Below are 55,950 nucleotides of genomic sequence, written 5' to 3' on the forward strand. Positions count from 1 at the left end.
CCCCGGGGACGGTGACAGGAGGCGGAAGGCGTACGGCCCCTTCGTGTGGCAGTGCGCGTTCGCCAACAGCTCTGCCGCGAGGAGCTCCGCGGTGGGGGTCAGGTCGGGGAGGTCGTGCGCGGCCAGGATCAGCCTGAGGGCGCCCCTCGCGATACCCGGTGCGCGTGGATCGTGCGGGAGATGCAGGGTGTAGTTCCACGACGGGGATACGGTGGCCATCGGAAGTCTCCGGTCACTGAGGGGAGTTGGACAGATGCCTGGTGTCTCCGCCGCGGCGTCCCACGGTGCGCTTCCAGGTCGACTGGCGCCTGAACATGACGATAGGGGATTCGCAAAGGTGCTTTGCGGCACTTCGAAGGATCTCGGCGTCTTCTCCCTCGTGTGGGTGACAAACCCGCTGGACGCCCGGTAGAAGGAGCTCCGATGACACCCCGGCCCGCGCCTACGGCCCGACGCGTCCGACTCGCGACGGAGCTGCGCAAACTCCGCGAGCGGGCCGGTCTGACCTCGACCGAGGCCGCACAGCTGCTCGGCACGAGTTCGGGTCAACTCAGCAACGTCGAGTCCGCCCGGTTCGGCGTGAGCCCGGAGCGCGTGCGGGCGATGGCCGCGCTGTACTCCTGTACGAACCAGCCCTACGTCGACGCCCTCGCCGACATGGCGGCCGAGAAGTCCCGCGGCTGGTGGTGGGACGCGTATCGCGAGGTACTGCCCTCGGGACTCCTCTCACTGGCGGAGCTGGAACACCACGCCACAGCCGTCCGCACCGCCTTCACCGCCCACATCCCCGGCATGCTCCAGACCGCCGAGCACGCTCGGGAGATCTTCAGCCAGGCGATCCCGACCCCGACGCCACCGGAGGTCGAGCACCGTGTCTCGCACCGGATCAAGCGGCAGGACTTCGTGTTCCGGGCGGACCCGAATCCGTACAGCACGGTGATCCATGAAGCCGCCCTGCACATGCTGGTCGGCGGCCGCCGGGTGTCACGCGATCAGCTTCGGCATCTGATCGACATGAGCCTGCGGGAGCACATCACCCTTCGTGTACTCCCCTTCGACGTCGGGGCATTCCCCGGGTCGGGCCAGTCGATCAACTACCTCTGCGGCCCGGTAGCGCCGCTGGACACCGTGCAGTTGGACCAGTTCCACGGTCCGATGCTCATCGATGCCGAGGCGCACCTGGAAAAGTACCGGCGCCTCCTGGACGTCGTGGAGGGCATCGCCCTCAGTCCCGCGAAGTCCCGGGATCTGATCCACTCCATCATCCAGATTCTCTGAAGGAGCCGAAATGCCCACCAACACCTGGCGGAAGTCGTCCTACTGCCAAGAGGGCGAGGCCTGCGTCCACATATCCACCGACCCCGACAACGTCCACATCACGGACTCCGACGCCGCCCAAACCATCGTCACCGTCAGCCACGGCGCCTTCGCCGCCCTGCTGAAGTCACTCTGACCCGTCCGCCAGGTCCGCCACCACCGCCGCGTGGTCCGACGGCCACACCCCGTCCACCGGACCGTCGCCCGCGCGCCGGACGCCCAGGACATGACCCAGCCCACTCGCCCCCGGCGGGCCCACGTGGATGTAGTCGATGCGGACCGGCGGGGCCACGCGGACGTACGGGTTCGCCGGGTCCCAGGTCGCGGAGGGAGCCGTAGGGTCCGCGTACTCCCAGGCGTCCAGGAAGAGTTGGTCCGGGGCGGCCGGGGCCGTCTTGTAGCCGCCGAAGAGGCGGACCTCGTCGGAGTCGGGCCAGGCGTTGAAGTCGCCGGTGACGACGGGCGGGAAGTCGGTGCCCGACCGGTGTGCCGCCACGAACTGAGCCAGCGCGGTGACCTGTTGGCAGCGGATCGCCGACGCGGTGGGGGCCGAGGTGAGGTGGGTGGTGAAGAAGGGGATGTCGTACGACGGTCCCGCGAGCCGGGTGTGGAAGGCGAGGCGGCCGTCGTCCAGCGCCTCGGGGGCGGGGAGCCGGAGAACCGCCTGGTCGGCCACCGGCCAGCGGCTCAGTACCGCGTTGCCGACCTCGACTCCCGGATCACCGATCCGCCGCTGCCAGCGCTCCGAGGCGGGGGACGCGGCCCACGCCCAGTGCAGGCCGAGCTCACCGGCGAGCCACTCCGCGAGGTTCTCACCACCCGCGCCGCCCGCCGCCCACACCTCCTGCAGGCCCACCACATCCGGCCGCAGCTCCCGCAGCACCGCCAGGATCGCCTTCTGCCGTTCCTCCCACGGACCGAAGCGCCACCACAGGTTCCAGGTCACCACACGCATCGCCGACACCCTTCGTCCGCCCGGCCGACCCTGAGATCATCGGGGCCGCCGGTCGGGTTACGGAAGACCGGAGAGAAGATCGGCACGAAGCCCAGAGACAGGAGTCTCACCACCCATGTCCTCCGACGCCGAACGCAAGTACCGGGCCGTCACGGCCCTTCAGCGCCGCTTCAACCCGATCATGCGCCGACTGCCCCTTCAGACCGTCCTGGAGACCACCGGCCGCACCTCGGGCCTGCCCCGCAGGACCCCGGTCGGCGGCAAGCGGGTCGGCGGGTCCTTCTGGCTGGTCTCCGAGTTCGGCGAGCGGTCGCAGTACGTCCGCAACATCAAGGCCGATCCGCGGGTACGGGTGCGCATCCGGGGGCGGTGGCACACCGGGACCGCCCATCTCATGCCGGACGACGACACCGCCGTACGGCTGCGTTCGCTGCCACGGATGAACAGCGCGGCGGTACGGGCCATAGGGGTCGGGCAGTTGACCGTGCGGGTGGATCTGGACCGGTGAAGGGATACGGTGGATTCGCCGACCGGACATCCCTCGGCGTGTGGCTCGTTCGCGGAGGATGAGAGAAGGATGGACCGGGCGCTGCTGGCCGACTTCCTCCGCGCGCGCCGGGAGGTGCTGCAACCGGAGGATGTGGGGCTTCCCCGCGGGCCCCGGCGCCGTACCGGCGGACTGCGGCGCGAAGAGGTCGCCGCGCTGGCCGGGATGTCGGTCGACTACTACAGCCGGATCGAGCAGCAGCGCGGTCCCATGCCGTCCGAGCAGGTGCTCGCCGGGCTCGCCCGGGGCCTGCACCTCAGCCTCAGCGAACGCGACCACCTCTTCGACCTCGCCGGGCACTCGGCGCCACGACGGCAGCTGCGCGAGGATCACGTCAGCCCCACCATGATGCGCATCGTCGAACGCCTCGCGGACACACCCGCGTTGGTGATGTCCCGGTTCAACGAGACGCTGCTGCAGAATCAGCCGGCGGTGGCCCTGCTGGGCGACTACACCCGCTACACCGGAATGTCCCGCTACCTGGTCTACCGCTGGTTCACCGACACGGCACAACGCGAGCTCTACCCCGCCGAGGACCACGACCTACGAGGCAGGGTCTTCACCGCGGAGATCCGGGCGGCGTACACGGCGAACCCCGAGGGAACCGCCGGCGAGATCGTCGCCGCACTGCTGGAGGTCAGCCCCGAGTTCGCCGAGGTCTGGCGGCGGCACGAGGTGGACGTCACCCACCACCACGACCTCAAGCGCTACCGCCACCCCGAGCTGGGCGAACTGGAGCTGTACTGCCAGCGCCTGATCGACCCCGACCAGGCCCAGGAACTCCTCGTTTTCTCCGCCACCCCCGGCACACCCAGCCACGAGAAACTCCAACTCCTGTCCACAGTGAAGGACTAGGGGTGCGGGGTGATGCGATGCGTCGCCATGAACTCACCCTCGCGCTTCTGCTGACACCCGGCCGACGCCACGACAGCATCTGCGCGCGTCCCAAATGACTCGCGGGCGGGCACCGTGGTGATGACCTGCCTGGGCAAGATCAGGGTCAGCAATTCGGCGATCACGTGGTGTGACGATCCGTTCGGCGACCTTGCAGTTGCACCGGCGGCGAATCCTATTTACTCCTCAAACGGAGTCGAGAAGAAGAATTTATCGACTAATAAGGTACAGAGTCAGACGCGTAGTGCAATTGATCAAGGAACCTTTTCTCGGGTTTTCCGCCTTCGCAATGTCACTCGTTTGCCGCACGCCCTGAAGGAGCGGAGCCGCGTTATCGGAATATGACGACAGCAAGGACCCAAGGCCTGCCCCGGCGTACCACGGGGACGGATAATATTTCTGTGGCCAGCGATCTGACAGTGGGGAAGTACACTTTCCAGCCCGGTGCGGAATGCGCGGCGGTGACGGCACAGGGCCCGGTGGTCAAGGGCGACACGCACTTCGGACGTCAGGTCACCGAGCCACTGCTTCGGGAGTTCCTCGTCCTGCTGGAGGAACTCCAGGAGGAACTCAATGCACGATGGAACGGTCAGGGGAACTCCGGCCGCCGCGTACAGCATGACGGGTCGCATTTTCGTGAATCATGACTATGTCGATCCAGCCTTTGCGCAGCGGGAGTACTACTCCGACGCGTACTCGTACGGGCCGGGTACTGCCTGGGACGGGGGACATGCCGACGGCGTGCACTCGGGAGTTCCCCTGACCGCACCCGCCGGAGGCTGGGACCCGGTCGAGGAACTCGCCTACCTTCTGCAGGAGGCTGTTCCGGCGGAGCAGGCGGCCAGGATCCCGCAACCTCGCAGCGAGCCCGAATCCGGCGGTGCCTTCACCGACCCGATGGAGAACCTGGCGCAGATCACCGCTCAACTGCCGCCCATTCGACGGTCCTCCGCCGGGCACCGGAAGCTCAACGTCCGCAAAGCCCGGCTCAAGTGGTTGCAGACCGGCAGCTTCGCCATCGTCGCGCTCGTTGCCGTCATCGTGGCGATGGTCAACGTCTTCGGCGGCATGGTGGCCTACAGGCCTCTGCAGAACATCACCACCGGGACGGGGGGCGCCATGGCCCCGTCGTGGCCCCTTCTCGTGTACGGCCCCTGGATGGTGGCCTCACTCTCCATCCTCCGGACCGCCCTGCATCAACGCCGAGCCGTGCACTCGTGGTGCATCGTTCTGCTGTTCTCCTCCGTCGCGATAATGCTGTGCGTGGCTCAGGCAGACAGAACCGTCACCGGTATCGCCGGCGCTTGTCTGCCGGCCCTCGCCTCCCTCACATGCTTCCAGCAACTCGTCCGGCAAATCACGCTGACCCTGCCACCACGACAGGGCACGCGGCGCCACCGCCGCTAGCGGCATGGTGCTGGAGGTCAGCCCCGAGTTCGCCAAGGTCTGACGGCGGCACGAGACCACAACGACCTCAAGCGCTACCGCCATCCCGAGCTGGGCGAACGCACACCCAGCTACGAGAAACTCCAACTCCTCTCAGCCGTACAGGACTAGGCCCAGGCGGGACACGCAGTCCTACGAAATTGCTGGACGGTTAAGGACGTTGATCACGTCATGACTCCAGGACCAGCGCCTCGCCCACTGTCCGACGCAGCCCTCTCCCACCTGCTGGGCAAGCAGCAGTTCGGCACGCTCGCCACCGTCAAGCGCAGTGGCCATCCCCACCTGACCACCATGCTGTACAGCTGGGATGCCGAGGCCCGCATCGTGCGGTTCTCCACGACGGCCGACCGCATCAAGGTCGGGCACCTGCGGCGCGATCCGCGTGCCTCACTGCATGTGCAGGGCGGCGACGTGTGGTCGTTCGCCGTCGCCGAAGGCGAGGCCGAGGTCTCGGGAATCACGACGGTTCCTGGCGATGCGGTGGGCCGGGAACTGCTCGGAATGATCCCGCAGGCCGCGAGGCCGGAGAACGTCGACGCGTTTTTGGAGCAGTTGGTTGCCGAGCGCCGAGTGGTCATCCGCTTGAAGGTGGACCGACTGTACGGAACAGCGCTCGACATCGACGGCTAGGACACATCGGAGAGGAAGCCGGTGCTCCCTGGCTGTGTCGCGGACTCGCCACGAGCCGGTGACTGACCACCAGGGAGTCACCTCTGCCCGCACCCCCTTCCTCTGCCACGGACAACTTGTCCGTGGATAAGTCAGGCCTTCATCCGGGTTCTGATCAACGCCACGCTTGCTCAGTCGAACAAGGGAGGCTGAGATGGACCGGGCGCTGCTGGCCGACTTCCTCCGGGCACGCCGGGAGGTGCTGCAACCGGAGGACGTGGGGCTTCCCCGCGGGCCCCGGCGCCGTACCGGCGGGCTGCGGCGCGAAGAGGTCGCCGCGCTGGCCGGGATGTCGGTCGACTACTACAGCCGGATCGAGCAGCAGCGCGGCCCGATCCCGTCCGAGCAGGTGCTCGCCGGGCTCGCCCGAGGCCTGCACCTCAGCCTCAGCGAACGCGACCACCTCTTCGACCTCGCCGGGCACTCGGCGCCACGTCGGGTCCTGCGCGAGGATCACGTCAGCCCCACCCTGATGCGCATCGTCGAACGCCTCGCGGACACACCGGCGTTGGTGATGTCCCGGCTCAGCGAGACGCTGCTGCAGACCCGTCCGGCCATCGCTCTGCTCGGTGACTACACCCGCTTCAGCGGAATGTCCCGCTACCTGGTCTACCGCTGGTTCACCGACCCCGCACAACGCGAGCTCTACCCCGCCGAGGACCACGACCTACGAGGCAGGGTCTTCACCGTCGACCTGCGGACGGTGTACACCGCGGACCCCGAGGGCCGGGCCGGCGAGATCGTCGCGGCGCTCCTGGCCACCAGCGCCGAATTCGCCGAGGTCTGGCGGTTGCACGAGGTGGACGTCACCCACCACCACGACCTCAAGCGCTACCGCCACCCCGAGCTGGGCGAACTGGAGCTGTACTGCCAGCGCCTGATCGACCCCGACCCGGCCCAGGAACTCCTCGTCTTCTCCGCCACACCCAGCTACGAAAAGCTCCAACTCCTGCCCGCCGTGGGCGGTCAGGCACGGCATGACCCGACAGTGCTTCGAAAGGACTTCCCATGAAGGCAGTACGTTTCCACGAGTTCGGCGACCCGAGCGTCCTGCGGTACGAGGACGTCGAGCAGCCCGTACCCGGCGCGGGCCAGGTCCTGATCCGGGTCGCCGCGACCTCGTTCAACGGTGTCGACGGCAACATCCGCGGCGGCTTCATGCAGGGCCCCATCCCGGTGACGCTGCCGCACACTCCCGGCATCGACGTCTCCGGGACGGTCGACGCGCTGGGCGAGGGCGTGACCGGCCTCGAGATCGGCGATCAGGTCGTCGGCTTCCTGCCGATGACGGGGGCCGGTGCCGCCGCGGAGTACGTGGTGGCTCCGGCCGGGATACTGACGCCCGCGCCCCGGAGCATCCCGCTGCCCGACGCCGCCGCGCTGCCGTTGGTGGGGCTCACCGCCTGGCAGGCCCTGTTCGACCACGCGAAGCTGGCGCCGGGGCAGCGTGTGTTCATCAACGGCGCGGGCGGCGCGGTCGGCGGTTACGCCGTGCAGCTCGCCAAGAACGCCGGCGCGTACGTCATCGCCACGGCCGGTCCGCGCAGCAGGGAGCAGGTCGCGACGGCGGGTGCCGACGAGGTCGTCGACCACACCGTCACCGAGGTGACCGCGGCGGTGACCGAGCCGGTGGACGTCGTACTCAACCTCGCGCCGATCGACCCTGCGCGACTGGCCGCGCTGCTCACCCTGATCCGTTCCGGAGGAGTGCTGGTGAACACCACGGTGTGGATGCCCGCGCCCAGCGACGAACAGCGCGGCGTGCGCGGCATCGACCTGTTCGTCGACAGCGACGCCGAACAGCTGGCGCGGCTGGTGGCGCTGGTCGACTCGGGCGAGCTGCGTGTCGACGTGGCGCAGCGGGTGCCGCTGGCGGAGCTGCCGACCGTCCACACGCGGGCCGCCGCCGGCGAGCTGCACGGCAAGGTCGTCATCGCCGCGCCCGGCGCCTGATCCTCACCCGACCGTCCCTTGAAGGAGACGACTTCGATGATCCCCGACGACGACCCGTCCCGCTCGCTGACCGTGGCGGACCCCGACGACCCCGGCACCACGTACATCTCCCTGGTGGGCAACACGTACGCCATGCTGGTCACCGGCGAGCAGACCGACGGCCGGTACTGCCTGATCGACATGCGTGTCCCCGACGGCGGCGGCCCGCCGCCGCACCGGCACGACTTCGAGGAGATGTTCACGATCCTCGAAGGCGAGATCGAGTTCACCTTCCGCGGCGAGAAGCACACCGTACGGGCCGGGTCCACGGTCAACATCCCGGCCAACGCCCCGCACAACTTCCGCAACGCCTCGGGTGCGCCGGCCCGCATGCTGTGCATGTGCACCCCCGCCGGCCAGGACGAGTACTTCACGCGCATCGGCGACGTCGTCGCGGGCAAGGACGCGCCGCCGCCGCAGCTGTCACAGGACGAGCTCGCGGAGCGCCGCCGCCGTGCGGCCGAACTGGCCTCGACCTACCGGAGCGAGTTCCTGTGAGTGGCGGGAGCACCTGAGCAGGCGGCGGCACGGCGGCGGCCCCGCGCCAACGGGGAGCCACCGCCGCGCCGCTCAGAGACTCACCCGCGTCACTTCGCCGGCTTGTAGAAGGCGTACGTCGCCGTGTACGCCACGCTCACCTGGTCCGTTCCGGTGCAGGCGGTGGCCGGGGCCACACCGCCGGTGGTGTTCAGGCGCTGTATGTAGGAGACGCCCCCGAAGACGCCCGCACCCCGGGTCGCGGTGGCCTGGAGCAGCAGCTCGGGGATGGTGCCGGTCTTCGGAGAGTTGGCGATCGCCGTGGCGTTCACCGCGCTGCCGTCCACCGTGGAGACCCAGACGGGGCCACGGGAGTGCAGGGCGACCGTACGGCCTCTCCGGTCCGACAGGGTGGCGGCCGGCTCCAGGAGCTTCCAGGCACCGTCGGTGCAGGTGTACGTCTGCACGCCCCGGGCGGGGTACACGCCGGTCAGCTTGTTGCCGTCGGGCACCTTGAGTGCCGCGGGGGCCTTCACCGGCTTCGGCGCGGGTTCCGAGGGGGTCGCGTAACCGGTGGTCGTGCCCAACAGGGCCGTCGCGGCGGCGAGGCCGGCCGTGGTCAGAACGAGTCGCTTGGTGAGCTTCAAGTCGGTTCTCCGGGGGGGATTTTGACTGTCGGTCAGGGCGGCGACATCGATACCGCCGCCCTCCGGTCCGGGACTCTACGGGCCCACCCGAGGGTTACCGGCCAGTTGGCCGAACTCCGTCCCGGAGACCCGCTCACCCCGGCCAGACGATCGACTGCACCTCGCTGTAGGCGTGCAGCGCGTACGAGCCGCAGTCCCGTCCGACCCCGCTGCTGCGGAAGCCTCCGAACGGTGCCTCCATGTTGCGGCCGACCGTGTTGACGCCCACTCCCCCGGCCCGCAGCCGCCGTGCCACGCGGAAGGCGCGGGCCACGTCCGCCGACCAGACGTAGTCGATGAGGCCGTAGTCGCTGTCGTTGGCGAGCGCGATCCCCTCCTCCTCGTCGTCGAAGGGCGTCACGGTCACGACCGGGCCGAAGATCTCCTCGCGGACGACCCTCATCTCCGCACCGCAGCCCGCCAGAAGGGTCGGAGCGACGTAGAACCCCCGCTCGCACAGGGGCCGTTCGCCGCCCGCGACCACCTCGGCACCCTCCTTGCGGCCGAGTTCGACGTACGACTCCACCCGCTCCCGGTGCGCGGCGGAGATCACCGGGCCGACGACGGTGTCCGGTTCCCGGGGATCCCCCACCTTCAGCCGCCCGGCATACGCGGCCAGCCTCTCCACCAGCCGCTCGTACACCCCCCGCTGCGCCAGTACCCGGGTCGGTGCCGTGCAGATCTGTCCGCTGTAGAAGGAGAAGGTGGTCCCGATCCCGGCCACGGCCGACCCGAGGTCCGCGTCCTCGAAGACGAGTGCCGCGCCCTTTCCGCCCAGCTCCATCAGCTGCCGTTTCATGGACCGCCCGCACACCTCGCCGATGCGCTGTCCGACCGCGGTGGAGCCGGTGAAGCTGACCATGTCGACGTCCGGTGAGTCGACCGCGGCCTCGCCGACCTCCACCGCGCGCCCGCTGACCACGTTCACGACCCCGCGCGGTACCCCGGCCGCCTCCAGCGCCTCCGCCATCCGGTACACGGAGAGGGGGTCCTGCGGGGCGGGCTTCACGACCACCGTGTTGCCCATGGCCAGCGCGGGGGCGATCTTGCCCGCCGGGTTCGCCCAGGGGTTGTTGTACGACGTGATGCAGGTGACGACCCCGACCGGCTGGCGGACGGCCAGCGCGCCCATCACCGCGGCCCGCCCCATCGGCCCGGCCTCGTTGATCTGCGGCGGAATCGCCCACTCGGCGGGCTCGACCTGCGCGTACCGCCGGAAGCGTGCGGCGGCGACACCGACCTGCATCGCGCGGGCCGTGGCGGTCGTCGCGCCGGTCTCGGCCCGGGCGAGTTCGGCGTACGGGACCAGGCGGGAGCGGATGAGGTCGGCGGCGCGGGCGAGGATCGCCGCCCGCTCCCCCGGCGCCGTGCGCGACCACGGCCCGAAGGCCTCGCGGGCCGCGGCGCAGGCCGCGTGCACCTGATCCCGCGAGGCCTCCGGAGCCCACCCGACGGTCTCCTCGGCGGCCGGATCGGCCACGGCGTAGTGCCCGCCGTCCGGTTCCACCCACTCGCCGCCGACGAACAGCCGTTGCTCCTCCGGCGTACTCACCTGGTGCTCACCGTCCGGGTGTCCCGCCCCGACCGCAGCACCCGGCCCGGTACGGCCCCGCTCACCACGTCGTCCCGGATCGCCTCGACCCCGTTGACCCACACGGCCCGTATCCCGATCGCCTTGGAGTCCAGCCGCGGGCTGTCACCCGGCAGGTCGTGCACCAGGGTGGCCGTGCCCGCGGCGATGCGCTCCGGGTCGAAGAGCACGAGGTCCGCATGGAAGCCCTCCTGGATCCGCCCGCGCTCGCGCAGCCCGAACAGCTGGGCCGGGTCGTCGGTGAGCATCTTCACCGCCTGCTCCAGGGAGGTCAGCTTCCGTCCGCGCAGACAGTCCCCGATGAAGCGGGTCGTGTACGGCGCCCCGCACATCCGGTCCAGGTGCGCGCCCGCGTCGGACCCGCCGAGCAGGACGTCCTCGTGCTGCCAGGCCTCGGCGCGCATCGCCCAGGACGCCGGGTCGTTGTCGGTGGGCATGGGCCACAGGACCGTACGCAAGGAGTCGGCCGCGCAGATCTCGACCAGCGCGGCGAACGGCTGCTGCCCGCGCTCGGCCGCGATGTCCTCCACGACCCGCCCGCTGAGCCCGCGGTTGGCCTCGCTGTAGGTGTCGCCGATGACGTACCGCCCGAAGTTGGTCAGCCGCCGGAAGACGCCCGCCTCCTTGGCCTGGGACTGCCGGAGCAGTTCCTTCTGTACGTCCGGATCGCGGAGCTTCTCGATCCGCTCGGGGACGGGGAGCGCGAGGACCGGGCCCCAGCCGGGGATGAGGTTCAGCGCGCAGAAGGTGCCCAGGGACATGTTCATCGGGGTGAGGATCGGCATGGTCAACGCCACGACCCGGCCGCCCGCCTTCCTCGCCTGCTCGCTCGCGAACAGCTGCCTCGGCACCCGCTCCGGCACGGACGAGTCGATGGTCAGCACGTTCCAGTTGAGCGGTCGTCCGGCCGCCGCGCTCATCTCCACGAACAGGTCGATCTCGGCATCGCTGAACTGGTCGAGGCACCCGGCGACGATCGCCTCGATCTGGGTCCCCTCGTGCTCCGCGACGGCCCGGGACAGGGCCAGGAGTTCGGCGGGCAGCGCGTGCCGGGACGCCACGGGCTTTCCGTCCCCGTCGGAGTGCGTGGACGACTGGGTGGTGGAGAACCCCCAGGCGCCGGCGTCCATGGCCTCGTGGAACAGCCGCAGCATCGCCGCGAGTTGCTCCTCGGACGGCTGCCCTCCGACGGCGTCCGGTCCCATGACGTACCGCCGCAACGCGCAATGGCCCACCATGAAACCGGCGTTGACCGCGATCCGGCCTTCGAGCGCGTCCAGGTACTCGCCGAAGGAGTGCCAGCTCCACGGTGCGCCCTCCTCCAGGGCGACCAGCGACATCCCCTCGACCTTGGACATCATCCGGCGGGTGTAGTCGGCGTCGTCCGGGCGGTCCGGGTTCAGCGGCGCCAGGGTGAAGCCGCAGTTCCCGGCGGCGACCGTGGTGACCCCGTGGTTGAGGGAGGGCGTCGCGTACGGGTCCCAGAACAGCTGGGCGTCGTAGTGGGTGTGGGGGTCGACGAACCCGGGGGCGAGGACGAGCCCCGTGGCGTCCTCGCCGGTGCGGGCGTCTTCGGTGACCCCTTGGCCGATCACGGCGATACGACCGTCCCGGATGCCGACGTCGGCGGTGAAGGCGGGCGCCCCGGTCCCGTCGACGACGGTCGCCCCCTTGATGACGTGATCGAGCATGGCACCGAACCCCCTCAGACGGATTCGCGGAACCGGGTCGTCCGATGCACCGGATCCGTGTCGATCTTCGGGATCACGTGCTCCCCGATCAGCCGGATCGTCTGCAGCGTCTCCTCCTTCGGCACCCCCACCGGCAGCCCGAAGCTCAGCTGGTCCGCCCCGGCCTGCTCCCAGCGCTTGCACTGCCGGACCACCTCGTCCGGGTCCCCGCAGATCAGCAGCTCCTCCTCGATGAGCAGCTCGACGAACTCCGCGGTGTACTCGGGCAGGGTCTCCGGCCACACCGGGAAGCCCTCGGGCCGCGGGAAGGTGTCGTGGTACCGGAAGACCAGGGACGGCAGGTAGTGCAGGTCCCCGCGCACGGCGATGTCGATCGCCTCGGCGTGCGTCGGCGCGCAGATCGCCGTCGTCGTCACCATCACGTTGTCGTTGACGAAGTCCCCGATCGGCTCGGCGTCGACCACCGCCGTCTTGTACTGCTCCAGCACCCACTCCATGTCGGAGACCTTCTGCACGCTGAAGCCCAGCACCCCGAGCCCCTTGCGCGCGGCCATCGCGTAGGACGGCGGCGACCCGGCGGCGTACCACATCGCGGGGTGCGACTTGCCGTACGGCTTGGGCAGGACCTTGCGCGGCGGCAGCTGCCAGTGCTTGCCCTGGAAGCCGGTGTACTCGTCCTGGAGCCACATCTTGGGGAACTCGGCGATGGTCTCTTCCCAGATCTCCTTGGTGTAGTTCATGTCGGTCACGCCCGGTATGAACCCGAGGATCTCGTGCGACCCGGCCCCGCGCCCGCTGCCGAACTCGAAGCGGTTCCGGGTGAGATGGTCGAGCATGGCCACCTTCTCGGCGACCTTCACGGGGTGGTTGACCTGGGCGAGCGGGTTGAAGATCCCGGAGCCGAGATGGATCCGCTCGGTCGCGTGCGCGAGGTACCCGAGGAACACGTCGTTGGCGGAGAGGTGCGAGTACTCCTCCAGGAAGTGGTGCTCGGACGCCCAGGCGTACTTGAAGCCGGACCGGTCCGCCTGGATGACGTACTCGGTCTCCTCCATCAGCGCCTTGTGCTCGGCCAGCGGGTCGGTCTCTGCGCGCTTGCCCACGTATCCCTGTACAAAGAGCCCGAATTCCAAGGAGGTTCACCGTCCCCAGTCTGTTCCCGAAGTCTGTTCGCGACTGTTTCTGACGCTCCGTCAGATTGCTGATCTGCCGCCGACTGTGGCACCGGGCGCATACAGCGTCAATAGCTGATGGCCAGTCAGATGGTCGCGAGAGCCTCAGATGACGGAGACCCCGGCGAGCCAGCCGCCGTCGATCACGAAGGGCTGGCCGGTGATGTACGAGGAGTCGGCGGAGGTCAGGAACAGCGCGAGCGCCGCCACCTCCTCCGGCCGCCCGATCCGGCCCAGCGGCACGAGCTTGCGGTAGAACCGGTCGAGTCCCCGGGACGCCTCCTCGGCGTCCGCGGACGGGTCCAGGACGGCCGGGTTGGACATCGCGGTGTCGACGGCCCCGGGACACATGGCGTTGACCCGGATGCCGCGCGGCGCCAGCTCCAGCGCGGCGACCCGGGTGAGGCCGAGGATCGCGTGCTTGGAGGCCGCATAGGCGCCCACGCCCGCCATCCCGGTCACCCCGGTGTAGGAGGCCGTGTTGACGATCGTGCCCCCGTCGGACAGCACCGGCCCGACGGTCCTGATGCCGAGGAAGCAGCCGACCTGGTTGACGTTCACGATCTGCATGAACTCGTCGAGCGGGGTGTCCAGGAGGGAGTTGAAGCGCAGAATACCGGCGTTGTTGACGAGCCCGTCGATGCGTCCGTACTCCTCGACGACGGCCTGGGTCGCCCGCCGCCAGTCGGCCTCCTGGCTCACATCCAGGTGGACGTACAGCGCGCCGATCTCCTCAGCGAGCGACTTCCCCTGCTCGTCCAGCACATCGCCCACGACGACCTCGGCGCCCTCCTCCCGGAACAGCCGGGCCTCCTGCTCGCCCTGCCCGCGCGCCGCTCCGGTGACGAGCACGACACGTCCGTCCAGCTTGCCCATGCGGTGGCTCCTCAGAGGTGGGGGGCGACGTCGGCGCCGAACGCCGCAATCTGGTCGATGAGTTCGGTACGGCCGCGGCTGCGGAAGCGCACCTGGATCTGGTCCACGCCCATCGCGCGGTAGGCGCGCAGGGACTCGGCGAGCTCGTCGGGGCCGCCGCTGAGCGTGCGACGGCCGACGTCCCACGTGGGCGTGCCGAGGTGGAGCGGCTCGGCGATGGCCCCGACACTGAACGGCCCTTCGCGGGCGGCCTCCGCCCGCAGCCGACGTATCCGCTCGATCTGCGCGGGCAGCCGGTCGCGGGGGTCGCCCTGGGGCAGCCATCCGTCGCCCTTGAGGGCGGCCCGGCGCACGGCGGCCGGGGAGGACCCGCCGACCCACACCGGTACGCGGGACTGCGCGGGCCTCGGACGCTGGCCGAGGCCCTCGAAGTCGTAGAACTTGCCGTGGTGTTCGGGGAACTCGTCGGGGCCGAGGGCTGTGCGCAGCGCGTCGATCGACTCGTCGAGGACGGCCCCGCGCCCGGCGAAGTCGACCCCGAGCGCCTCGAACTCCTCCTGCACATGTCCCGCGCCGACACCGAGGATCAGCCGCCCGCCGCTGAGATGGTCGAGGGTGGCGTACTGCTTGGCGGTGAGCAGGGGGTGCCGCAGCCCGACCACTGCCACGTGACTCAGCAGGCGCACGCGTTCGGTCACGGCCGCCAGGTGGGCGAGGGTGGCGACCGGGTCGTACCAGACCGTGCTCATCGCGGGAGCGAGGCGGCGCGGGATCGCCACGTGGTCGCAGGCGGCGATGTACGCGAACCCGGCACGGTCGGCGGCCCGGGCCACCTCGACGAGGTCCTCCGGACCGGCGCCGGCCTCCCAGGGTTCGGCGTAGATCGTGGACTGGGACTGGACGGGGAGCTGGATGCCGTACTCCATCACTTCGGGCCGCCCCAGAGGCCGTCCGGGGTGAGCCCGAGCAGCTCGATGGCGTTGCCGCGGACGATCCGCTCCACCACGTCGGCGTCCAGGTGCCCCATCTGGGCCTCGCCGACCTCGCGGGACTTCGGCCAAGTGGAGTCGGAGTGGGGGTAGTCGGTCTCGTACAGCACGTTCCCCACGCCGATCGCGCCGAGGTTCCTCAGCCCGAAGGCGTCGTCGAAGAAGCAGCCGTAGACGTGCTCGGTGAAGAGTTCGGACGGCGGGCGGTGGACCTTGTCGGCGACCCCGCCCCACCCACGGTTCTCCTCCCACACCACGTCCGCGCGCTCGAGGATGTAGGGGATCCAGCCGATCTGGCCCTCGGCGTACATCACCTTGAGGTTCGGGAAGCGCTCGAACTTGCCGCTCATCAGCCAGTCGACCATCGAGAAGCAGCAGTTGGCGAAGGTGATGGTGGAGCCGACGGCGGGCGGGGCGTCGGCGGAGGTGGAGGGCATACGGCTGCTGGAGCCGATGTGCATCGCGATGACCGTGCCGGTCTCGTCGCAGGCGGCGAGGAAGGGGTCCCAGTCGTCGGAGTGGACGGAGGGCAGGCCCAGGTGCGGGGGTATCTCGGAGAAGGCGACGGCACGGACGCCGCGGGCGGCGTTGCGGCGTACCTCGGCGGCGGCGAGCTCGGCATCCCAGAGCGGGATGAGGGTGAGCGGTATGAGGCGCCCCTGCGCGTCGGGGCCGCACCACTCCTCCACCATCCAGTCGTTGTAGGCCTGGACGCACAGCAGGCCCAGGTCGTGGTCCTTGGCCTCGGTGAAGGTCTGGCCGCAGAAGCGGGGGAAGGTCGGGAAGCAGACGGCCGACTGGACGTGGTTGACGTCCATGTCGGCGAGACGGGCGGGGACGTCGTACGACCCCGGGCGCATCTGCTCGTAGGTGATGACCTCCAGCTTGATCTCGTCCCTGCTGTAACCGACCGCGGTGTCGAGGCGGGTGAGGGGGCGCTGGAGTCCCTCGTACAGCCACCAGTCGCCGAGGGGTCCGTCGTCACCCGGGGCGCCCATCACGGGCTTGAAACGGCCGCCCAGGAAGCTGATCTCCTTGAGCGGGGCGCGGACCGTGCGGGGGCCGGTGTCGAGGTACTTCTTCGGGAGCCGGTTCTGCCAGACGTCGGAGGGCTCCACCGTGTGGTCGTCGACGGAAATGATCTTCGGAAGTGCCGTCGTGGTCTCCATGCCGCTCACGGTAGCGCCGATCTGACGGCCCGTCAGCTCCGTGTACGGCGGCCGATGGAGACGGTTCCTGTGCGGAAGTGTGCGAACGGCCGGTGAGGGCCTTGTGACTTCCCGCGCGTCCTCCTGTGATCAGCCTCTCCACAGCTGACGCAGCCGCCGCGGACAAGGCAGACTGACGGGGTTGTGAACAGGCCCTAGGGGGACGGCGATGGACGGTGCACCGCGAGTGCCGGAGCAGAGACGTTCCGGCGCCTCGACGGGGGCCGGGGAGGACGTGGGGTTCTTGGCGGGGGCGGGGGAGGACGTGGGGTTTGTGGCGGGGGTTGGGCAGTCCGCGAGCCCTGCGGCGGGCGCCGGACAACATACGAGCCCTGCGGGCGGAGCCGGGCAGGACACGGGGTCCCTGGCGGACGCCGGCCAACACACGAACCCCGCCGCGGGCGCCGGGCAACACACCCACCCCGTGACCGCAGCCGGGCACCACACGAGCCCCGCCGCGAGGGCCGGGGAGGGCACGGGCTCCGCGACGGAGGCCGGGCAACACACCAGCCCCGCAGCCGCAGCCGCACAGCACGCCACGCCCGAGACGACGCCCGCCCCGTTGCGCTTCTGCGTGCTCGGGCCGGTGCGGGCCTGGCGCGGAGCGGAACTGCTGAACACCGGGTCGCCCCAGCAACGTGCCCTGCTCGCCGCTCTGTTGCTGCGTGAGGGCCGTACCGCTACCGCCGCCGAGCTGATCTCCGCCCTGTGGGGCGAGGAGCCGCCGGAGCAGGCGCTGGCCGCTGTGCGTACGTACGCCTCGCGGCTCCGCAAGATCCTCGACCCGGGGATCCTGGTCAGCGAGTCCGGCGGGTACGCGATCCGCGGGCTCGGCGAGGACGCGCTGGACCTCGCCGCCGCCCAGGAACTCGCCACCCGGGCGGAGAAGGCCAGGAGCGCCGGAGACCTGTGCCACGCGCGGGAGATCCTGACCCGGGCACTGGGGCTGTGGGACGGCGAGGTGCTCGCGGGCGTGCCCGGGCCGTACGCCGAGGCACAGCGCGTGCGGCTGGAGGAGTGGCGGCTGCAACTCCTGGAGACCCGCCTCGACATGGACCTGGAGCAGGGCTGCCACGCGGAGGCGGTCTCCGAGCTCACCGCCCTCACCGCCGAGCACCCCCTGCGCGAGCGGCTCAGGGAACTCCTCATGCTCGCCCTCTACCGCAGCGGCCGGCAGGCCGAGGCCCTCGCGGTCTACGCCGACACCCGCCGCCTGCTCGCCGACGAACTCGGCGTAGACCCCCGCCCCGGCCTGCGCGAGCTCCAGCAGCGCATCCTCCAGGCCGACCCCGGCCTCGCGGAACCCTCCTCCCCGCAGCCCGAACCGGTCGCCGCCCCCGTCCGCCCCGCCCAACTCCCGGCCACCGTCCCGGACTTCACCGGCCGCGCCTCCTTCGTCAACGAACTGAGCGAAGTGCTCGCCTCCGGCTCCGAGGGCCGCGTGATGGCGGTCTCCGCGCTGGCCGGCATCGGCGGCGTCGGCAAGACCACGCTGGCCGTGCACGTGGCCCACCAGTCCCGTGCCGCCTTCCCCGACGGGCAGCTCTACGTCGACCTCCAGGGCGCCGGCGCCCGGGCCGCCGACCCGGAGACGGTCCTCGGCGCCTTCCTCAGAGCCCTCGGCACCGCCGACTCCTCGATCCCCGACTCCCTGGAGGAACGGGCCGCCCTGTACCGCTCGGTCCTCGACGGCCGCCGGATCCTCGTCCTGCTCGACAACGCACGCGACGCGGCCCAGATACGGCCCCTGCTCCCGGGCACGGAAGGCTGCGCGGCCCTGGTGACCTCCCGGGTGCGGATGGTCGACCTCGCCGGGGCCCACCTCGTCGACCTGGACGTCATGTCCCCCGACGAGGCACTCCAGCTGTTCACGAAGATCGTCGGCACGGAGCGGGTCGCCTCCGAGCGCAAGGCCGCCCTCGACGTGGTCGCCGCCTGCGGCTTCCTCCCGCTCGCCATCCGTATCGCCGCCTCCCGCCTCGCGGCCCGCCGCACCTGGACGGTGTCCGTCCTCGCGGCGAAGCTCGCGGACGAGCGGCGGCGGCTGGACGAGTTGCAGGCCGGCGACCTCGCCGTGAAGGCCACCTTCGAGCTCGGCTACGGCCAGCTGGAGCCCGCCCAGGCCCGCGCCTTCCGCCTGCTGGGCCTCGCCGACGGGCCGGACATCTCGCTGGCCGCGGCCGCCGCCGTACTGGACCTGCCCGTCGAGGACACCGAGGACCTCCTGGAGGCCCTCGTCGACACCTCCCTGCTGGAATCGGCGGCGCCCGGCCGCTACCGGTTCCACGATCTCGTACGGCTCTACGCGCGTGCGTGCGCCGAGCGGGACGAGTGGCCGCCCAGCGAGCGGGAGGCCGCGCTGTCGCGGCTGCTTGACTTCTATCTCGCGACCGCGGCGGCCGTGTACGCCATCGAGCGGCCCGGCGACCGGCTGGTGGAGCACCTGGAGGAGATCCGCTACCCCGGACTGTCCTTCGAGGACCGCCACACCGCCCAGGACTGGCTGTACGCGGAGGCCAACGCCCTGCTCGCCTTCGTCCAGCAGTGCGCCAAGGGGGCCCTGCTGCGGCGCGCGGTGGATCTGCTGTGGGTGGCGAAGGACCTGGCCGAGTCGGGGGCCAACGCGAAGCAGTACGAGGTCGCCGCCGTCGCCCTGCGGGACGCGGCCGACGCGGCGGACGACCCGCGCAGCCGCGCGCGTGCGCTCACCACGCTCACCAACGTCCATCTCGTCGCCGGCCGCTTCGAGCAGGCCGACGCGGAGGCCCGGCTGGCCATGGACCTCGCCCGTGCGGCGGACGACCTGGCGCCCCGTTGCTGGGCCGCCAACGACCGCGGCATCATCGCGCTCTACCAGGGGCGCCACCCCGAGGGCGAGGCGTACCTGAAGGAGGCCATCGAGAGCTTCCGGCTCGACCGGAACCTCGCGGGCGAGGCCAGCGCGCTGTGCAACCTCTCCCGTATCCGGCTGGCCATGGGGCAGAGCACCAGCGCCGTGGAACTCGCCCAGCAGGGCATCGTCATCTACGACCGGCTGGGGCACACGCTGCGCGGGGCGAACGGCCGTTACGCGCTGGGCCTGGCGCTCACCGGGCAGGGACGCCTCGAAGCGGCCGTGGACCGGCTTACGGAGGCGCTCGAGGTGTTCCGCGACAGCCGGCAGCGGCTGTGGGAGGGCATGACCCTCTTCCGGCTCGCCGAGGCGCACCTCGCCGGCCACCGGCCCGCGCAGGCCGCCGCCCTCACCGAGCAGGCCCTGGCCGTACTGCGGGGCATCGGCGGCGAGTGGCGGCGCGGCAACGTCCTCACGGTCCTCGGCCGAGCCCTCAGCGGGCTCGGACAGCCCGGCCGGGCACAGGCGTGCTGGCAGGAGGCGCTCGGCATCTTCGAGCAACTGGACTCGCCGGAGGCCACCGACGTACGGCTCCTCCTCACCCCGTCGGCCACCGTGTAGCCCGCCGGCGCCCTGCCCCTCGCCCACGGCGCCGACAGAGGCGGCAGGCCCCCGCGTCCGACTCCAGCACAGGGCGCGACCGACACCCGACGCCCCTCACCCCGTCGATAGACGCGGCATGCCGCGTGCAACTCCCGCTCACCCGCCCCGTCGGCCACCGTGCAGCCCTCCGGCGTCCACCCCTCGCCCACCCCACCGACAGGAGCGGCAGGCCCCCGCGTCCGACTCCAGCACAGGGCGCGGCCGACATCCGACGCCCTCTCACCCCGCCGACAGACGTGGCATGCCCCCGCGTGCAACTCCCGCTCACCCGCCCCGTCGGCCACCGTGCAGGGCGTGCGGCGGGCGGGCGTTCATCGTTCGTTTATCGCCGCGCGGCACCCTCAGGGTGTCGATCCGTCGCGTCGGGGGGCAGACGGGTCAGCGGTGGTCTCCATCGCTAGGGTTACCGACCCTGACATGCCCGTCCGGCGGCCCTCGGGGGAGTCGCCGGGCGGGCATCGGCCCATCACACCAACGGGAGAGTCACCACCCATGAGTGCAACCGAGAAGCAGGACGGCACGGTCAAGCCGCTCGACAACCACGCCACGGGGACCGAGGACGAGCTCAAGCCGCTCGACAACCACGCCACCGGCGCCGAGAAGGTCGTCACCCTGGCCGCCGGCACGACGGACGGCACGGTCAAGCCGCTCGACAACCACGCCACGGACGAGAAGGCCTGACAAGGACTTTCCACGCACGGGGATCGGCCGCGGCGGCGCGGAGGGGGAGCCGTCGCGGCCGAGGCGTGTCCGGGGACGGGTCCTTCAGGGCCGCCGCAGCTCCCCCTTCACCACCTTCCCGCTCGCGTTCCTGGGCAGCCCCGCCACGAACTCCACCGACCTGGGCACCTTGTAGTTCGCCATCTCCCGGCGGGCCCAGGCGATCAGGTCGTCGGCGGTGAGGACCGAGCCCGGGCGACGGACCACGTACGCCCTGCCGACCTCGCCGAGCCGGGCGTCGGGCACGCCGACGACCGCCACGTCGGCCACCGCCGGGTGCAGGCCGAGGAGTTGCTCGATCTCCGCCGGGTAGGCGTTGAAGCCGCCGACGATGAACATGTCCTTCAGCCGGTCGGTGATCCGCAGGTTCCCGGAGGCGTCCAGGACACCGATGTCCCCCGTGCGCAGCCAGCCGTCCTCCGTCACCGCCTCCGCCGTGGCCGCCTCGTCCTCGTAGTAGCCGCGCATCACGTTGAAGCCGCGGACCAGGACCTCACCGGGCTCCCCCGGCGGCGCCTCTACCCGCACCTCCGTCCCCGGGATGGCCCGTCCGGACGTGGACGCGATCACCGGCAGCGGGTCTCCGCGCCGGCACATGGTCACGATGCCGCTCGCCTCCGAGAGGCCGTACGCGGTCAGGACCGTCTCCACGCCCAGTTCGCCGTGGAGTTGCTCCACCAGACGCAACGGCACCACCGCCGCGCCCGTCACCACCAGGCGCAGCGCGGACAGGTCGTGGGAATCGCGCGCCGGATGGTCCAGGAGCGACTGGTGGAGGGTGGGCGGGCCCGGCAGCACCGAGACCCGTTCCGCCGCGATGTTCGCCAGCACGGTGTCCACGTTGAACACCGGCTGCGGGATCATCGTCGCCCCGCGCATGAGACAGGCGATCACTCCGGCCTTGTAGCCGAAGGTGTGGAAGAAGGGGTTCACGATCAGGTAGCGGTCGCCGTGCCGCAGCCCGGCCAGCTCGCACCAGACGTCGTACGCCCGCAGGGTCTGTTCGTGGGTGATCACCGCGCCCTTGGGGCGGCCCGTCGTCCCGGAGGTGAAGACGATGTCGGAGGGCCAGGACCCCTCGACGGCCGAAGCCCTCGCCCGCACCTCCGCCTGACCGACCCCGTCCCCGCTGGCCAGGAAGTCCTTCCAGGTGCGGTAGTCGGCGGGGGCGTCGTCCGACAGCACCACCACCTGCTCCAGCTCCGGCAGTCCCGGTCCCTGGGCGACCGCCCGGCGCAGGGACGCCACGTACGAGGTGCCCAGGAAGGTGCCGGTGACGAACAGCAGCCGGGTCCCGCTCCTGCGCAGCACGTCCGCGGCCTCGGTGCCCTTGAAGCGGGTGTTGAGGGGGACCAGGACCGCCCCGGCCGACACCGCGCCGAGCGCCGAGACCATCCAGTCCAGGGAGTTGGGGGCCCAGACGGCCACCCGGTCGCCCGGCCGTACGTCGTTCGCGATGCACGCGGCCGCCGCCCGCTCCACGCGGGCGCCCAACTCGCCGTACGTGACCCGGTTGCGGCCCTCCACGACCGCCTCCGTGGCGGCGTACCGCTGCGCGGCCCGGGCGACCAGCTCCGGGATGCTCCGCCACTCCACATCGGCCTCCCCGAAAGCGGAAACGCGTTAGCTGACTACCCGTCAGATTAGCTGTAGCCTGACGGGCTGTCAGCAGGCCTCACAGTGTGCGGAGGTGCGTGCAGCGTGACCCTCAAGGACGCCACGGCGATCGTCGGTATCGGACGGACCCCGTTCGCCAAACACCTCGCCGAGGACGAAAGGACCCTGGCCTGCCGGGCCGTTCTCGCCGCCCTCGACGACGCCGGGATCGCGCCCGGCGAGGTCGACGCCCTGGCCTCGTACACCATGGAGGAGACGGACGAGGTCGAGCTGGCGAAGGCCGTCGGCCTCGGCGACCTCACCTTCTTCAGCAAGGTCGGCTACGGCGGCGGCGGTTCGTGCGCGACGGTCGCCCATCTCGCGGCGGCCATCGCGAGCGGCCAGGCGAGCGTCGGTGTCGCCTGGCGGTCGCGCAAGCGCGGCTCCGGCCCCCGCCCCTGGACCAACACCACCGTCCAGCTCCCCACCCCGGCCCAGTGGACGAGACCCTTCGGCCTGCTCCGGCCCGCCGACGAGATCGCCATGCTCACCCGCCGCTACATGCACGAGTACGGCGCCACCCGCGACCACCTCTTCAACGTCGCCCTCGCCTGCCGCAACCGCGCCAACCAGAACCCCGCCGCGATCATGTACGACCGCCCCCTGACCCGCGAGATGTACATGACCTCCCGCTGGATCAGCGAGCCTCTGTGCCTCTTCGACAACTGCCTGGAGACGGACGGGGCGTTGGCGTGTGTGCTGGTCAGCAGGGAGCGCGCCCGGGACTGCCCCACCACCCCCGTCTACGTCCACTCCGCCGCCCAGGGCCTGCCCGCCCAGCACCACGGCATGGTCAACTACTGGAACGACGACCCGCTCACCGGGCCTGCCTGGACCGCCGCCCGACACCTGTGGAAGAACGCCGACTTCACCCCGCAGGACGTCGACGTGGCCCAGATCTACGACGCGTTCACCTCCCTCGTCCCGCTCTCCCTGGAGGGCTACGGCTTCTGCGGTCGCGGTGAGGGCGGCGCCTTCACGGAGGGCGGCGCCCTGGAGACCGGCGGACGGCTGCCGATCAACACCGGCGGCGGGGGGCTGTCCGAGGCGTACGTGCACGGCTTCAACCTCATCGACGAGGGCGTACGGCAGCTGCGCGGAACCAGCACCGCGCAGGTGCCGGACGCCACGACCTGCCTCGTCACCGCCGGCGAGGGCGTCCCCACCTCCGCCCTGCTGCTGACCAACAGGAGCTGACATGCTCGAACCGGTGAAGGACGCCACGGGCGCCCCCTTCTGGGAGTACGCGGCCCGGGGCGAACTGCGCGTCCAGGCCTGCGCCGACTGCGGCGAACTCCGCTTCCCGCCCCGGCCCTGCTGCCCGCACTGCCAGTCGTTCGCCGAGGAGTGGCGCCCGGTCTCCGGGCGCGGCCGGATCTGGTCCTACGTCGTCCCGCACCCGCCCCTCCTGCCCGACTACGCGGCGCTGGTGCCGTACAACGTGGTCGTGGTCGAGCTGGAGGAGGCTCCCCGGATACGGCTGGTCGGCAATCTGGTCGCCGTGGCCGGGGCGCCCGTCAACTCCCTCGATCCGGGCCGGATCCGTATCGGCGCCCGGGTGCACGTGGTGTTCTCGGACGGGATGCCGCAGTGGGTGCCGGCGTGAGGGGCCTCAGGGTCACCGCCGACAAGGACACCGGCGTCGCCGTCGTCACCCTCGACCGGCCGCACCGACTGAACGCCATCGACCTGGACATGCGGGACGAACTCATCGCCGCCTGGCGGGAGTTGCGCTTCGACGACTCCGTTCGAGCCGTGGTCCTGACCGGCGCCGGGGAGCGGGCCTTCTGCACGGGCCTGGACCGGGACGCCGAGGTTCCGCAGCCCAACTCTCCCTACATGGCGGACGATCCGCTCCTGCGTGCCGGACCCAAGTCCAACGACCTCTGGAAGCCGGTCGTCGCCGCAGTGAACGGGATGGCCTGCGGGGGCGCCTTCTACCTCCTGGGCGAGAGCGACTTCCTCGTCGCCGACCCGGCCGCCACCTTCTTCGACCCGCACACCACCTACGGCATGGTCAGCGCCTACGAGTCGGTGCTCATGGCGCAGGTCATGCCCCATGGAGAGGCCGCGCGGCTCGCGCTGATGGGAACGGCGGAACGGCTCTCCGCCGAGCGCGCCCACGCCATCGGGCTCGTCACCGAACTCACCGAGCCGGGCGGGGCGTTGGCGGCCGCGACCGCCGCCGCCGAGATCATCGCCGGGTATCCGACGGAAGGGGTGCAGGGCACGGTCCGCGCGCTCTGGGCGGCCAAGGAGGCCGCCGTGGCACAGGGCTTCGCGCAGGCGGCGCACCTCGTCGCGCTCGGGAACCTCCCGCCGGACCGGCAGGCGGAGCTGTTCCGTTCCCGGCAGTCCGGATTCCGGGTGCGTTAGCGCACCAGGTCGGCTTCCGGCTCTGCCTGGCAGTAGTCGAGCTCGGCCAGGACGGACTGGCTCGCCTTCACCTGGACGTTCGACGTGCCCCTCGCGGGGACGGTGATCTGCTTGGTCTGCGAGCTCAGCGCCTTGCCCGCCGCGTCCGCGAAGGCGAACTCGACCTCGAAGGTGGCCTGGCGGCTGTTCGGGTTGGTGACCTCGACCGTCGCGTAGGGGATCGCCTTCGTCGCGCAGCGCACCACGCGCGCGGTGCCGTCCTCGAGTGCCGAGCTGCTGCTGCGGGTGCTGGTCGTGCGCGGTGTGTAGCTGTCGTGCTTCTGGCGGGAGCTGCTGCAGCCACCGCCGCTGTCACTGTCGCTGTGACTGCTCTTGTGCCGGCCGCTGCTCTTGTGGCCGGTGGAGAACCCCGTCAGCGACAGGACCACCAGCACCGACACAGCCGTGAACTTGAGAACGCGCCCCCGTGTATGCATGTGATCACTCTAACGGCGGAACGCTAGGTCCGCGCCGTCCCCGTCCCCTTCTCCGCGTCCAGCGCGTACACGCACCGGTCCTTGCTGCACGCGTACACCACCCCGTCCTTGACCACCGGCGACCCCGTGATCTCCCCGCCGGTGGCGAGCTTCCAGCGCAGGCGCCCGTCGTCGGCCTTCAGGGTGTAGAGCAGGTGGTCCGTGGACCCGAAGTGGATACGGCCCTCGGCCACCGCGGGCGCTCCCACGATGTCCCCGCCGGCCTGGAACCGCCATTTCGGCGTGCCGGTGACCGCGTCCAGCGTGTACAGGCCCTTGCCGCTGCCCACGTGGACATGGCCGCCGGCCACCAGCACCGGTTCGACCGAGGCCCGGGCCTCGGTGGCGATGCGCCAGCGGTCGCGGCCGTCGGTCGCGTCGAGGGCGTACACCGTGCCGAGGTAGTCGGCGAGGTAGATTCCGCCGCCGGTCACCGCGGCCCCGGGCACGAAGGCCGGCGGGCACAGGAAGACCGCCGGGGCCTCGAAGTGCCAGCGGACCCGTCCGCTCGCCACCTCCAGGGCCATGACGCGCGTCCCGGCGGAGATGTACACGTACCCGTCGTGGGCCTGGGTCACCCGGACCGGAACCCCGCCGCAGGAGGCCGCGTCACCGATGGGGAACGCCCAGCGCTCCTCGCCGGTGCGGGCGTCCAGGGCCCGCAGGCGGCCCTCCTGCCAGACGTAGACCGTGCCCTGGTGGAGGGCGGGTCCGGCCTCGGGGGACTCGAAGTCGGTCTGGCAGCCGGCGATCTCCCAGAGCTTGTGCCCGTTGGACGCCTCCCATGCCTGGACGCCACCGCCGCGCGTGCCGGTGACGACCGTGCCGTGCTCGGCCTTGAGGGAGTACACCCAGGCGTCCGTGCCGAGCCGCCACTGGTCGGCGCCCTCGCGGGCGTCGAGGGCGAAGAGGGTGGGGCCGTCGGAGGCGTGGATACGGCCGTCCGCGACCGCCATCGACCAGGCCACGTCCCGTGTCTTGAAGCGGCGGCGGCCGGTGCCGACGTCCAGGGCGTGCACCTCGAAGGAGGTGACGTAGACGAGGTCCCCGGCGACGGCCGGGGTGCCCCACACGTCGTTCGACATGCGGAACCGCCAGGGCCGCCAGCCCGCCGCGTTCTCCGGCGGGGCGGGCGGGGGCACCGGTACGGCCGGGCCCACGGCGGCGTCGGTGCCGTTGACACCGGGCCGCGGCCGGGACCAGGAGGCGACCAGGCCGGCCTCCGGCGGGGGCGCCTTCACGGCGGCGGCCCGGGCGTCGGCGACGCGCGGTCCGGGCCCGATGGGCACCTGGGCACCCGCGAGGCGCACCGGGCCGGTGTCGGGGGCGCCGGCCGGGACGGGCACGGGCGGCGGCGGGTCGTAGGAGGGCGGCGGCGGTACGACGGCGGGGCGGCCGCCTCCGCTGCGGGCACCGCCGGTCTGAGTGGGCGCCGGGCGCCCGCCGCGCCGGGTCTCGATCATGGCGACGGCCTTCTCGGGCAGCCACGCCGACGCCGTACCGCTGTCGTCGGAGCCGGAGCCGAAGAGGTGGGGTGCCAGCTGGGCCTGGAGGTCGGCCGGGTTGGGACGGGCGGTGGCGTCCATCTGCATACAGGACTCGATGAGCGGACGCAGCTCGTCCGGGAGTCCTTCGAGGTCGGGGCCCTCGCGCAGCAGCATGAAGACCGTCTCGACCGGGTTGGCGCCGTGGAAGGGCGGGTGGCCGGTGGCGGCGAAGACGAGCATGGAGCCGAGCGAGAAGACGTCGCTGGCGCCGGTGACGCTGCGGGAGTCCTTCGCCTGCTCGGGGGACATGTAGGCGGGGGTGCCGACGGCGACGTTCGTCATCGTCAAACGGGTGTTCGAAACACCGGATGCGATACCGAAGTCGATCACCCGGGGCCCGTCCTCGACCACCAGGACGTTGGAGGGCTTGAGGTCACGGTGGACCAGACCGGCGCCGTGGATGGACTGCAGGGCCTCGGCGACGCCCGCCGCGAACCAGCGCACCGCCTGAGCCGGGAGCGGCCCGCACTCGTTCACTATCTCTTCGAGGGAGGGCGCGGGAACGTACGCGGTGGCCAGCCACGGCACCGCCGCGCGCGGGTCGGCGTCGACCACGGCCGCCGTGTAGAAGCCGGAGACGGCCCGGGCCGCCTCCACCTCCCGGGTGAAGCGGACGCGGAAGAGCTGGTCCTCGGCGAGCTCCGTACGGACCGTCTTGATCGCCACCCGCCGGCCCGACGCCGAGCGCGCGAGATAGACCAGCCCCATGCCGCCGGCACCGAGCCGTCCCAGCACCTCGAACGGCCCGATCCTGCGCGGATCGTGCTGCGTCAGCTGATCCACCACTCTGCCTGCCACCTCCCCGTACAAGCCGCGCCACCCACATATGTACGCGACCCCGTGCAGCGTCTCACCACCGCACCGCCATGGCGGCACGCGACCCTGATTCTTCCTGGCCGGAGGCCTGGTGGCGAACCCGGGGTCAAATAGGGTGTCACGTATCAAAGCGGATCCTTCTACCGCTCCGATCGTTCCAGAACAGCGAACGACGCCCCCTGATTGTCGGTGACGACGGCCACTTTTCCGTACGACGTCTCGAATGGCGGCGCCTGGACCCGTCCGCCGAGCCGGCCGACCGTCCCGAGCACCGACTCGCAGTCCTCGACACCGAAGTGCACGAGGAAATGGGGCGGCATCTCGGCGGGGAAGACCTCGGAGACGAGGGCGCGGCCGAAGTCGGGGTGTGCCTCGGGTCCGAAGAGGGCGTCGTGGAAGAGCCCGCCGTAGAAGGTGTTGGCGGCCTCGGTGTCGCGCGCGTACAGCTCGGCCCAGGCGAAGGTGCCGGGCTCGTGCCGGGCCCCGAAGCCGGGGTGGCTGTCCGGCTCCCACAGGCCGAACACGGCCCCCTCCGGGTCCGTGACCAGGGCGGACGTGCCCAGCTCGGCGATCGGCATGGGCGCGGTGACGACCTGTCCGCCGGCCGCCCAGATCCGGTCGGCGAGGCCCTCGATGTCCGGGGTGGCGAAGTAGACCGTCCACACGGTGGGCATGCGGCCGTCCGTCTTGTGGGCGAGGGCGGCGACGGGCCGGCCCTCGTGGTGGGCCCACACCGAACCCCCTCGGGCGTCCGTACGGTCCTGGAAGGTCCATCCGAAGAGCTCGCCGTAGAACCGCTTCCCGGCGGCCACGTCGGGCAGCTGCGCGTCCACCCAGCAGGGCACGCCCTCGCCGTATCCCGTTCCGTCTGCGGATGCCCTGTTTTCGGCCATACCGTCAAAGTAACGGCGACGCACGCACCCCGCAGGACCAGGCACACCCGTCTCCCGGACCTCGCGCACCCCATTTGCAGTCGGCCGAATCGCGCTCCGATCACCCCTCGGTAAGCTGACGGCATGACAGGACAAGTGCGTACCGTCGACGGCCGTGTGGCCGGCCGGCGTGGGCAGGCGACCCGGCAGAAGCTGCTCGACTGCCTCAGCGAGATGCTCAGCTCCTCCCCTTACCGGGACGTCAAAGTCATCGATGTCGCCCGGAAGGCGGGCACTTCACCCGCGACCTTCTATCAGTACTTCCCGGACGTCGAGGGCGCCGTCCTGGAGGTCGCCGAGCAAATGGCCACCGAGGGCGGCCAGTTGACGAAGCTGCTCGACGGCCGGTCGTGGGCTGGCAAGGCGGGCTGGCAGACCGCGCAGGAACTCGTGGACGGTTTCCTTGAGTTCTGGCGCAAGAACGACGCGATCCTGCGCGTGGTCGACCTCGGGGCCGCCGAGGGCGACAAGCGCTTCTACAAGATCCGCATGAAGATCCTCAATTCGGTGAACAACTCCCTCGCGGACGCGGTCGCCGAGCTCCAGTCCAAGGGCAAGGTCGACAAGGACGTCAACCCGGCCGCGGTCGCGGGCTCCCTCGTCGCGATGCTCGCGGCGGTGGCCTCGCACCAGAAGGGCTTCCAGAGCTGGGGCGTCAAGCAGGCCGAACTCAAGCCGAATCTGGCGCTGTTGGTGCACCTGGGCGTGACGGGCAGGAAGCCGACGAAGTAGCCGGCCCTTTTTCGAGTCCTGTCTGGCGGGCGGCCGTTCACACGGGTGGACGGCCGCCTGTCGTGCGTCCGGGGGTCACCTCCGGACGATCCTGAAGAGCCGTATCTCCCGCTCGACCCGCGCCTGATAGGTGGCGTACGGCGGCCAGAACGCCAGCGCGGTCTTCCATACGGCCGTCCGCTCCTCCCCCGTCAGCAGGGTCGCGGTCACGTCGATGTCCTGCCCCTTCCAGCTGACCGAGGCCTCGGGGTGGGCGAGGAGGTTGGCGGTCCAGGCGGGGTGGCCCTCGCGGCCGAAGTTGGAGCCGATGAGGATCCACGTGCGGCCGTCGTCCTCGGGCATGCAGGCGAGCGGGGTCCGGCGGGGCAGCCCGCTTCTCGCCCCCGTCGAGGTGAGGACGACCCCCGGCAGCATCTGCGCGCTGAGCAGGATCCTCCCCCGTGTGATGCGGTGCACGGCCCGGTCCAGGGCCGGGATGACATGCGGCGCGACCTTGGCGAAACCGCGCGTGGACGACACCTTCTGGACCACCCTCGCCCCGATCACACCGACACCTCCGCACCCGTGAAGAGCCGTGCCGCGTCGGCGGCGTGCGCCCGCAGCCGGTGCGCCGGGCCGAAGAGCAGTTCGTCCGCGGTGGCGCGCTTGAAGTACCGCTGGGCCTCGTGCTCCCAGGTGAACCCGATGCCGCCGTGCAGCTGGATCCCTTCGGCGGCGGCGGCCCGCAGCGCGTCGAGAGCCTGGGCCAGGGCCAGTCCGCCGACCCGCTGCTCCTGGTGAACGGCGGCCCAGGCGGCGAAGTAGGCCGCGGAACGGGCCGCTTGGAGCTGCACGTACACATCGGCGAGCCGGTGCTTGACGGCCTGGAAGGACCCGATCACCCGCCCGAACTGCTCCCGCTGCCCGACGTACTCGACAGTCATCTCCAGCACCCGCTCGGCCGCCCCGACGGCCTCACAGGCGAGGACAGCGGCGGCGGTGTCCCCGGTACGGGCGAGAGCCCCGAGGACATCGACCCCGTCATCGTCCCCCAGCAACTCGGCTCGCACATCCCGTAGTTGTACGCGGCCCTGTGGGCGACTGGCATCGAGGGAGGTCTGCCGGGTCCGGACCAGCCCGGCGGCGTCACCGGGCACGAGAAAGAGAAGAGTACGAGAGCGGGCGAACCCTCCGGCATGAGCGGCGACAAGCAGAAGACCGGCACTGTGCCCATCGAGCACCTGCTCGACCTCACCGTACAACCGCCAGCCGGGGGTGTGGGCTTGCCCGTCGGGGGGCGCCGGTGACGCCGACGGGGCCGGGGCCGACCGCGACGACTGTGGGGCGACGGGCGCCTCCGCCCCCTCCGCGACCACGAACGGCCCGGCCGTCGGGGCGGCTTCCGGGCCACCGGGAGCGGCACCAGTCGAGTGCAGGCCGGTGGCAACTGGTGCCCCCGCCGACGGTCCTGCCACCCCGACACCCGGCCCGCCGAGCGCCACACCGGCCGCGCGCAAGCCGTCAGCCACGGGCGCCCCCGCCCCCTCCACCACCGCGGACCCTCGCCCCGCCCGGTCGACTTCCGGCCCCGCGGCAACCGCACCGGCCGCGCGCGAACCCGCAGCCACCGCCGCAACCGCCGACGGTCCTGCCGCACCGGCGCCCTGCCCGCCGAGGGCCGCACCGGCCGAGCGCGAACCGGCAGCCGCAGATGCCCCTGGGCCACCGGATCGCCGGGCCTGGACTCCGCCCGCGCGGCCTCCGCCCGCCCAGTCGTTGCTGTTGTCTCCGGTGAGTCCCAGGGCTGTTCCCGGTGGGACGGCGAGGGCTGCGGTCAATGTGCCGGAGGCCATCCGGGGGAGCAGGTCGGCGCGCTGCTTCTCCGTGCCCAGGGCCAGCACCAGCGGGGCCACGAGGACCGACGTGGCCAGCAGCGGCGTGGCCGCCAGCACTCGGCCCGTCTCCTCGCAGGCCAGCGCCAGTTCGGTCGCCGAGCAGCCCACACCGCCGTACTTCTCGGGAAGCGCCAGCCCCGGCAGTCCCAGCTGTTCGGCGAGGGTCCTCCACAGCGCCGGGTCGTAGCCGGCCGGAGTGTCGGCCGCACTCCTCGACTCCTCGGGACCGCAACGCCTCCGCAGCAGTTCCCGCAACGCACTGCGCATCTCGTCCTGTTCGGCGGTGAAGCGAGCGTCCATGGCTCTTCCTCTTCCCTCCCGATCTGACGGTCCGTCATATTAGGAGCGCCCGCACCAGATGCCCAGAGGCAGGAGGCCCTCATGCCCCCCGGGAGCCGGAAAGTCGCGATCACCGGAGTGGCCCTGGCCGACTGCGGCCGCGTGGACGGCACGACCCCCTACGCCCTGCACGCCCAGGCCGCCCGCCGCGCCCTCGCCGACGCGGGCCTGGACCGCGAGCTGATCGACGGCGTGGCCTCCGCCGGCACCGGCACCCTCGCCCCCGCCGAGGTCGCCGAGTACCTGGGCCTGCGCCCCACCTGGGTCGACTCGACCTCGGTCGGCGGCTCCACCTGGGAGGTCATGGCCGCCCACGCGGCCGACGCGATCGCCGCCGGACACGCCAACGCCGTCCTGCTGGTCTACGGCTCCACGGCCCGCGCCGACATCAAGGAGGGTCGTCGCACCGGCACCCTCTCCTTCGGCGCCCGCGGCCCGCTCCAGTTCGAGGTGCCCTACGGCCACACCCTGATCGCCAAGTACGCCATGGCGGCCCGCCGCCACATGATCGAACATGGCACGACCATCGAGCAGTTGGCCCAGGTCGCGGTCCAGGCCCGCGCGAACGCCGCCCTCAACCCCGACGCGATGTTCCGCGACCCGATCACCGTCGACGACGTCCTCTCCGGCCCGATGATCGCGGACCCCTTCACCAAGCTGCACTGCTGCATCCGCTCCGACGGCGGCGCCGCGGTACTGCTCACGGCCGAGGAGTACGTACCGGACTGCCGTACCGCCCCCGTCTGGGTGCTCGGCACCGGGGAGTACGTCTCGCACGTCAGCATGTCCGAGTGGCCCGACTTCACCGTGTCCCCGGCGGCGGTGAGCGGACGGCTGGCCTTCGAGCGGGCCGGGGTGCGGCCGGAGGAGATCGAACTCGCCGAGATCTACGACGCGTTCACCTACATGACGCTGGTCACCCTGGAGGACCTCGGCTTCTGCGGGAAGGGCGAGGGCGGCGCCTTCGTGGAGAAGGGCCGACTGAAGGTCGAGGGCGGGGACCTGCCGGTGAACACGGACGGCGGCGGACTGTCCGCCCAACACCCCGGCATGCGCGGGCTGTTCCTGCTCGTGGAGGCCGTACGGCAGCTGCGCGGCGAGGCGGGAGCACGGCAGGTGCGACGCCGGGACGGGTCGGCACCGGGGCTGGCGGTGGCGTCCGGGACGGGGGGCTGGTTCTGCTCGTCGGGGACGGTGGTGCTGGGGCGTTAGGACCGGGGGCCCTCAGGGCACGGCTCGTATCGCCGCCTCGTCGTTGGCGGTGTCGGGGTCCCTGCGGCCCACGCCCCACGGGCACAGGCGGCGAGAGACGCGAGCAGAAGTACTCCGGCGGCCCCAACTGCCGTACCGGACAGGCGAGTCACCGCACTTCCTCTCGCCGGCGGCCGACGTACTCTGAACTGTATGGCCCTGACTCGCGCACAACGTGAACAGTTCCTGGCCGAGCCGCATGTCGCCGCGCTGGCGGTCGACGCGGGAGAGGGGCGCGCGCCGCTCACCGTGCCGATCTGGTACCAGTACGAACCGGGTGGCGACCTCTGGATCCTGACCGGTGCCGACTCCCGCAAGCACGAGCTGATCCGGGCGGCCGGCCGCTTCTCCCTGCTGGTCGACCGCGTTGAGCCCACCATCCGGTACGTCTCCGTCGAGGGTCCGGTCCTCGACACGCGGCCGGGGACCCTCGACGACCTCCGGGAGATCTCCGCCCGCTACCTGCCGGCCGAGAAGGTGGACGGGTACGTGGAGTTCGCCTCGAAGAACCACGGCGAATCGGTGATCGTCCGGATGCGGCCCGAAAGGTGGGTGACGTCCGACCTCGGTACCGTCTGAGGCATGGCAACGGATCTTCACGAGCTGCTCAGGTCACTGCGGGTGTGGGACCCGGAGGTCACCTCGCTGCCCTCCTTCGACCCCGCCGCCGCGCCCGCGACCCCGCTGGACCTCTTCACCACCTGGTTCGCGGAGGCGGTGGCCGCCGGGCAGACCGAACCGCACACCATGTCCCTCGCGACGGCGGACGCGGAGGGCCGGCCGGACGTACGGACCGTGATGCTGCACGGGGCCGACGCGGACGGCTGGGCCTTCGCGAGCCACTCCCACAGCCGCAAGGGAGGGCACCTGTCGGTACGGCCGTACGCCGCCCTCGGCTTCTACTGGCCGGTCCTTGGCCGGCAGGTGCGGGTGAAGGGGCCGGTGAGCGCGGCACCCTCCGGGGAGGCGGCGGCGGATCTGCACGCCCGCTCGACCGGCGCGCTGGCCGCCGCGCTCACCGGCCGCCAGAGCGAAGTCCTGGGCTCCCTCGACGAGTTGGCGCGGGTGTCCGAGGAGGCGTGGGAGCGGGCGCAGCGGGAGCCCGAGGCGCCGGTTTCGTCCTGGACGCTGTACCGGCTGGTTCCGGACGAGGTGGAGTTCTTCCAGGGGGACGAGCGCAGGCGGCACGTACGGCTCGTCTACCGGCGTACGGACGGCGGTTGGGTCCGGGAACTGCTCTGGCCCTGAAAGTCGTACACCGCGAAGTCCGCGACCGGCCGGTAACCGATGCGCCGGTAGAGGGCGTTGCTGGTCGGGTTGGCCAGGTCGGTGAAGAGCAGCACCTGGTCGGCGCCCCGCTGCCGGGCGAGCCGGCTCACCTCGGCGGTGGCGGCACCGGCGTAACCGCGGCCCCGGAGCGGGGCCGGGGTGTAGACGGGCGCCACCCTGATCTGGCCGGCGACCAGCGGGGTCAGGCCGGCCATGGAGACGGGGGTGCCGTCGGGGGCCTCCCAGAGGGTGACGCCGTCGTGGGCAAGGCGGGCGTCGGTCCAGGACTCGGCGCGCACGCCCTCGCTCTCGCCGACGTCCCGGTTGAACTCGCCGAACCAGCGGACCAGTAAGTCGCGGTCCCGCGTCCCGGCGATCCTCGGCCGGCCTTCCGGGGCCGGCCGCGGCACGGTCAGCGTGCCGAGCCGGTACAGCCGCTGCCGCCGGTACGGCACGGGCGTGGCCCCGGTGCGGCGCCGCCAGGCCTCGGCGAAACCTGCGGCGGTCACGGCCTCGGCGCCGACCCCGGGGACGGCCCGGCCCAGGGCCTCCAGGTGGGCGGCGAGGGAGTCGGCGCGGGCGGCGGTCAGCGGCGTGAGGTACAGCCGGTGGGGCGGGGTCCGGAAGTAGGCCCCGCGCACACTCCCGTCCTCCTCCAGCAGCCCGAGGAAGGGCGCCTCGTCGCCGTACGCCCGGAGCCCGCGGGTGCGCAGTCCCTCGGTCACGGTGAGGAAGACGGTGTGCAGGTCCGGGCGGGAGTGCAGGAACTCTCCGGCGCGGGTGAGGAACTCTTCGAGGTCGTCGGTGGAGTGCCAGGCGTCGGGGCGCATGCTCCATGGTCCTGCGAAGTCGGCCCCGGCGCCCGCGAATTACTCCGGGTCCGTCGCCAGCCGGGCGTGCAGGTGTACGTCCCGGAACGCGTCACGCCGTCCCGCCTCGAACATCGCGCCCCGCAGCGTGCCCTCGTAGCGGAAGCCGCAGCGTTCGGCGATGGTGCAGGAGGCCTCGTGGCCGAGGGCGTGGCCCAGTTCCAGGCGGTGCAGGCCGAGGTCGGTGAGGGCCCAGTGGGCGGCGAGGCGGAGGGCGCGGGTCGCCACGCCGTGGCCGCGGGCCTCGGGGAGCACCCAGTAGCCGACGCGGGCGGTGCGGAAGACGTGGTCGATGACGTTGACGCCGAGGTGTCCGAGGGTCGTCCCGCTCGACTCGTCCGTGATCCGGTACGACGCGCTCGTGCCCTGCGCCGCCTGGTCGGCCCTGCGTCGCATGACGGCACGGGCGCCGTCGAGGTCGTGGATCTGGGTGAGAGGCGTGTTCCATCGCCCGAACTCGGGGTCCAGCGAGCCGCGCAGCCAGTCCTGGGCCTGCGCGTCGGAGTCCGCGTCCCAGGCGCACAGACGCAGGCCGTGGCCGTGCAGCGGGGTGAAGGGGCGGATGAGGTGCTGATCGTCGACGTCGGTCATCCACCCATTCAAACCGCCGCGGTCGTCCGCTGCGGCCTGAACTTCGGCACCCCGTCCGGAAAGACCGCCTCCAGCTCCAGCCCCGCCCGCAGATCCCCCTGCGCACAGTCGACGATCTCCGTCATCATCCGGGGGCCCTCGGCGAGGTCGACGACGGCGGCGGTGTACGGGACGCGGTCCTTGAAGGGCGGCAGGTCGTTGCGGTGGACGACGGACCAGGTGTGGAGCGTGGCGCGGCCGGTCGCCGGGGACCAGGTGACGTCCTCGCTCCAGCAGCGCGGGCAGAATTCGCGGGGGTAGTGGTGGACTTGGGCGCAGGTTCCGCAGCGCCTGAGCATCAACACGCCTCGCGCCGCCGCGTCCCAGTAGGTCCGCGTGAAGGCGTCCGTCTCCGGGAGGTCGTACCGCGCGCCCATCAGAACCAGCCCAGCGCCGCGTCGAGCGACCACGTCTGCCAGGACATCGCGAACAGGGCCACGACCGAGATGAGCGCCATCATCGAGTTCTGTCCCTGCTCGGCCCAGTCGTGGATCATCAGGGTGAAGTAGAGGACGTTCAGGAGCAGGCCGCCGACCAGGGCGAGCGGGGTCAGGAGGCCCAGGATCAGGCCCGCGCCGAGGGCGAGTTCGGCGTAGGCGACGACGTACGCCATGGCCTTGGGCCGCGGTGCGACCATCACCTCGAAGCCGCTGCGGACCGGGGTCCAGCGATGCTTGGCGGCGATGTCCGCGGCCCAGGTGATGCCGCCGCCCTCGAACCACGTGCTCTTGTCCTTGTGCCGCCAGCTCTCCAGCCACCACAGCCCGAGGCCGATGCGCAGGACGGCCAGCCACTGCGCGCCGGTCAGCCAGATCGTGTCCATGAAATCTGACGGTACGTCAGATCCAAGAGACCGGGAAGACCACCGTCACGGTAAGAATCCTGTGCGCACACCGGGAAACTGTGGGTCCCCCATGAGTACCCCGGGATTGTTGGCAATTTTGTCGGAAGCAGCGTTACGTTCGGTCCCGCCAGCGAAAACGCCGAGGGAGCCAACCGTGAAGCACAGGGCCATCAAGCGCAGGAACGTCGTCATCGGGATCGGTGCGGCAGCCGGAGCCGCGGCTGTCGGAGGCATCGCCCTGAACGCCGGCGCGGCGACCGCGAGCTCCACCAGGAGCGGCGACACCGGCCTCGTCTTCGACCCCGACGCCTACACGAAGCTGACGACGACCGTCACCGACACCGAGGGCACCGAGCACGCGGTCACCTACCACTTCTGGAAGGCGATCACCTACGTCTCCAAGCCGGTCGACGCGACCTACCAGTCCCTGATCGTCAGCGCGCCCGTCGAGATCGACGGCACGGCGGTCGACGCGAGCAACGCGCCGATCCTGCTCGCCAACTCCATCGGCGGCTACATGCCGTCCTCCGTGGCGGACGCCACCGGCGTCGGCGGCGGGGCCATGGGCGGCGGCGCCCCCGGCGGCGCCCCCACCGGCAGCGCCGCGCCGAGCGCCTCGACCTCAGCCACGTCCACGTCCACGTCCGCGTCCGCGTCCAACGCCAACCAGAACACGAACGCCACCGGCGGTGCCACGAGCAGCAACCAGCTCCTCGCCCTGGCCGCCGGGTACGTCGTCATCGAGCCCGGCGCCCGCGGCCGTACCCTCAAGAACTCCGCCGGCGAGTACTACGGCACCGCTCCCGCCGCGATCGTCGATCTCAAGGCGGCTGTGCGGTACATCAAGGCCAACAAGGGCCGCATCCCCGGCAACACCGAGCAGATCGTCTCCGCCGGCACCAGCGCGGGCGGCGCCCTGTCCTCCCTGCTCGGCGCCTCCGGCGACAGCCCGCTCTACGACAAGCTCCTCAAGGAGATCGGCGCGGCCGACGCCTCCGACGCCGTCTTCGCGGTGGGCGCCTGGTGCCCGATCACCGACCTGGAGCACGCCGACGGCGCCTACGAGTGGAACTGGGGGACCAACGCCCTCAGCACCGGCAAGCAGGTCGACCAGACGGTCTCCAAGGGCCTCCGGTCGCAGTTCGCCGAGTACCAGGCGAAGTTGCGGCTGCGCGGCCTCAAGGGCTCCGGCTTCGGCACCCTCACCGCACGGAACTACGACGAGTACCTGCTCAAGCAGTACTTGGAGCCCTCGGCCACCACCTACCTCGCTGCCCTGTCGGACTCCGACCGTGAGACCTACCTGGCGAAGAACACCTTCATCACCTGGGACGGCGAGAAGGCCTCCTTCACCTGGGACGGTTTCCTCACCCATGTGGGCGCCCGCAAGAAGTCCGCCCCCGCCTTCGACGCCTTCGACCTGTCGGCCGGCGAGAACAACCTGTTCGGCGCGGGCACCACCCAGAACCGTCACTTCACGGCCTACAGCGCCAAGAACGACACCACCGGCCTCGGCTCCAGGCGGGTCGCGAGCGACATCCCCGAGAAGCTGAACCTGATGAACCCGATGTACCACCTCGTGGAGAAGGTCAACTCCGAGCGCTCCAAGCACTGGTGGATCCGCCTCGGCACCAACGACACCGACACCTCGCACGTCATCTCCGCGAACCTCGCCGCCCGCGCCGAGAACCTCGGCGACGAGGTGAACCACCGCTACTACTGGGACCAGGGCCACGGCGCCAACACCGACCCGGGCGACTTCATCACCTGGATCGCGAAGGTCACGGGCTACAAGAAGGCCACGAAGAAGTAGCCGCCTCCGGTAGGGCACCGTGCTGTGAGGCACCCGTGCCGTAAGGCACCCCGTACCGCGGCCCCGGTTTCCCGTCAGTCTCCGGCCGCCGCACACCACGGCGCCGAGCTCCGCAGCAGCGGGCCCGGCGCCGTGGTCTTTCCGCCATGATCTTTTCCCTGCCCCCACAACCAGGTGACCTACGCCACAGGCCCCACCCGCCCCTCCTACAGGCGTGATCGATCCGCAACCAATTCCCGTCTTGACCGAGACCCATCAACGCGCTGTCTGATTACGCTCGCGCTCATGGCCGACTCCACACCCGCAGACCGCCCCGAGCAGCCCGATCGCCCCGTGTACGTCATCGGCGGCGGCCCGGCCGGGCTCTCCGTCGCGTACGCGCTGCGCGCCCGGGGCGTCCGCGCGGTCGTCCTGGAGAAGTCCGAGCACGTCGGCGCGTCCTGGCGGCGCCACTACGACCGCCTCCACCTGCACACCACGCGCCGCCTGTCGGCCCTGCCCGGCCTGCCGATGCCCCGCCGCTTCGGCCGCTGGGTCGCCCGCGACGGCGTGGTGCGCTACCTGGAGAAGTACGCCGAGTTCCACGAACTGGAGACCGTCACCGGCGTCGAGGTCTCGCGCGTCGAGCGCACCCCCGACGACACCGGCTGGCTGCTGCACGCCACCGGCGGCCGCGAACTGACCGGCGCCGCGGTGGTCGTCGCCACCGGCTACAACCACACCCCGCTGCTGCCCGACTGGCCGGGCCGCGAGGAGTACAAGGGCGAGCTCCTGCACGCCGGCGAGTACCGCAACCCCGAGCCGTACACCGGCCGTGACGTCCTCGTCGTCGGCGTCGGCAACACCGGCGCCGAGATCGCCGTGGACCTGGTCGAGGGCGGCGCCGCACGGGTACGGCTGTCCGTGCGCACCGCCCCGCACATCGTCCGCCGCTCCACGGCAGGCTGGGCCGCCCAGTACACGGGCGTTCTCGTACGGCGGCTGCCGGTCGGCCTCGTGGACCGGCTGGCCCGGCCCATGGCGAAGCTCAGCGTGCCCGACCTGTCCGCGCACGGGCTGCCCCGCCCCGACACCGGGCTCTACAGCCGCGTCAAACAGGGCGCCATCCCGGTCCAGGACGTCGGCCTCATCAACGCGATCCGCAAGGGCAGGGTCGAGGTCGTGGCCGCCGTCGAGGGCTTCGAGGACGGCGAGGTGCTGCTCGCCGACGGCACCCGCGTCAGCCCGGACGCGGTGATCGCGGCGACCGGGTACGCGCGTTCCCTGGAGGGACTCGTCGGCCACCTCGACGTCCTCGACGCGCGCGGCGGCCCGGTCGTCAACGGTGCCCACGCCCCGGAGAACGCCCCCGGCCTCTACTTCACCGGTTACGTCACTCCCATCAGCGGCACCTTCCGGGAAGTGGCGATCGACGCGGAGAAGATCGCGAAGGCCGTCGTGAAGAACGGTGCGGGCCGGCTCTCGCGGCTGCCCGTCTGACGGGGAAGGACGGAGAACACCTCAACTCGCTTCACCGGCGCTCCTGTTACATCTGTGAGAGATGTGACGGGAGCGTTGTCGTGTGCCGCCGTACGGGGCCAGAATGTGAACACTTCTCATGTTCTAGCTCCACACTCTCTCCACCACGGAGGACGCACGTGGCACGCGAAAGACAGCTCCCCCAGCCCTCACAGCCTTCCCGGCCCTCCCAGCCGTCCCGGCTCTCCCGCCGCTCCCTGCTCGGCGGTGCCGCCGCCGCGGCCGGGGCCGCCACCCTCACCGCAACCGCCGCCTCCCCCGCCTTCGCCGCCACCCGTGACGTGGACGTCGCGATCGTCGGCGCCGGTCTCGCCGGGCTCACCGCCGCCCGTGACCTGGTCGCGGGCGGAAAGACGGTCGCCGTACTGGAGGCCCGGGACCGCGTCGGCGGCCGGGTACTCAACCTGAAACTGGCCAACGGCGGTGTCACCGAGGGCGGCGGCGAGTTCATCGGCCCCACCCAGGACCGCATCAAGGCCCTCGCCGACTCGCTGGGCGTGGGGACCTTCGCCACCTACAACACCGGCAACAACCTCCTCTACAAGGACGGCAAGAAAACCCCCTACGCCACCGACGGCCTCCTCGGCTCGGTCCCGCCGATCGACGCGGCCGGCCTCGCCAACGCGGCAATCGTGCAGGCCTCCCTCGACGACATGGCCAAGACGATCCCGCTCGACGCGCCCTGGACCGCCCCCAAGGCCGACGAATGGGACCGGCAGACCTTCGAGAGCTGGCTGCGCGCCAACGCCGTCATCCCGTCGGCCAAGTTCCTCCTGGACGTGGCCTGCACGTCGATCTTCTCGGCCGAACCCCGCGAACTGTCCCTGCTGTTCGTCCTCTTCTACATCGCCGCCGCCGGCAACGAGACCACTCCCGGCACCCTGGAGCGCCTCACCGAGACCGCGGGCGGCGCCCAGGAACTGCGCTTCGTCGGCGGCTCGCAGCTGGTGCCGGTCAAGCTCGCCGCCACGCTGGGCGACCGCGTCATACTGAACGCCCCGGTGCGCACGATCGCCAAGTCCGGCGCGAAGTACGTCGTCACGGCCGACGGGGTCACCGTCACCGCCAAGCGGGTCGTCGTCGCCGTACCCCCGCCGCTCGCGGCCCGCATCACCTACGACCCGCTGCTGCCCGCCGCCCGCGACCAGCTCACCCAGCGCCTCCCGATGGCCTCGGTCGGCAAGGCGATCGCGATCTACGACACCCCCTTCTGGCGGGCGGACGGCCTCAACGGCCAGGTCGTCAGCGACACCGGCGTGATCAGCTCGACCTTCGACAACTCCCCGCCGGACGCCTCGTACGGCGCCCTGATGGGCTTCATCGAGGCCGACGAGGCCCGCAAGTACGACGCGGCGAGCGAGGCGGAGGTCAAGGCGGCCGTCCTCAAGGACTACGTGACGTACTTCGGCTCGAAAGCGGCCTCCCCCACCTCCTTCGTCCTGCAACGCTGGAACAACGAGGCCTACACCCGCGGCGGCCCCGTCTCCATCGGCGCGCCCGGGGTGCTCACCCAGTACGGCCCCGCACTGCGGGCCCCCGTCGGCGGCATCCACTGGGCCGGGACCGAGACGTCGATCCACTGGATGGGCTTCATGGACGGTGCGGTGCGGTCGGGCGAGCGGGTGGCCAAGGAGGTTCTCGCGGTGCTGTAGCCGGCGGGGGTGCTGTGTCCGGCGCGGGTGCTGCTGCCGGCGCGGGTGCCGTGGTCCGCGTCTCAACTTTGCGTGCACGCCCGTTCCTGACACACCGTCAGTTCTGTAATCTGACTGTGCGTCAGTTATTCAGGCTGTCACACAGGAGCGGGCGGACCGATGCTTGGATCAACCCACGGCACCCTCACCACCGACTCCCGCCGGGCCCGGGTCATCGCGTGCGGCGAGCAACCCGGGCCCGCCGTCCACGGCCGGCCCGCCGAGGTCGACGATCTCGACGTCGGCGGCCGGCCGCTGTATGCCGACGTCCCCGATCTGGACCGCTTCTTCCGTCCGGAGTCGGTCGCCGTGATCGGCGCCTCGGACACCGAGGGCCGCCCGAACACGGGCGTCACCCGGCAGTTGATCGACTGGGCGGACCGGGTCGGCGCCCGGCTGCACCCGGTGCATCCGACCCGCCCGGCCGTCTTCGGCATCCCCTGTGTGGCCGCCGTGTCCGAGCTGCCCGAGCAGGTCGATCTCGCTGTGCTGCTGGTCGCCGATCCTCTCCCGCTGATCGAGCAACTGGCCGAGGTCAAGGTGAAGTTCGCGGTCGTCTTCGCCTCCGGGTTCGCCGAGACCGGTGAGGAGGGAGCGGCCGCCCAGGAGCGTCTCGCGGCCGCCGTGGCGCAGTCCGGGATGCGGCTGCTGGGGCCCAACACCAACCTGAACGCCTTCTCGTCGTTCCGCGAGGACCTCGACGGCCCGGGCATCGCCCTGATCACCCAGTCCGGCCACCAGGGCCGCCCGGTGTACGCCCTCCAGGAACTCGGCATCCGCCTCACCCACTGGGCCCCCACCGGCAACGAGGCCGATCTGGAGACCGCGGACTTCCTGTCCTACTTCGCCGAACGCCCCGAGGTCGGCGCCATCGCCTGCTACCTGGAGGGACTGAAGGACGGCCGCTCCTTCCTGCTCGCCGCCGACCGGGCCGCCCGCCGCAAGGTACCGGTCGTCGCGGTCAAGGTCGGCCGCACCGAGACCGGCGCCCGCACGGCCGCCTCCCACACCGGCAAACTCACCGGCGCGGACACCGTGGTGGACGCCGCGATGCGCCAGTACGGCGTGATCCGTGTCGACGGACTCGACGAACTCCAGGACACTGCCGCCCTGTTGGCTCGCGCGAAGCCGCCGCGCGCCGAGGGGGTCGTCGTCTACTCGATCTCGGGCGGCACCGGCGCGCACTTCGCCGACCTGGCGACGGAGGCGGGGCTGGGTCTGCCCACCCTCTCGGAGGCCAAGCAGGCCGAACTGCACCAGTGGATACCGGAGTTCCTGAGCGTGGCCAACCCCGTCGACAACGGCGGGCACCCGGTCGGTGACTGGCGTGGCCGGAAGATCATCGACGCGATCCTCGCGGACCCGTCGGTCGGGGTGCTGATCTGCCCGGTCACCGGGCCCTTTCCTCCCCTGAGCGACCGGCTGGTCCAGGACCTGGTGGACGCGGCGGAGCAGACCGACAAGCTGGTGTGCGTGGTGTGGGGCTCGCCCGTCGGCACCGAGCCGGCCTACCGCGAGGTCCTGCTCGGCTCGTCCCGGGTGGCCACCTTCCGCACGGTCGGCAACTGCATCACCGCCGTGCGCGCCTACCTCGACCACCACCGCTTCGTCGCCGGCTACCGCTCCCCCTTCGACGAGGCCCCGCGCACCCCGTCGCCCTCCTTCCGCAAGGCGCAGGCTCTGATGCGCCCCGGCCAGCAGCTGAGCGAGCACGCGGCGAAGCAACTGCTGCGGGCCTACGGGATCCGGGTGCCGCGCGAGCAGCTGGTGACCAGCGCGGCGGCGGCCGTCCGTGCGGCCGGCCTGGTCGGCTACCCGGTCGTGATGAAGGCGTCCGGCGCGAAGATCGCCCACAAGACGGAGCTCGGCCTGGTGAAGATCGGCCTGACCTCGGCGAGCCAGGTCCGGGACGCCTACCGCGAGTTGACCGACATCGCCCGCTACGAGGACGTCTCCCTGGACGGTGTCCTGGTCTGCCAGATGGTCGAGCGGGGCGTCGAGATGGTCGTCGGGGCCGCGCACGACGAGCTGTTCGGGCCGACGGTGACGGTCGGGCTCGGCGGGGTCCTGGTCGAGGTGCTGCGGGACACTGCCGTACGGGTGCCGCCCTTCGGTGAGGAGCAGGCCCGGGACATGCTCGGAGATCTGCGCGGGCGGGCGCTTCTGGACGGGGTCCGGGGGCGGCCGCCCGCGGATCTCGACGCGCTCGTGGAGGTCGTGCTCCGGGTGCAGCGGATGGTGCTGGAGCTCGGGGACGAGCTCGCGGAGCTGGACATCAATCCGTTGATGGTGCTTCCCCGGGGGCAGGGGGCGGTGGCGCTGGACGCGTTGGTGGTGTGCCGGTGAGCGAGGTGACGCACACCGTCGACGGCCACGTCTCGTACGTCACCCTGAACCGGCCCGAGGTGCTCAACGCCCTCACGCCCGGCCAGCGGGATCGGCTGATCGAGCTGTTCGCGAGCGCGTCGGCCGATCCGGACGTACGGGCGGTGGTCCTCACCGGTACGGGGCGCGGCTTCTGCGCGGGCGCGGACCTGCGGGGCGCACCCGCGGCCGCGGCCCCCGGTGACGTGGCCCGGACGATCCGCCTCGGCGCCCAGCGGCTGATCGCCGCCGTCCTCGACTGCGAGAAGCCGGTCATCGCGGCGGTGAACGGCACCGCGGCCGGCATCGGCGCGCATCTCGCCTTCGCCTGCGACCTGGTCCTGGCCGCCGAATCGGCGCGTTTCATCGAGGTGTTCGTACGCCGGGGCCTGGTCCCGGACGGTGGCGGCGCGTATCTCCTGACCCGTCTGCTCGGCCCTCAGCGCGCCAAGGAGCTGATGTTCTTCGGCGACGCGCTCGGCGCCGCCGACGCCGAGCGCCTGGGTCTGGTCAACCGTGTGGTCCCGGACCAGGAGTTGGACAAGGCGGCCCGCGAGTGGGCCACCCGCCTGGCCACCGGGCCGACCCGGGCCCTTGCCCTGACCAAGCAGCTCGTGAACGCCTCCCTGGACAGCGACCGCGCCACCGCGTTCGCCGCGGAGGCCGCCGCGCAGGAGATCAACATGACGACGGCGGACGCGAAGGAGGGCGTGGCGAGCTTCGTGGAGCGCAGGAGCCCCGAGTACCGGGGCCGTTGACGGCTCAGTCCCGCGTCAGGATGCGCACCACCGGCGCGTCCGGGTCGCCGAACGGCACGAACAGCTCGGGCGCGGCCTCGCTCCCGCCGATCCTCCAGTACGTCTCGCGCCCGCATCCGCCGTCCAGCCGTACGACGACACCGGGACGTCCTCCGGAGCCGGTGGTGTAGGGGTCGTGGCCGCCCGTGCCGTCGAGCAGCCAGGTGCCGGTGCCGTCGCACACGGTGTAGGGGCGGGCGGCGTAAGGGTCGCCCGCGCCGGTCTCGAACTCGGCGGGGAGGTGGATGAGTTGGGCCCGGCCGCGCGTGCCCAGGCGCAGGACCGCGCCGTCCTCGCCCCGCCAGACCCCGGTGACCTGCCCGGCGGACAGCACGGGAGGCTCGTACTCGTCGACGATCCCCGTGACCGTGGCCAGCACTCCGCCGAGGAGCGTCAGGAGGAACAGGCCGACGGAGGCGAACAGCGCGGGCAGGCAGGTGCCCCCCAGGCTCCGGGTCCGTCTGCGCAGCCATCCCAGGCCGAGCACCGGGAGCACGCCGAGGGCGGCGAAGAGGGGCGCGGTGGTGGTGAACGGCCAGTTCCACAGCAGGGCGAGCGCGGCCCAGGCCACGCCGAGGACCGAGGTGAGGCCCAGGTGCCAGACCCACACCGGTCCCCGCGCCCGACGGGCGGCCCGGCGCGCGAGCAGCTCCGCGGGCAGCACCTGGACGAGGGCGTGCAGGAGGCCGAGGACCGGCAGGCACAGCGGTGCCACGACCAGGAGGCACAGCAGGCCGAACACGGCGAGGGCCCCGGTGGCGCCCGCGTACGCGTAGTTGTCGCCCAGCTGATCCCTGATCCACCAGATCAGTCCGATCGCCGGGAACTGCGCCGCGCACACCGCTGCGGCCTCGAAGATCCGTCTGTTGCCCCACCCCATGGCCGCAGCGTACGTCCGCCCCTCCGCGCGCCTGCCCGCCCCCTTCCCATCTGACACACCGTCAGCTTCAATGGGAGATGTGATGGGACAAGCGGGGACGGCGGAAGCGGCCGTCCGTTACCTCAGGTCCGGCAGGGCCCTCGCCGTGGAGGCGCTGCCCCGCCCGGAGCTGCGGTGTGTGCGCGAGGACGAGCGGGCACCGGTCGACCCGGCCGAGTTCCGGCGTGTGCTGGGCGAGTTCGCGACCGGGGTCACGGTGATCACGGCTCCCGGCACGCCTCCCGCCGGCTTCGCCTGCCAGTCCTTCTCCTCCCTCTCCCTCGACCCACCGCTCGTCGCCTTCATGGTGGGCCGTACGTCGACGACCTGGCCGCGCGTCGCCCGGGCGGGCGTCTTCTGCGTAAACGTCCTGAGCGCGGACCAGGGCGTGCTGTGCAGGGCGTTCGCGGTGAGCGGCGCGGACAAGTTCGCGGGCGTGACCCACGACCCGGCCCCGGGCTCCGGCTCCCCGCGCCTGGCGGGCACGCTCGCGTGGATCGACTGCACGATCCACGCGGTGCACACCGGCGGTGACCATCTCATCGTGGTGGGCCGGGTGGACGCGCTGGGCGCGGGCGAGGGCGAGGCCCCGCTGCTGTTCCACCGGGGGCGGTTCCTCTAGGCCGCCGCCAGGGGAACGGGGACCGGCCGCCGCCGGATGACGAGCGCCATCAGCGCCGCCGCCGCGCACAGCGCTCCCGACGCGTACCAGACCATGTCGTACGTGCCGAACACGTCCCGGGCCACACCGCCGAGGAAGGCGATCAGGGCCGCGCCGACCTGGTGGGAGGCGAGGACCCAGCCGAAGACGATCGCGCTGTCGTCGCCGTACTGCTCACGGCACAGGGCAACCGTGGGCGGGACGGTCGCGACCCAGTCGAGGCCGTAGAAGACGATGAAGAAGAGCATCGGCGGGTGGACCGAGGGGGCCAGCAGCATGGGCAGGAACAGCAGCGAGATGCCGCGCAGGGCGTAGTAGACGGCGAGCAGGCGGCGGGGCTCGAAGCGGTCGGTGAACCAGCCGGAGGCGACCGTGCCGACGACGTCGAAGACGCCGATGACCGCGAGCAGCGAGGCCGCGGCCGTCACGGGCATGCCGTGGTCGTGGGCGGCGGGCACGAAGTGGGTCTGGATCAGGCCGTTGGTGGAGGCGCCGCAGATCGCGAAGGTGCCGGCGAGCAGCCAGAAGGGGCCGGTGCGGGCGGCCTTGAAGAGGACCTTGACGGTCCGGCGGGCGGCACCGGGCACGGGTGCCGGCTTCGGCACGAACTCCTGGGCGCCGTACGGCTTCAGGCCCACGTCGGCCGGGTGGTCGCGCAGCAGCAGCCAGACGAAGGGGACGACCGCGAGGGCGGCGAGCGCGACGGTGATCGCCGCCGGACGCCAGTCGTGCTTCTCCACCATCCAGGACAGCACCGGCAGGAAGATCAGCTGGCCGGAGGCGGAGGCGGCGGTCAGGATGCCGGTGACCAGGCCGCGCCGCTCGGTGAACCAGCGGTTGGTGACGGTCGCGGCGAAGGCCAGCGCCATCGAGCCGCTGCCGAGGCCGACGAGCAGGCCCCAGTAGAGCATCAGCTGCCAGGCGGCCGTCATCCACACGGTCAGGCCCGAACCGACGGCGATCACGGTCAGTGCGACGGCGACGACCCGCCGGATGCCGAAGCGGTCCATCAGCGCCGCCGCGAAGGGCGCGGTCAGGCCGTACAGCGCGAGGTTGACGGAGACGGCCGCGCTGATGGTGCCGCGCGACCAGCCGAAGTCGTCGTGCAGGGGGTCGATGAGCAGGCCCGGCAGGGAGCGGAAGGCGGCCGCGCCGATGATCGTCACGAAGGCGACGGCGGCCACGAACCAGGCGCGGTGGACACGTCCGGGCTGCTTCTCCGCCCCGGACGTCTGGACGGCGGCTTCGGTTGTCTGGGTCACGACATAGAGCGTGGGGCCTGCGGCCCGCCCGATCCATTGGCCCGAAGGACAGCATTCGTTAGGATCGGGCCATGAGCCGTGACCGTCAGGTCCCCAGCGACCCGGAGTTCCGCCCGCACCGCGTGGTCGTCCTGGCCATGGACGGTGTCCTGCCGTTCGAGCTGGGCATCCCGCACCGGATCTTCGGCCGCCCCAGGGACGCCGAGGGACGCCTGCTGTACGAGGTCGTCACCTGCTCGATCCGCCCGCCCGGCCCGGTGCAGACCGACGCCGACTTCGCCGTCCAGGTCGAGCACGGCCCGGAGACCCTGGCCACCGCCGACACCGTGATCGTCCCGGCGTCCTACGAACTGGGCCCGGTCTTCGAGCAGGGCGTGCTGACCGGTGAACTGGCCGCCGCCCTCGCCCACATCCGCCCCGGCACCCGGCTCGCCTCCATCTGCACCGGCGTCTACGTCCTGGCCGCCGCCGGTTACCTCGACGGCCGCCCCGCGACCACGCACTGGGCCGACTCCGACCGTCTCCAGCGGCTCTTCCCGCAGATCAAGGTGGACCCGGACGTCCTGTTCATCGACGACGGGGACGTCCTGACCTCCGCGGGCGTCGCCGCCGGCATCGACCTGTGCCTGCACATGGTGCGCCACGACCACGGCACGGCGATCGCGAATGACGTGGCCCGCCGCACCGTCGTACCGCCGCACCGCGACGGCGGGCAGGCGCAGTACATCCACCGGCCGGTGCCCGACCCGCAGCAGTCGACGACGACCTCGGCCCGCGCCTGGGCGCTCGGCCGCCTCCACGAGCCGATCCAGCTGCGGGACATGGCCGAGCAGGAGGCCATGTCGGTGCGCACCTTCACCCGCCGCTTCCGCGAGGAGGTGGGCGTCAGCCCCGGCCAGTGGCTCACCCAGCAACGTGTGGAACGCGCCCGGCACCTCCTGGAGTCCACCGACCTCTCCGTCGACCAGGTCGCCCACGACGCCGGCTTCGGCACCGCCCAGTCCATGCGCCAGCACCTGCAGACGGCCCTCGGCGTCACTCCGACCGCGTATCGCCGCACGTTCCGGTCCGCCGGCGCAAGCCCCGCCTCCCCTTCCGGGCGCTACGACGACGTCGGCACCCTGGGCTGGAACGTAAGCACCCCCCGTGCCACCCGCCCCGCCTCCGCGTCCCCGACCGCCTTCTCGAAGTCCTCGATCGGGTAGGTCTCGGTGATCAGTTCGTCCAGGAGCAGCCGTCCCTGGCGGTAGAGGTCCGCGTACAGCGGGATGTCCCGCTGGGGCCGCGACGATCCGTAGCGGCAGCCGAGGATGGACTTGTCCAGGAACATCGAGGAGACGACGAAGGATGCCTGGGCGCCCGCCGCCGGAACCCCCAGCAGGACCGCCTGCCCGTGCCGGTCGAGCAAGTCGACGGCGGCGCGCACGAGTTCGACCCGGCCGACGCACTCGAAGGCCTGGTCCACCCCGTGCGGCAGCAGGTCCCGCACCCCGTCCGTCGAGGTCAGGAAGTCCGTCGCCCCGAACTGCCGGGCCGCCGCCTCCTTCGCCGGGTTGGCGTCCACCGCCACGATCCGCGACGCCCCCGCGATCCGGGCACCCTGGATGACGTTGAGCCCGATGCCCCCGGTCCCGATCACCAGCACGCTCTCCCCGCGGTCCACCCGGGCCCGGTTGAGCACAGCCCCCACCCCGGTCAGCACCCCGCACCCGATGAGCGCGGCGGACGTCAGGGGAATGTCCTTCGGGATCCGGACCGCCTGCACGGCCTTCACCACGGTCCGTTCCGCGAAGGCGGAGTTGCACGCGAACTGGAACACCGGCTCCCCGCCCCGCGAGAACGGCTTCTGGGGCCGCCCGATGGCCTTGCGGCACATGGTCGGCCGCCCCCGGTCGCAGTCCGCGCAGGCCCCGCAGTTGGCGAGGGTGGACAGCGCCACGTGGTCACCGGGCCCGACATGCGTGACCCCTTCCCCCACCGTCTCCACCACGCCCGCGCCCTCATGTCCCAGCACCACGGGCACCGGAAACGGGATGGTCCCGTCCACGACGGACAGGTCGCTGTGGCACAGCCCGGCCGCCGCGATCGCCACCCGCACCTCGCCCGGCCCCGGATCCCGCACCTCCAGATCGTCGACGACCTGGATCTGCCTCCCGTCGAACAGCACGCCGCGCATCAGACGACCCCCTTGGGTTCCCTGGGCAGACCGAGCACGCGCTCGGCGATGATGGTGCGCTGGATCTGGTCGGAGCCGCCGTAGATGGTGTCGGCCCGCGAGAACAGGAACAGCTGCTGCAGCGCGTCGAGTTCGTACGGCGAGGAAGGCGACCAGTCCCCGGGCCCGACCGTCGCCTCCGCCCCCCGCACGAGCATCGCCAGCTCCCCGAGCCGCTGATGCCAGCCCGCCCACAGCAGCTTGGCCACGCTGGATGCCCCGGCGTCCCCCGAACCCCCCAGTGTCCGCAGGGCGTTCCACCGCATGGTCCGCAACTCGGCCCACTGCCGCACGAGCAGAGCGCGTACGACGGGATCGTCGACCGCGCCCGTGCGCACGGCGGCCTGCACCACCCGGGTCAACTCCTGCGCGAATCCCACCTGCTGGGCCAGCGTGGACACCCCGCGCTCGAACCCCAACAGGCTCATCGCCACCTGCCAGCCCTGCCCCTCGCCCCCGACGACATGCTCGGCACGCGCGTGTGCCCCGTCGAAGAAGACCTCGTTGAACTCACTGGTCCCGGTCATCTGCCGAATCGGCCGCACCTCGATGCGCCCGGGCTGGTCCATGGGAACGAGGAGAAAGGTCAGCCCATGGTGCCGGCGCGACTGCGGATCGGTCCGGGCGAGCACGAAACACCAGTCCGCCTCATGAGCGAGGGACGTCCAGATCTTCTGCCCGCTGATCCGGTACGTCCCGTCCTCGGCCCGCGTGGCCCTGGTCCGCACCCCGGCGAGGTCGGACCCCGCCCCGGGTTCGCTGTACCCCTGGCACCACAGCTCCTCCCCGGCGGCGACGGGAGGAAGGAAGCGCGCCTTCTGCTCGTCACTGCCGTGCGCGAGAAGAGTGGGCGCGAGCAGTTTCTCCCCGATGTGCCCGGACCGCGCGGGCGCCCCGGACCGCGCATACTCCTCGGCCCAGACGACCTGCTGGGTAAGGGTGGCAGTCCGGTTCCCGTACCCACCTTCCGACCAACCGAGCCCAATCCACCCGGCCTTCCCAAGGGCCCGCTCCCAGACCCGCCGATCCTGAGCTCCGTCCAGGTGGGCGGAGAGCCATTCCCTCACTTCTCCTCGAAACGCCTCGTCCTCACCGGTAAACCCGAAGTCCACAAGGCTCTCCTCTCAACGCCGGTCGCGATGACCCACCTAGGGGCGCGGGGAACTGCGCGACAAGCCACAACCAACCCGCAGCCGCTGGACATCACAAACCCCCAACCCCCTTAGGCATCCGGCCCAGAAAGCAACGGCATCGGATCCACACCAACGCTCCCCGGCAGGAACGACGCGATCAGTTCCGGCGTCCACCCACCGGAGGAATACGCCGCACGCAACTCCCGCGGCTGAGCCCACACCGCGATCTTCGACCCCGCCACCGTGTACACCTGCCCGGTGATCTCCCGCGCCCGCTCCGACAGCAGGTAGACCACCATGGCGGCCACATCCTCCGGCTCCCCGATCTCCGCGAGGTCGAAGGGAACGCTCGCCGACATCCGCGTACGGGCGACGGGCGCCACCGCGTTCGCGGTCACCCCGTACTTGTGCAATCCGAGCGCCGCACTGCGCACCAGCGAGATGATCCCGCCCTTCGCCGCGCTGTAGTTGGCCTGCGAATACGACCCCTGGTGATTCCCGCTGGTGAACCCGATCAACGTCCCCGCCCGCTGCTGACGCATCACCGCCGAGGCCGCGCGGAACACCGTGAAGGTCCCCTTCAGATGGGTGGCGAGGACCGGGTCCCACTCGTCCTCGGTCATGTTGAACAGCATCCGCTCCCGCAGGATCCCGGCGACGCAGACGACACCGTCGAGCCGCCCGTAGGAGGACAGCGCGACATCGACCACCCGCTGCCCGCCCGCCATCGTCGAGATGTCGTCGGCCACGGCGACGGCCTCACCCCCGGCCGCCTCGATCTCCTTCACCACGGCCGAGGCGATCTCACTCGTGGGAGAGCCCCCGTCCACGGAGACGCCGTAGTCGTTGACGACGACCCGCGCGCCCTCCGCCGCCGCGGCCAGCGCGACCGCCCGCCCGATCCCCCGTCCCGCGCCGGTCACGGCGACGACCCTGCCTGCCAAGAAGTTCCCCACGCCCGGCCCCTTCCCGCGGTTTCTGACGGACCGTTAGATTTTATGACCCGTCAGATGTGCGGACACAAGCCCCGGGGAGGGCCCGATGTCACTTCCGGCCGCGTTCCACGACATCGCCAAGCGCGTGAACAACTGGGGTCGTTGGGGAGCCGACGACGAGATCGGCACCCTGAACCTGATCACCGACGAGGTCGTCCGCGAGGCCGCCGCGACGGTCCGCACCGGCCGCCGCATCCCGCTCGCCCTCCCCCTCAGGCAGGACGGCGTGCAGACCGGGATGATGCCGGGCCGGGTCAACCCGCTGCACACGATGGTGCAGATCAACCAGGAGATCTTCGGCCCGGGGACGGTCGCGTGCAGCGACGACGCGGTGACCATGGGCCTGCAGGCGGCCACCCACTGGGACGCGCTCACCCATGTCTCGCACTCGGGCATGCTCTACAACGGCCGCCCGGTCGGCACCGTCACCGCGCACGGCGGCGCCGAGTTCAGCGGCATCGACAAGGCCCGGTATGTCGTCTCGCGCGGGGTGCTGCTCGATGTGGCCCGGGCTCGGGGCGTGGACCGGCTCGACGGGGCGCACGCCGTGACGCCGGAGGATCTGGAGGCGGCCGAGGAACTCGCGGGCACGCGGGTGCGTGCCGGGGACATCGTGCTCGTACGGACCGGGCAGGTCCAGGTGTATCTCGCCGGGGACAAGGAGGCGTACGCCTATCCGTCGCCGGGCCTGTCGGTCCGCACCCCGGAGTGGTTCCACGCGCGCGATGTGGCCGCGGTCGCCAATGACACCCTCACGTTCGAGATCTTCCCGCCCGAGATCGAGGATCTGTGGCTGCCCGTGCACGCGCTGGATCTGGTGGAGATGGGGATGCTCCAGGGCCAGAACTGGAATCTGGAAAAGTTGTCCACAGCCTGTGGAGAAGTCGGCCGGTACGCGTTCCTGCTGTCGGCGATGCCCGAGCCGTTCGTCGGCGGCACCGGAACACCCGTAGCCCCGGTGGCCGTGTTGTGAGGAGGTCGGTCGGCGGCGCGCGGATCCGCCCCGAGCACGGCTCGCGCGCCGCCGTCATCGACTTCCTTCCGCCCTGAGGAAATCGACACCGCGTCACGATCCGCACTCGTCGAGGGCTCCCGTCACCGCAACCCTCGGCGTCCCCTCGCGGCGAATCGCTGACCACCAGCGTCATCAATCGAACACGGTGCGTCAACACCCGTACGGTGATTTGTGGCTTACGAGCCGTTTGTCACGACCGCGCACGGATGCACATCCCCGGCGCACCGCCCTCTCACCGAGGCGGGGTCCCGGTGGCGCCTGCCACCGTGCGCCGGTCACACCGCCTCGAAGGCCAGCCCCTCGTAGGCCGAGGCATCGATGCCGTAGGTCTCCGTGAGCTGCCGCGGCCGGTCGCAGCGGTCGAGTTCGCACCAGATGCTCTTGCCGGCGCCTTCGGCGCTCCAGCCCCAGCGGTCCGCGAGGCCGTCGACGAGGGCCAGGCCGCGGCCACCGGTCGCGTCACCGTCCACGCAGCGCGGCACGGGGGCCCGGCCGCTGCGGTCGGCGACCTCCAGGCGGACGGTGGCCGACTCCCCCTCGGCGCCCGGCAGGGACAGCCGCAGGACGGCCGGACGGCCGGTGTGCACCACGGCGTTGGTGACCAGTTCCGACACGAGCAGGATCAGCGTCTCCGCGAGCGGTTCGTCGCCCCCTATCCCGGATCCGGCCAGCCGCGAGCGGGCCCATCTCCGGGCTCGCCCCACTTCCGAGGGGTCGGGCCGGATCTCCAGCTGCACTTGAAGCACCTGCACCGCTCACACCATCCGAACCGGCGGGCACATGGCCTCGCGCCTCACGAGGGCCACGATCGTAGCCATTTTTTGCATGACCAGAACAATGACCAAAGCCGGGGTCACAGAACGTGAATCCCTTACGAGACAGCATGGTTGACGTACAGTCACGCCAACAAGCGCTTCGGGCATATTCCAGCGCGAAGGAGTACCCCTGCGGGATACTGTGCGACGCTCGCCGCGGGGAGTCGAACAGGCGGTGGACACAGGCCTTCCCGCCCTGCGAGCAGCGGTGCGCATCGCCGGGTCCGGGGCCGCCCCATCGGCAACACCGGCATGGCTCGTACTCGGAACCACTCGCATCTCACACAAGGTACCGGAGCAGGCCGCCGACTCCAGGACGTGACGAGTTACACATAGGACACAACCCGATATCAACGCTCCGTGATTCCGGTATGCCACAATCCGCGACATCCGCTCGGGGCGCCCCGGAGAGCGGGCCGGTCGCGGGCGCCTCAGGCCAACAGATCGACGGCGAGCAACTCCTCACTCTCCGCACCGCCGCCGCCCCGCCGGGCCCGCACCCAGGCCCGCTTCAGATGCAGCTGCACCTCGCACTCCCAGGTGAAGCCCATCCCGCCGTGCACCTGGAGACAGTCCCGGGCGCCCCGTTCGGCCGCCTCGTCGGCCAGCAGCCGGGCCGCGGCGATGTCCACCGGGTTTGCGGTCACGGCGGCCGCGTACACCGCGGCCCGGGCCGTCTCGGTCCGCACCAGCATCCGCGCGCACAGATGCTTGACCGCCTGGAAGGCCCCGATCGGCTGCCCGAACTGCTCCCGCGTCCGCGCGTGTTGGACGGCCAGCTCACCCACGCGCGTGGCCGTGCCCAGCTGCTCGGCAGCGGTGAGGAGCACGGCGACGGGATCGGCGGCACGCGCGCGTGCGCCGGGCACCCGGTGCAGCGGCGTGAGCGGATCCACCGACTTCAGGGGTACGGCTCCCGCGGCCTCCCCCCGCACCACGTCAGCCTCCTCCAGCCACTCCACGAGCCCACCCGGGTCGACGTCGGCCACGACGACCGCCCCCTCGGCGGCCCCGTCCACGACACCGGCCGCGAGGTGGGTGGCCACCAGCGGCCCCGGCAACAGGGCCCGCCCGGCCTCCTCGAAGGCCAACACGGCCTCCGGCAGCCCCAGTCCCACTCCGCCCTCTGCCTCCGGCACCCGCAGCGCGAAGAACCCGGCGGCACCCAGCTCCCGCCACAGCGCCCGGTCCAGTCCTGGGGCGTCCAGGGCAGCGCGCAGCACCTCCCCATCAAAGCGCCGAGTGAGCAACTCCCGCACACCGGCCCGCAAAGCCACTTGGTCATCGGTAAGTTGAAACCGCATGCCACGCCCTCTTCTCCACACAGGCCACGGCAGCACCCTAGGGGCGCGGGGAACTGCGCGACCAACCACAACGGATCCGCACCCGGCGCTCAACCGCTACCGCCCCTTCGGCAGCCCGAGAACCCGCTCGGCCACGATGTTCCGCTGGATCTGCGAGGTCCCCGCGGCGATCGTGTACGACAACGACGACAACCGCTCCAGCACCCAAGGCCGTTCGAGATCCAGCGACTCCACACCCAGGACGTCCGCCGCCGCGTCGTACAGCTCCTGCCGCGCGTGCGAGTACCGCAGCTTGAACACCGAACCCCCGACCCCCGGCACCCCGCCCCCACTCGCCTCCGCCTCGCTCACGTTCCACTGCGTGAGCCGCCACAACGCACGGAACTCCGCGTTGAGCCGCCCCAACCTCCGTCGCAGGGACAGGTCGTCCCAACGCCCGTTGCCCCGAGCCTCCGCGGCCAGTGAACGCAGCACCCGCCGGCAGGCGACGACCTCGCCCACGAAGGCCGTGCCGCGCTCGAAGGACAGCGTCACCATGGTCACGCGCCAGCCGTCGTTCTCCTCGCCGACCCGGTTGGCCACCGGCACCCGCACCTCGTCGAGGAATACCTCGGCGAACTCGGCGGACCCGGCGAGGGTGCGCAGGGGACGCACCACGACCCCGGGCGCGGACATGGGCATCGCCAGCCAGGTGATGCCCCGGTGCTTCGGGGCCGCCGGGTCCGTGCGCACCAACAGCTCACACCAGTCGGCGACTTCGGCGTGCGAGGTCCAGATCTTGGACCCGCTCACCACATAGTCGTCGCCGTCCCGGCGCGCGCGGGTGCGGAGCGAGGCGAGGTCGCTGCCGGCGTCCGGTTCGCTGAAGCCCTGGCACCAGACCTCCGCACCGCGCAGGATCGGCGGCAGCCAGCGTTCCCGCTGCTCAGGCGTGCCCTCGGCGGCGATCGTCGGACCCGCGTGGAGCAGCCCGACGAATCCGGCGCCGACATAGGGCGCGCCCGCGGTCTCCGTCTCCTCCAGGAAGATCAGCCGCGTGGTGGGCGACGCGTCCCAGTGCACGTGCGCGTAC

At 71.4% G+C, this 55,950-nt stretch carries 54 protein-coding genes and 2 pseudogenes (2 of these 56 running past the window's edge); 27 read left to right on the forward strand and 29 right to left on the reverse strand.

The window, feature by feature from the left end:
* Positions 1-219, reverse strand: the beginning of a protein-coding gene (locus ACZ39I_RS24820; RefSeq protein ID WP_467246542.1) for an ATP-binding protein. It extends 219 nt beyond the left edge of the window; the window shows 219 of its 438 coding nt (coding positions 1-219); the start codon lies at positions 217-219; its stop codon lies beyond the left edge, outside the window.
* Between the two features lie 204 nt (positions 220-423).
* On the opposite strand from ACZ39I_RS24820, the gene ACZ39I_RS24825 reads away from it, so the two are divergent.
* Positions 424-1,278 carry a helix-turn-helix domain-containing protein gene (locus ACZ39I_RS24825; protein WP_467246544.1) on the forward strand — a complete coding sequence of 285 codons (855 nt, stop codon included), beginning with the start codon at positions 424-426 and terminating at the stop codon, positions 1,276-1,278.
* A 10-nt stretch (positions 1,279-1,288) separates the two neighbouring features.
* Positions 1,289-1,453, forward strand: coding sequence for a DUF397 domain-containing protein (locus ACZ39I_RS24830; RefSeq protein ID WP_467246545.1), 165 nt, complete (start codon positions 1,289-1,291; stop codon positions 1,451-1,453).
* On the opposite strand, the gene ACZ39I_RS24835 is transcribed toward ACZ39I_RS24830, so the two are convergent.
* A complete protein-coding gene (locus ACZ39I_RS24835; RefSeq protein ID WP_467246546.1) occupies positions 1,445-2,272 on the reverse strand; it encodes an endonuclease/exonuclease/phosphatase family protein in 828 nt (275 codons plus the stop codon). The two genes, ACZ39I_RS24830 and ACZ39I_RS24835, sit on opposite strands and share 9 nt — an antisense overlap.
* Before the next feature lie 115 nt (positions 2,273-2,387).
* Between ACZ39I_RS24835 and ACZ39I_RS24840 the strand changes: the two genes are divergently transcribed.
* A complete protein-coding gene (locus ACZ39I_RS24840; RefSeq protein ID WP_467246548.1) occupies positions 2,388-2,780 on the forward strand; it encodes a nitroreductase/quinone reductase family protein in 393 nt (130 codons plus the stop codon).
* A gap of 69 nt (positions 2,781-2,849) precedes the next feature.
* Entirely contained in the window at positions 2,850-3,674 is an 825-nt protein-coding gene (locus ACZ39I_RS24845) for a helix-turn-helix transcriptional regulator (RefSeq protein ID WP_467246549.1), read from the forward strand.
* On the opposite strand, the gene ACZ39I_RS24850 is transcribed toward ACZ39I_RS24845, so the two are convergent.
* The gene (locus ACZ39I_RS24850; protein ID WP_467246551.1) at positions 3,671-3,838 is read right to left on the reverse strand and encodes a hypothetical protein; all 168 of its coding nucleotides are present in this window, start codon (positions 3,836-3,838) and stop codon (positions 3,671-3,673) included. The two genes, ACZ39I_RS24845 and ACZ39I_RS24850, sit on opposite strands and share 4 nt — an antisense overlap.
* A 276-nt stretch (positions 3,839-4,114) precedes the next feature.
* On the opposite strand from ACZ39I_RS24850, the gene ACZ39I_RS24855 reads away from it, so the two are divergent.
* The 6 genes from ACZ39I_RS24855 (at position 4,115) to ACZ39I_RS24880 (ending at position 8,318) form a co-directional block, all read left to right on the forward strand.
* On the forward strand, positions 4,115-4,360 hold the full coding sequence (locus tag ACZ39I_RS24855; RefSeq protein WP_467246553.1) for a hypothetical protein: 246 nt from the start codon (positions 4,115-4,117) through the stop codon (positions 4,358-4,360).
* Positions 4,350-5,120, forward strand: a complete 771-nt coding sequence (locus tag ACZ39I_RS24860; RefSeq protein ID WP_467246555.1) for a DUF2637 domain-containing protein — start codon at positions 4,350-4,352, stop codon at positions 5,118-5,120. The genes ACZ39I_RS24855 and ACZ39I_RS24860 overlap by 11 nt, the downstream gene beginning before the upstream one ends.
* Before the next feature lie 210 nt (positions 5,121-5,330).
* A complete protein-coding gene (locus ACZ39I_RS24865) occupies positions 5,331-5,789 on the forward strand; it encodes a pyridoxamine 5'-phosphate oxidase family protein (RefSeq protein ID WP_467246556.1) in 459 nt (152 codons plus the stop codon).
* Positions 5,790-5,982: 193 nt separating this feature from the next.
* On the forward strand, positions 5,983-6,840 hold the full coding sequence (locus ACZ39I_RS24870; RefSeq protein WP_467246558.1) for a helix-turn-helix transcriptional regulator: 858 nt from the start codon (positions 5,983-5,985) through the stop codon (positions 6,838-6,840).
* Positions 6,837-7,781 (forward strand): NADP-dependent oxidoreductase, encoded by a 945-nt coding sequence (locus ACZ39I_RS24875; protein ID WP_467246560.1) that lies wholly within the window; start codon positions 6,837-6,839, stop codon positions 7,779-7,781. The genes ACZ39I_RS24870 and ACZ39I_RS24875 overlap by 4 nt, the downstream gene beginning before the upstream one ends.
* A gap of 36 nt (positions 7,782-7,817) precedes the next feature.
* The gene (locus ACZ39I_RS24880) at positions 7,818-8,318 is read left to right on the forward strand and encodes a cupin domain-containing protein (RefSeq protein WP_467246562.1); all 501 of its coding nucleotides are present in this window, start codon (positions 7,818-7,820) and stop codon (positions 8,316-8,318) included.
* An 89-nt stretch (positions 8,319-8,407) separates the two neighbouring features.
* On the opposite strand, the gene ACZ39I_RS24885 is transcribed toward ACZ39I_RS24880, so the two are convergent.
* The 7 genes from ACZ39I_RS24885 to ACZ39I_RS24915 all read right to left on the reverse strand — a co-directional run bounded on the left by ACZ39I_RS24885 (position 8,408) and on the right by ACZ39I_RS24915 (position 16,480).
* On the reverse strand, positions 8,408-8,944 hold the full coding sequence (locus ACZ39I_RS24885; RefSeq protein ID WP_467246564.1) for a DUF3455 domain-containing protein: 537 nt from the start codon (positions 8,942-8,944) through the stop codon (positions 8,408-8,410).
* A 133-nt stretch (positions 8,945-9,077) separates the two neighbouring features.
* Positions 9,078-10,535 (reverse strand): aldehyde dehydrogenase family protein, encoded by a 1,458-nt coding sequence (locus tag ACZ39I_RS24890; RefSeq protein ID WP_467246565.1) that lies wholly within the window; start codon positions 10,533-10,535, stop codon positions 9,078-9,080.
* Complete coding sequence (locus tag ACZ39I_RS24895; RefSeq protein WP_467246567.1) at positions 10,532-12,265, reverse strand: N-acyl-D-amino-acid deacylase family protein; 1,734 nt, start codon at positions 12,263-12,265, stop codon at positions 10,532-10,534. The genes ACZ39I_RS24890 and ACZ39I_RS24895 overlap by 4 nt, the downstream gene beginning before the upstream one ends.
* A 14-nt stretch (positions 12,266-12,279) precedes the next feature.
* The gene (locus ACZ39I_RS24900; RefSeq protein WP_467246569.1) at positions 12,280-13,398 is read right to left on the reverse strand and encodes an LLM class flavin-dependent oxidoreductase; all 1,119 of its coding nucleotides are present in this window, start codon (positions 13,396-13,398) and stop codon (positions 12,280-12,282) included.
* A gap of 144 nt (positions 13,399-13,542) precedes the next feature.
* A complete protein-coding gene (locus ACZ39I_RS24905; protein ID WP_467246571.1) occupies positions 13,543-14,313 on the reverse strand; it encodes an SDR family NAD(P)-dependent oxidoreductase in 771 nt (256 codons plus the stop codon).
* Positions 14,314-14,324: 11 nt separating this feature from the next.
* The gene (locus ACZ39I_RS24910) at positions 14,325-15,239 is read right to left on the reverse strand and encodes an LLM class F420-dependent oxidoreductase (RefSeq protein WP_467246572.1); all 915 of its coding nucleotides are present in this window, start codon (positions 15,237-15,239) and stop codon (positions 14,325-14,327) included.
* A complete protein-coding gene (locus tag ACZ39I_RS24915) occupies positions 15,239-16,480 on the reverse strand; it encodes an amidohydrolase family protein (protein ID WP_467246574.1) in 1,242 nt (413 codons plus the stop codon). Before ACZ39I_RS24915 ends, ACZ39I_RS24910 begins: the two co-directional genes overlap by 1 nt.
* A 295-nt stretch (positions 16,481-16,775) precedes the next feature.
* Here ACZ39I_RS24915 and afsR point away from each other — a divergent pair, with 295 nt between their 5' ends.
* Together afsR and ACZ39I_RS24925 are read left to right on the forward strand one after the other, a co-directional pair.
* Complete coding sequence (gene afsR / locus ACZ39I_RS24920) at positions 16,776-19,964, forward strand: SARP-family global regulator AfsR (protein WP_467246946.1); 3,189 nt, start codon at positions 16,776-16,778, stop codon at positions 19,962-19,964.
* A 534-nt stretch (positions 19,965-20,498) separates the two neighbouring features.
* Positions 20,499-20,687, forward strand: a complete 189-nt coding sequence (locus ACZ39I_RS24925; protein ID WP_467246575.1) for a hypothetical protein — start codon at positions 20,499-20,501, stop codon at positions 20,685-20,687.
* Between the two features lie 84 nt (positions 20,688-20,771).
* Here the strand turns inward: ACZ39I_RS24925 and ACZ39I_RS24930 are convergent, their stop codons facing one another.
* Positions 20,772-22,322: a FadD3 family acyl-CoA ligase gene (locus tag ACZ39I_RS24930; protein ID WP_467246577.1), complete on the reverse strand. Its 1,551-nt coding sequence runs from the start codon at positions 22,320-22,322 to the stop codon at positions 20,772-20,774.
* Positions 22,323-22,427: 105 nt separating this feature from the next.
* Here ACZ39I_RS24930 and ACZ39I_RS24935 point away from each other — a divergent pair, with 105 nt between their 5' ends.
* Genes ACZ39I_RS24935 through ACZ39I_RS24945 form a run of 3 tightly spaced genes read left to right on the forward strand, consistent with a single transcriptional unit; the run spans position 22,428 to position 24,758 of the window.
* Complete coding sequence (locus tag ACZ39I_RS24935) at positions 22,428-23,579, forward strand: lipid-transfer protein (RefSeq protein ID WP_467246578.1); 1,152 nt, start codon at positions 22,428-22,430, stop codon at positions 23,577-23,579.
* Between the two features lies 1 nt (position 23,580).
* A complete protein-coding gene (locus ACZ39I_RS24940) occupies positions 23,581-23,988 on the forward strand; it encodes a Zn-ribbon domain-containing OB-fold protein (RefSeq protein ID WP_467246579.1) in 408 nt (135 codons plus the stop codon).
* Positions 23,973-24,758 (forward strand): enoyl-CoA hydratase/isomerase family protein, encoded by a 786-nt coding sequence (locus ACZ39I_RS24945; protein WP_467246581.1) that lies wholly within the window; start codon positions 23,973-23,975, stop codon positions 24,756-24,758. The genes ACZ39I_RS24940 and ACZ39I_RS24945 overlap by 16 nt, the downstream gene beginning before the upstream one ends.
* Here the strand turns inward: ACZ39I_RS24945 and ACZ39I_RS24950 are convergent.
* From ACZ39I_RS24950 to kbpA, 3 genes are all read right to left on the reverse strand, one after another.
* The gene (locus tag ACZ39I_RS24950; protein ID WP_467246583.1) at positions 24,755-25,234 is read right to left on the reverse strand and encodes a hypothetical protein; all 480 of its coding nucleotides are present in this window, start codon (positions 25,232-25,234) and stop codon (positions 24,755-24,757) included. The genes ACZ39I_RS24945 and ACZ39I_RS24950 overlap by 4 nt on opposite strands.
* A gap of 23 nt (positions 25,235-25,257) precedes the next feature.
* Positions 25,258-27,606, reverse strand: coding sequence for an outer membrane protein assembly factor BamB family protein (locus tag ACZ39I_RS24955; protein ID WP_467246584.1), 2,349 nt, complete (start codon positions 27,604-27,606; stop codon positions 25,258-25,260).
* 170 nt (positions 27,607-27,776) lie between these two features.
* On the reverse strand, positions 27,777-28,529 hold the full coding sequence (gene kbpA, locus ACZ39I_RS24960) for an AfsK-binding protein KbpA (protein ID WP_467246586.1): 753 nt from the start codon (positions 28,527-28,529) through the stop codon (positions 27,777-27,779).
* A gap of 123 nt (positions 28,530-28,652) precedes the next feature.
* Here kbpA and ACZ39I_RS24965 point away from each other — a divergent pair, with 123 nt between their 5' ends.
* Positions 28,653-29,300: a TetR family transcriptional regulator gene (locus tag ACZ39I_RS24965; protein ID WP_467246587.1), complete on the forward strand. Its 648-nt coding sequence runs from the start codon at positions 28,653-28,655 to the stop codon at positions 29,298-29,300.
* A 75-nt stretch (positions 29,301-29,375) separates the two neighbouring features.
* On the opposite strand, the gene ACZ39I_RS24970 is transcribed toward ACZ39I_RS24965, so the two are convergent.
* The 3 genes and pseudogenes from ACZ39I_RS24970 to ACZ39I_RS24980 all read right to left on the reverse strand — a co-directional run.
* Positions 29,376-29,846: a nitroreductase/quinone reductase family protein gene (locus ACZ39I_RS24970; protein WP_467246588.1), complete on the reverse strand. Its 471-nt coding sequence runs from the start codon at positions 29,844-29,846 to the stop codon at positions 29,376-29,378.
* A pseudogene (locus ACZ39I_RS24975) lies at positions 29,843-30,550 on the reverse strand (acyl-CoA dehydrogenase family protein); the annotation flags it as partial. The gene ACZ39I_RS24970 and the pseudogene ACZ39I_RS24975, both read right to left, overlap by 4 nt.
* Before the next feature lie 582 nt (positions 30,551-31,132).
* Positions 31,133-31,474 (reverse strand): annotated as a pseudogene (locus ACZ39I_RS24980) (acyl-CoA dehydrogenase family protein); the annotation flags it as partial.
* Positions 31,475-31,555: 81 nt separating this feature from the next.
* On the opposite strand from ACZ39I_RS24980, the gene ACZ39I_RS24985 reads away from it, so the two are divergent.
* From ACZ39I_RS24985 to ACZ39I_RS24995, 3 genes are all read left to right on the forward strand, one after another.
* On the forward strand, positions 31,556-32,725 hold the full coding sequence (locus ACZ39I_RS24985; RefSeq protein ID WP_467246589.1) for a thiolase C-terminal domain-containing protein: 1,170 nt from the start codon (positions 31,556-31,558) through the stop codon (positions 32,723-32,725).
* A gap of 192 nt (positions 32,726-32,917) precedes the next feature.
* Positions 32,918-33,343 (forward strand): pyridoxamine 5'-phosphate oxidase family protein, encoded by a 426-nt coding sequence (locus ACZ39I_RS24990; protein WP_352388612.1) that lies wholly within the window; start codon positions 32,918-32,920, stop codon positions 33,341-33,343.
* Positions 33,344-33,346: 3 nt separating this feature from the next.
* The gene (locus tag ACZ39I_RS24995; RefSeq protein WP_467246590.1) at positions 33,347-34,012 is read left to right on the forward strand and encodes a pyridoxine/pyridoxamine 5'-phosphate oxidase; all 666 of its coding nucleotides are present in this window, start codon (positions 33,347-33,349) and stop codon (positions 34,010-34,012) included.
* On the opposite strand, the gene ACZ39I_RS25000 is transcribed toward ACZ39I_RS24995, so the two are convergent.
* The 4 genes from ACZ39I_RS25000 to ACZ39I_RS25015 are packed head-to-tail and all read right to left on the reverse strand — an operon-like array spanning position 33,964 to position 36,355.
* A complete protein-coding gene (locus ACZ39I_RS25000; RefSeq protein ID WP_467246591.1) occupies positions 33,964-34,863 on the reverse strand; it encodes a GNAT family N-acetyltransferase in 900 nt (299 codons plus the stop codon). The genes ACZ39I_RS24995 and ACZ39I_RS25000 overlap by 49 nt on opposite strands.
* A gap of 39 nt (positions 34,864-34,902) precedes the next feature.
* Positions 34,903-35,493, reverse strand: coding sequence for a GNAT family N-acetyltransferase (locus ACZ39I_RS25005; protein ID WP_467246592.1), 591 nt, complete (start codon positions 35,491-35,493; stop codon positions 34,903-34,905).
* Between the two features lie 8 nt (positions 35,494-35,501).
* Entirely contained in the window at positions 35,502-35,909 is a 408-nt protein-coding gene (locus tag ACZ39I_RS25010) for a Zn-ribbon domain-containing OB-fold protein (RefSeq protein WP_467246593.1), read from the reverse strand.
* A complete protein-coding gene (locus tag ACZ39I_RS25015) occupies positions 35,909-36,355 on the reverse strand; it encodes a DoxX family membrane protein (RefSeq protein WP_467246594.1) in 447 nt (148 codons plus the stop codon). The genes ACZ39I_RS25010 and ACZ39I_RS25015 overlap by 1 nt, the downstream gene beginning before the upstream one ends.
* A gap of 175 nt (positions 36,356-36,530) precedes the next feature.
* Here ACZ39I_RS25015 and ACZ39I_RS25020 point away from each other — a divergent pair, with 175 nt between their 5' ends.
* The 5 genes from ACZ39I_RS25020 (at position 36,531) to ACZ39I_RS25040 (ending at position 44,520) form a co-directional block, all read left to right on the forward strand.
* A complete protein-coding gene (locus ACZ39I_RS25020) occupies positions 36,531-38,189 on the forward strand; it encodes a subtype B tannase (RefSeq protein WP_467246595.1) in 1,659 nt (552 codons plus the stop codon).
* 285 nt (positions 38,190-38,474) lie between these two features.
* Positions 38,475-39,668: a flavin-containing monooxygenase gene (locus tag ACZ39I_RS25025; protein WP_467246596.1), complete on the forward strand. Its 1,194-nt coding sequence runs from the start codon at positions 38,475-38,477 to the stop codon at positions 39,666-39,668.
* A gap of 158 nt (positions 39,669-39,826) precedes the next feature.
* Positions 39,827-41,359 carry a flavin monoamine oxidase family protein gene (locus ACZ39I_RS25030; protein WP_467246598.1) on the forward strand — a complete coding sequence of 511 codons (1,533 nt, stop codon included), beginning with the start codon at positions 39,827-39,829 and terminating at the stop codon, positions 41,357-41,359.
* A gap of 159 nt (positions 41,360-41,518) precedes the next feature.
* A complete protein-coding gene (locus ACZ39I_RS25035; RefSeq protein ID WP_467246600.1) occupies positions 41,519-43,744 on the forward strand; it encodes an acetate--CoA ligase family protein in 2,226 nt (741 codons plus the stop codon).
* On the forward strand, positions 43,735-44,520 hold the full coding sequence (locus tag ACZ39I_RS25040; RefSeq protein WP_467246602.1) for an enoyl-CoA hydratase/isomerase family protein: 786 nt from the start codon (positions 43,735-43,737) through the stop codon (positions 44,518-44,520). The genes ACZ39I_RS25035 and ACZ39I_RS25040 overlap by 10 nt, the downstream gene beginning before the upstream one ends.
* Before the next feature lie 4 nt (positions 44,521-44,524).
* On the opposite strand, the gene ACZ39I_RS25045 is transcribed toward ACZ39I_RS25040, so the two are convergent.
* Positions 44,525-45,439, reverse strand: a complete 915-nt coding sequence (locus tag ACZ39I_RS25045; protein WP_467246604.1) for a hypothetical protein — start codon at positions 45,437-45,439, stop codon at positions 44,525-44,527.
* 82 nt (positions 45,440-45,521) lie between these two features.
* Here ACZ39I_RS25045 and ACZ39I_RS25050 point away from each other — a divergent pair, with 82 nt between their 5' ends.
* Complete coding sequence (locus tag ACZ39I_RS25050) at positions 45,522-46,100, forward strand: flavin reductase family protein (RefSeq protein WP_467246606.1); 579 nt, start codon at positions 45,522-45,524, stop codon at positions 46,098-46,100.
* On the opposite strand, the gene ACZ39I_RS25055 is transcribed toward ACZ39I_RS25050, so the two are convergent.
* Positions 46,097-47,401 (reverse strand): MFS transporter, encoded by a 1,305-nt coding sequence (locus tag ACZ39I_RS25055; protein ID WP_467246608.1) that lies wholly within the window; start codon positions 47,399-47,401, stop codon positions 46,097-46,099. The genes ACZ39I_RS25050 and ACZ39I_RS25055 overlap by 4 nt on opposite strands.
* Before the next feature lie 71 nt (positions 47,402-47,472).
* Between ACZ39I_RS25055 and ACZ39I_RS25060 the strand changes: the two genes are divergently transcribed.
* Entirely contained in the window at positions 47,473-48,606 is a 1,134-nt protein-coding gene (locus ACZ39I_RS25060; protein ID WP_467246610.1) for a GlxA family transcriptional regulator, read from the forward strand.
* Here the strand turns inward: ACZ39I_RS25060 and ACZ39I_RS25065 are convergent.
* The 3 genes from ACZ39I_RS25065 to ACZ39I_RS25075 all read right to left on the reverse strand — a co-directional run bounded on the left by ACZ39I_RS25065 (position 48,504) and on the right by ACZ39I_RS25075 (position 51,705).
* Positions 48,504-49,577, reverse strand: a complete 1,074-nt coding sequence (locus ACZ39I_RS25065) for a Zn-dependent alcohol dehydrogenase (protein WP_467246612.1) — start codon at positions 49,575-49,577, stop codon at positions 48,504-48,506. The two genes, ACZ39I_RS25060 and ACZ39I_RS25065, sit on opposite strands and share 103 nt — an antisense overlap.
* Positions 49,577-50,728 carry an acyl-CoA dehydrogenase family protein gene (locus ACZ39I_RS25070; RefSeq protein WP_467246613.1) on the reverse strand — a complete coding sequence of 384 codons (1,152 nt, stop codon included), beginning with the start codon at positions 50,726-50,728 and terminating at the stop codon, positions 49,577-49,579. Before ACZ39I_RS25070 ends, ACZ39I_RS25065 begins: the two co-directional genes overlap by 1 nt.
* Before the next feature lie 110 nt (positions 50,729-50,838).
* Positions 50,839-51,705 carry an SDR family oxidoreductase gene (locus ACZ39I_RS25075; protein WP_467246614.1) on the reverse strand — a complete coding sequence of 289 codons (867 nt, stop codon included), beginning with the start codon at positions 51,703-51,705 and terminating at the stop codon, positions 50,839-50,841.
* 85 nt (positions 51,706-51,790) lie between these two features.
* Between ACZ39I_RS25075 and ACZ39I_RS25080 the strand changes: the two genes are divergently transcribed.
* On the forward strand, positions 51,791-52,717 hold the full coding sequence (locus tag ACZ39I_RS25080; protein WP_467246615.1) for a cyclase family protein: 927 nt from the start codon (positions 51,791-51,793) through the stop codon (positions 52,715-52,717).
* A gap of 317 nt (positions 52,718-53,034) precedes the next feature.
* Here ACZ39I_RS25080 and ACZ39I_RS25085 read toward each other — a convergent pair whose 3' ends face one another.
* The 3 genes from ACZ39I_RS25085 to ACZ39I_RS25095 form a co-directional block, all read right to left on the reverse strand.
* Positions 53,035-53,496: an ATP-binding protein gene (locus ACZ39I_RS25085; RefSeq protein ID WP_467246947.1), complete on the reverse strand. Its 462-nt coding sequence runs from the start codon at positions 53,494-53,496 to the stop codon at positions 53,035-53,037.
* A gap of 509 nt (positions 53,497-54,005) precedes the next feature.
* Positions 54,006-54,878, reverse strand: a complete 873-nt coding sequence (locus ACZ39I_RS25090; protein WP_467246616.1) for an acyl-CoA dehydrogenase family protein — start codon at positions 54,876-54,878, stop codon at positions 54,006-54,008.
* A 96-nt stretch (positions 54,879-54,974) separates the two neighbouring features.
* Positions 54,975-55,950, reverse strand: partial view of an acyl-CoA dehydrogenase family protein gene (locus ACZ39I_RS25095; protein ID WP_467246617.1) — the 3' portion only. The gene runs 161 nt beyond the window's last position; 976 of the gene's 1,137 nt are visible here — the last part of the coding sequence; the start codon falls outside the window, past its right edge — the gene reads right to left on this strand; its stop codon occupies positions 54,975-54,977.

It is taken from the genome of Streptomyces sp. NPDC024687, assembly GCF_055559055.1.

Excerpts from the sequence above, each read along its gene's own strand:
- ACZ39I_RS25060 (WP_467246610.1), top strand. The coding sequence starts at position 47,473 with ATGAGCCGTGACCGTCAGGTCCCCAGCGACCCGGAGTTCCGCCCGCAC.
- ACZ39I_RS25015 (WP_467246594.1), bottom strand. The coding sequence starts at position 36,355 with ATGGACACGATCTGGCTGACCGGCGCGCAGTGGCTGGCCGTCCTGCGC.
- ACZ39I_RS24965 (WP_467246587.1), top strand. The coding sequence starts at position 28,653 with ATGACAGGACAAGTGCGTACCGTCGACGGCCGTGTGGCCGGCCGGCGT.
- ACZ39I_RS25090 (WP_467246616.1), bottom strand. The coding sequence starts at position 54,878 with ATGCGGTTTCAACTTACCGATGACCAAGTGGCTTTGCGGGCCGGTGTG.
- ACZ39I_RS24995 (WP_467246590.1), top strand. The coding sequence starts at position 33,347 with ATGGCAACGGATCTTCACGAGCTGCTCAGGTCACTGCGGGTGTGGGAC.
- ACZ39I_RS24940 (WP_467246579.1), top strand. The coding sequence starts at position 23,581 with ATGCTCGAACCGGTGAAGGACGCCACGGGCGCCCCCTTCTGGGAGTAC.
- ACZ39I_RS25050 (WP_467246606.1), top strand. The coding sequence starts at position 45,522 with ATGGGACAAGCGGGGACGGCGGAAGCGGCCGTCCGTTACCTCAGGTCC.
- ACZ39I_RS25035 (WP_467246600.1), top strand. The coding sequence starts at position 41,519 with ATGCTTGGATCAACCCACGGCACCCTCACCACCGACTCCCGCCGGGCC.
- ACZ39I_RS24990 (WP_352388612.1), top strand. The coding sequence starts at position 32,918 with ATGGCCCTGACTCGCGCACAACGTGAACAGTTCCTGGCCGAGCCGCAT.
- ACZ39I_RS25010 (WP_467246593.1), bottom strand. The coding sequence starts at position 35,909 with ATGGGCGCGCGGTACGACCTCCCGGAGACGGACGCCTTCACGCGGACC.
- ACZ39I_RS24840 (WP_467246548.1), top strand. The coding sequence starts at position 2,388 with ATGTCCTCCGACGCCGAACGCAAGTACCGGGCCGTCACGGCCCTTCAG.
- ACZ39I_RS24875 (WP_467246560.1), top strand. The coding sequence starts at position 6,837 with ATGAAGGCAGTACGTTTCCACGAGTTCGGCGACCCGAGCGTCCTGCGG.
- ACZ39I_RS24905 (WP_467246571.1), bottom strand. The coding sequence starts at position 14,313 with ATGGGCAAGCTGGACGGACGTGTCGTGCTCGTCACCGGAGCGGCGCGC.
- ACZ39I_RS24985 (WP_467246589.1), top strand. The coding sequence starts at position 31,556 with ATGCCCCCCGGGAGCCGGAAAGTCGCGATCACCGGAGTGGCCCTGGCC.
- ACZ39I_RS24825 (WP_467246544.1), top strand. The coding sequence starts at position 424 with ATGACACCCCGGCCCGCGCCTACGGCCCGACGCGTCCGACTCGCGACG.
- ACZ39I_RS24910 (WP_467246572.1), bottom strand. The coding sequence starts at position 15,239 with ATGGAGTACGGCATCCAGCTCCCCGTCCAGTCCCAGTCCACGATCTAC.
- ACZ39I_RS25025 (WP_467246596.1), top strand. The coding sequence starts at position 38,475 with ATGGCCGACTCCACACCCGCAGACCGCCCCGAGCAGCCCGATCGCCCC.
- ACZ39I_RS24925 (WP_467246575.1), top strand. The coding sequence starts at position 20,499 with ATGAGTGCAACCGAGAAGCAGGACGGCACGGTCAAGCCGCTCGACAAC.
- ACZ39I_RS24880 (WP_467246562.1), top strand. The coding sequence starts at position 7,818 with ATGATCCCCGACGACGACCCGTCCCGCTCGCTGACCGTGGCGGACCCC.
- ACZ39I_RS25005 (WP_467246592.1), bottom strand. The coding sequence starts at position 35,493 with ATGACCGACGTCGACGATCAGCACCTCATCCGCCCCTTCACCCCGCTG.
- ACZ39I_RS24950 (WP_467246583.1), bottom strand. The coding sequence starts at position 25,234 with ATGCATACACGGGGGCGCGTTCTCAAGTTCACGGCTGTGTCGGTGCTG.
- ACZ39I_RS24830 (WP_467246545.1), top strand. The coding sequence starts at position 1,289 with ATGCCCACCAACACCTGGCGGAAGTCGTCCTACTGCCAAGAGGGCGAG.
- ACZ39I_RS25080 (WP_467246615.1), top strand. The coding sequence starts at position 51,791 with ATGTCACTTCCGGCCGCGTTCCACGACATCGCCAAGCGCGTGAACAAC.
- ACZ39I_RS24865 (WP_467246556.1), top strand. The coding sequence starts at position 5,331 with ATGACTCCAGGACCAGCGCCTCGCCCACTGTCCGACGCAGCCCTCTCC.
- ACZ39I_RS25000 (WP_467246591.1), bottom strand. The coding sequence starts at position 34,863 with ATGCGCCCCGACGCCTGGCACTCCACCGACGACCTCGAAGAGTTCCTC.
- ACZ39I_RS24895 (WP_467246567.1), bottom strand. The coding sequence starts at position 12,265 with ATGCTCGATCACGTCATCAAGGGGGCGACCGTCGTCGACGGGACCGGG.
- ACZ39I_RS24845 (WP_467246549.1), top strand. The coding sequence starts at position 2,850 with ATGGACCGGGCGCTGCTGGCCGACTTCCTCCGCGCGCGCCGGGAGGTG.
- kbpA (WP_467246586.1), bottom strand. The coding sequence starts at position 28,529 with ATGGCCGAAAACAGGGCATCCGCAGACGGAACGGGATACGGCGAGGGC.
- ACZ39I_RS25045 (WP_467246604.1), bottom strand. The coding sequence starts at position 45,439 with ATGGGGTGGGGCAACAGACGGATCTTCGAGGCCGCAGCGGTGTGCGCG.
- ACZ39I_RS24870 (WP_467246558.1), top strand. The coding sequence starts at position 5,983 with ATGGACCGGGCGCTGCTGGCCGACTTCCTCCGGGCACGCCGGGAGGTG.
- ACZ39I_RS25065 (WP_467246612.1), bottom strand. The coding sequence starts at position 49,577 with ATGCGCGGCGTGCTGTTCGACGGGAGGCAGATCCAGGTCGTCGACGAT.
- ACZ39I_RS24835 (WP_467246546.1), bottom strand. The coding sequence starts at position 2,272 with ATGCGTGTGGTGACCTGGAACCTGTGGTGGCGCTTCGGTCCGTGGGAG.